The 54,309-nt window shown below is 62.7% G+C and carries 56 protein-coding genes and 1 pseudogene (2 of these 57 cut by a window edge); 22 read left to right on the top strand and 35 right to left on the bottom strand.

Features of this window, described 5'->3' with window-relative positions:
* The 12 genes from astB to acs all read right to left on the bottom strand — a co-directional run.
* Nucleotides 1–841, bottom strand: the 5' portion of a protein-coding gene (gene astB / locus AC07PQ_RS20110) for an N-succinylarginine dihydrolase (RefSeq protein WP_007921558.1). Its footprint begins 506 nt before the window's first position; only the first 841 of its 1,347 coding nucleotides appear in the window; its start codon is at nucleotides 839–841; the stop codon falls past the left edge of the window.
* Between the two features lie 207 nt (nucleotides 842–1,048).
* Nucleotides 1,049–2,518, bottom strand: a complete 1,470-nt coding sequence (astD, locus tag AC07PQ_RS20105; protein WP_493186169.1) for a succinylglutamate-semialdehyde dehydrogenase — start codon at nucleotides 2,516–2,518, stop codon at nucleotides 1,049–1,051.
* Nucleotides 2,515–3,540: an arginine N-succinyltransferase gene (gene astA, locus AC07PQ_RS20100; RefSeq protein WP_007921553.1), complete on the bottom strand. Its 1,026-nt coding sequence runs from the start codon at nucleotides 3,538–3,540 to the stop codon at nucleotides 2,515–2,517. The genes astD and astA overlap by 4 nt, the downstream gene beginning before the upstream one ends.
* 82 nt (nucleotides 3,541–3,622) lie before the next feature.
* A complete protein-coding gene (gene aruF / locus AC07PQ_RS20095; protein ID WP_007921551.1) occupies nucleotides 3,623–4,642 on the bottom strand; it encodes an arginine/ornithine succinyltransferase subunit alpha in 1,020 nt (339 codons plus the stop codon).
* A gap of 133 nt (nucleotides 4,643–4,775) precedes the next feature.
* Entirely contained in the window at nucleotides 4,776–5,996 is a 1,221-nt protein-coding gene (locus AC07PQ_RS20090; protein ID WP_007921549.1) for an aspartate aminotransferase family protein, read from the bottom strand.
* A 326-nt stretch (nucleotides 5,997–6,322) separates the two neighbouring features.
* Nucleotides 6,323–7,303: a transcriptional regulator ArgR gene (gene argR, locus AC07PQ_RS20085; RefSeq protein ID WP_007921547.1), complete on the bottom strand. Its 981-nt coding sequence runs from the start codon at nucleotides 7,301–7,303 to the stop codon at nucleotides 6,323–6,325.
* A 114-nt stretch (nucleotides 7,304–7,417) separates the two neighbouring features.
* The gene (locus AC07PQ_RS20080) at nucleotides 7,418–8,182 is read right to left on the bottom strand and encodes an ABC transporter ATP-binding protein (RefSeq protein ID WP_007921545.1); all 765 of its coding nucleotides are present in this window, start codon (nucleotides 8,180–8,182) and stop codon (nucleotides 7,418–7,420) included.
* A 23-nt stretch (nucleotides 8,183–8,205) separates the two neighbouring features.
* Nucleotides 8,206–9,318 (bottom strand): succinylglutamate desuccinylase/aspartoacylase family protein, encoded by a 1,113-nt coding sequence (locus AC07PQ_RS20075; protein ID WP_493186044.1) that lies wholly within the window; start codon nucleotides 9,316–9,318, stop codon nucleotides 8,206–8,208.
* A gap of 1 nt (nucleotide 9,319) precedes the next feature.
* Nucleotides 9,320–10,018, bottom strand: coding sequence for an ABC transporter permease (locus AC07PQ_RS20070; protein ID WP_007921542.1), 699 nt, complete (start codon nucleotides 10,016–10,018; stop codon nucleotides 9,320–9,322).
* Complete coding sequence (locus AC07PQ_RS20065; RefSeq protein WP_007921541.1) at nucleotides 10,015–10,704, bottom strand: ABC transporter permease; 690 nt, start codon at nucleotides 10,702–10,704, stop codon at nucleotides 10,015–10,017. Before AC07PQ_RS20065 ends, AC07PQ_RS20070 begins: the two co-directional genes overlap by 4 nt.
* A 91-nt stretch (nucleotides 10,705–10,795) precedes the next feature.
* On the bottom strand, nucleotides 10,796–11,572 hold the full coding sequence (locus AC07PQ_RS20060) for an ABC transporter substrate-binding protein (RefSeq protein WP_007921537.1): 777 nt from the start codon (nucleotides 11,570–11,572) through the stop codon (nucleotides 10,796–10,798).
* A gap of 682 nt (nucleotides 11,573–12,254) precedes the next feature.
* Complete coding sequence (gene acs / locus AC07PQ_RS20055; RefSeq protein ID WP_007925196.1) at nucleotides 12,255–14,210, bottom strand: acetate--CoA ligase; 1,956 nt, start codon at nucleotides 14,208–14,210, stop codon at nucleotides 12,255–12,257.
* A gap of 412 nt (nucleotides 14,211–14,622) precedes the next feature.
* Here acs and AC07PQ_RS20050 point away from each other — a divergent pair, with 412 nt between their 5' ends.
* On the top strand, nucleotides 14,623–14,886 hold the full coding sequence (locus AC07PQ_RS20050) for a DUF2790 domain-containing protein (protein ID WP_007925194.1): 264 nt from the start codon (nucleotides 14,623–14,625) through the stop codon (nucleotides 14,884–14,886).
* Between the two features lie 873 nt (nucleotides 14,887–15,759).
* Nucleotides 15,760–17,007: a ribonucleotide-diphosphate reductase subunit beta gene (locus tag AC07PQ_RS20045; RefSeq protein ID WP_007925192.1), complete on the top strand. Its 1,248-nt coding sequence runs from the start codon at nucleotides 15,760–15,762 to the stop codon at nucleotides 17,005–17,007.
* A 133-nt stretch (nucleotides 17,008–17,140) separates the two neighbouring features.
* On the opposite strand, the gene AC07PQ_RS20040 is transcribed toward AC07PQ_RS20045, so the two are convergent.
* Both AC07PQ_RS20040 and AC07PQ_RS20035 read right to left on the bottom strand, forming a co-directional pair.
* Nucleotides 17,141–17,854 carry an acid phosphatase gene (locus AC07PQ_RS20040; protein ID WP_493186045.1) on the bottom strand — a complete coding sequence of 238 codons (714 nt, stop codon included), beginning with the start codon at nucleotides 17,852–17,854 and terminating at the stop codon, nucleotides 17,141–17,143.
* Nucleotides 17,855–18,219: 365 nt separating this feature from the next.
* Nucleotides 18,220–18,831, bottom strand: coding sequence for a phage holin family protein (locus AC07PQ_RS20035; RefSeq protein WP_007925190.1), 612 nt, complete (start codon nucleotides 18,829–18,831; stop codon nucleotides 18,220–18,222).
* Nucleotides 18,832–18,974: 143 nt separating this feature from the next.
* On the opposite strand from AC07PQ_RS20035, the gene AC07PQ_RS20030 reads away from it, so the two are divergent.
* On the top strand, nucleotides 18,975–19,958 hold the full coding sequence (locus AC07PQ_RS20030; protein WP_493186046.1) for a hypothetical protein: 984 nt from the start codon (nucleotides 18,975–18,977) through the stop codon (nucleotides 19,956–19,958).
* Between the two features lie 3 nt (nucleotides 19,959–19,961).
* Here the strand turns inward: AC07PQ_RS20030 and AC07PQ_RS20025 are convergent, their stop codons facing one another.
* Entirely contained in the window at nucleotides 19,962–20,774 is an 813-nt protein-coding gene (locus AC07PQ_RS20025; RefSeq protein WP_492570841.1) for a sulfite exporter TauE/SafE family protein, read from the bottom strand.
* A gap of 113 nt (nucleotides 20,775–20,887) precedes the next feature.
* Between AC07PQ_RS20025 and AC07PQ_RS20020 the strand changes: the two genes are divergently transcribed.
* Nucleotides 20,888–21,691, top strand: a complete 804-nt coding sequence (locus tag AC07PQ_RS20020) for an AraC family transcriptional regulator (protein WP_493186047.1) — start codon at nucleotides 20,888–20,890, stop codon at nucleotides 21,689–21,691.
* Between the two features lie 96 nt (nucleotides 21,692–21,787).
* Nucleotides 21,788–22,105, top strand: a complete 318-nt coding sequence (locus AC07PQ_RS20015; RefSeq protein ID WP_007925185.1) for a helix-turn-helix transcriptional regulator — start codon at nucleotides 21,788–21,790, stop codon at nucleotides 22,103–22,105.
* Here AC07PQ_RS20015 and AC07PQ_RS20010 read toward each other — a convergent pair.
* Nucleotides 22,087–22,644 (bottom strand): AAA family ATPase, encoded by a 558-nt coding sequence (locus tag AC07PQ_RS20010; protein ID WP_493186048.1) that lies wholly within the window; start codon nucleotides 22,642–22,644, stop codon nucleotides 22,087–22,089. The genes AC07PQ_RS20015 and AC07PQ_RS20010 overlap by 19 nt on opposite strands.
* A gap of 103 nt (nucleotides 22,645–22,747) precedes the next feature.
* A complete protein-coding gene (locus AC07PQ_RS20005) occupies nucleotides 22,748–23,806 on the bottom strand; it encodes an MBL fold metallo-hydrolase (RefSeq protein WP_493186049.1) in 1,059 nt (352 codons plus the stop codon).
* Between the two features lie 202 nt (nucleotides 23,807–24,008).
* Between AC07PQ_RS20005 and AC07PQ_RS20000 the strand changes: the two genes are divergently transcribed.
* The 5 genes and pseudogenes from AC07PQ_RS20000 (at nucleotide 24,009) to AC07PQ_RS19980 (ending at nucleotide 28,165) form a co-directional block, all read left to right on the top strand.
* On the top strand, nucleotides 24,009–24,617 hold the full coding sequence (locus tag AC07PQ_RS20000; protein ID WP_493186050.1) for a TetR/AcrR family transcriptional regulator: 609 nt from the start codon (nucleotides 24,009–24,011) through the stop codon (nucleotides 24,615–24,617).
* 212 nt (nucleotides 24,618–24,829) lie between these two features.
* Nucleotides 24,830–25,906 carry a diguanylate cyclase gene (locus tag AC07PQ_RS19995; protein ID WP_493186051.1) on the top strand — a complete coding sequence of 359 codons (1,077 nt, stop codon included), beginning with the start codon at nucleotides 24,830–24,832 and terminating at the stop codon, nucleotides 25,904–25,906.
* 231 nt (nucleotides 25,907–26,137) lie between these two features.
* Nucleotides 26,138–26,983: pseudogene (locus AC07PQ_RS19990) on the top strand (PAS domain-containing protein); the annotation flags it as partial.
* A 3-nt stretch (nucleotides 26,984–26,986) separates the two neighbouring features.
* The gene (locus tag AC07PQ_RS19985) at nucleotides 26,987–27,538 is read left to right on the top strand and encodes a methyl-accepting chemotaxis protein (protein WP_495072392.1); all 552 of its coding nucleotides are present in this window, start codon (nucleotides 26,987–26,989) and stop codon (nucleotides 27,536–27,538) included.
* A gap of 87 nt (nucleotides 27,539–27,625) precedes the next feature.
* Nucleotides 27,626–28,165, top strand: a complete 540-nt coding sequence (locus AC07PQ_RS19980; RefSeq protein ID WP_007925179.1) for a DUF1003 domain-containing protein — start codon at nucleotides 27,626–27,628, stop codon at nucleotides 28,163–28,165.
* 1 nt (nucleotide 28,166) lies between these two features.
* On the opposite strand, the gene AC07PQ_RS19975 is transcribed toward AC07PQ_RS19980, so the two are convergent.
* On the bottom strand, nucleotides 28,167–29,054 hold the full coding sequence (locus tag AC07PQ_RS19975; RefSeq protein WP_007925178.1) for a LysR family transcriptional regulator: 888 nt from the start codon (nucleotides 29,052–29,054) through the stop codon (nucleotides 28,167–28,169).
* Nucleotides 29,055–29,101: 47 nt separating this feature from the next.
* Here AC07PQ_RS19975 and AC07PQ_RS19970 point away from each other — a divergent pair, with 47 nt between their 5' ends.
* A complete protein-coding gene (locus AC07PQ_RS19970) occupies nucleotides 29,102–29,848 on the top strand; it encodes a CTP synthase C-terminal region-related (seleno)protein (RefSeq protein WP_493186170.1) in 747 nt (248 codons plus the stop codon).
* Nucleotides 29,845–30,168 carry an antibiotic biosynthesis monooxygenase family protein gene (locus AC07PQ_RS19965; RefSeq protein ID WP_007925176.1) on the top strand — a complete coding sequence of 108 codons (324 nt, stop codon included), beginning with the start codon at nucleotides 29,845–29,847 and terminating at the stop codon, nucleotides 30,166–30,168. The genes AC07PQ_RS19970 and AC07PQ_RS19965 overlap by 4 nt, the downstream gene beginning before the upstream one ends.
* A gap of 95 nt (nucleotides 30,169–30,263) precedes the next feature.
* Here the strand turns inward: AC07PQ_RS19965 and AC07PQ_RS19960 are convergent, their stop codons facing one another.
* Nucleotides 30,264–30,596, bottom strand: a complete 333-nt coding sequence (locus tag AC07PQ_RS19960) for a DUF2025 family protein (RefSeq protein WP_007925175.1) — start codon at nucleotides 30,594–30,596, stop codon at nucleotides 30,264–30,266.
* A 250-nt stretch (nucleotides 30,597–30,846) separates the two neighbouring features.
* Between AC07PQ_RS19960 and AC07PQ_RS19955 the strand changes: the two genes are divergently transcribed.
* Entirely contained in the window at nucleotides 30,847–31,971 is a 1,125-nt protein-coding gene (locus tag AC07PQ_RS19955) for a glycerophosphodiester phosphodiesterase (protein WP_493186053.1), read from the top strand.
* Nucleotides 31,972–31,981: 10 nt separating this feature from the next.
* Nucleotides 31,982–32,662, top strand: a complete 681-nt coding sequence (locus AC07PQ_RS19950) for a helix-turn-helix domain-containing protein (protein ID WP_007925173.1) — start codon at nucleotides 31,982–31,984, stop codon at nucleotides 32,660–32,662.
* Nucleotide 32,663: 1 nt separating this feature from the next.
* On the opposite strand, the gene AC07PQ_RS19945 is transcribed toward AC07PQ_RS19950, so the two are convergent.
* Nucleotides 32,664–33,551: a sterol desaturase family protein gene (locus AC07PQ_RS19945; protein ID WP_493186054.1), complete on the bottom strand. Its 888-nt coding sequence runs from the start codon at nucleotides 33,549–33,551 to the stop codon at nucleotides 32,664–32,666.
* Between the two features lie 152 nt (nucleotides 33,552–33,703).
* Between AC07PQ_RS19945 and AC07PQ_RS19940 the strand changes: the two genes are divergently transcribed.
* Nucleotides 33,704–34,021, top strand: coding sequence for a PepSY domain-containing protein (locus AC07PQ_RS19940; protein WP_007925169.1), 318 nt, complete (start codon nucleotides 33,704–33,706; stop codon nucleotides 34,019–34,021).
* 63 nt (nucleotides 34,022–34,084) lie between these two features.
* Here the strand turns inward: AC07PQ_RS19940 and AC07PQ_RS19935 are convergent, their stop codons facing one another.
* Nucleotides 34,085–35,710, bottom strand: a complete 1,626-nt coding sequence (locus AC07PQ_RS19935; protein WP_493186055.1) for a methyl-accepting chemotaxis protein — start codon at nucleotides 35,708–35,710, stop codon at nucleotides 34,085–34,087.
* A 274-nt stretch (nucleotides 35,711–35,984) separates the two neighbouring features.
* On the opposite strand from AC07PQ_RS19935, the gene AC07PQ_RS19930 reads away from it, so the two are divergent.
* Together AC07PQ_RS19930 and AC07PQ_RS19925 are read left to right on the top strand one after the other, a co-directional pair.
* Entirely contained in the window at nucleotides 35,985–37,007 is a 1,023-nt protein-coding gene (locus tag AC07PQ_RS19930; protein ID WP_007925164.1) for a transporter, read from the top strand.
* 149 nt (nucleotides 37,008–37,156) lie between these two features.
* A complete protein-coding gene (locus AC07PQ_RS19925) occupies nucleotides 37,157–38,773 on the top strand; it encodes an inorganic phosphate transporter (RefSeq protein ID WP_007925162.1) in 1,617 nt (538 codons plus the stop codon).
* A gap of 239 nt (nucleotides 38,774–39,012) precedes the next feature.
* Here the strand turns inward: AC07PQ_RS19925 and AC07PQ_RS19920 are convergent, their stop codons facing one another.
* Genes AC07PQ_RS19920 through AC07PQ_RS19905 form a run of 4 tightly spaced genes read right to left on the bottom strand, consistent with a single transcriptional unit; the run spans nucleotide 39,013 to nucleotide 42,518 of the window.
* Nucleotides 39,013–39,618 (bottom strand): PqiC family protein, encoded by a 606-nt coding sequence (locus AC07PQ_RS19920; RefSeq protein ID WP_493186056.1) that lies wholly within the window; start codon nucleotides 39,616–39,618, stop codon nucleotides 39,013–39,015.
* Nucleotides 39,615–41,303 carry a PqiB family protein gene (locus AC07PQ_RS19915; RefSeq protein WP_007925158.1) on the bottom strand — a complete coding sequence of 563 codons (1,689 nt, stop codon included), beginning with the start codon at nucleotides 41,301–41,303 and terminating at the stop codon, nucleotides 39,615–39,617. The genes AC07PQ_RS19920 and AC07PQ_RS19915 overlap by 4 nt, the downstream gene beginning before the upstream one ends.
* Complete coding sequence (locus AC07PQ_RS19910; RefSeq protein WP_053262326.1) at nucleotides 41,296–41,910, bottom strand: paraquat-inducible protein A; 615 nt, start codon at nucleotides 41,908–41,910, stop codon at nucleotides 41,296–41,298. The genes AC07PQ_RS19915 and AC07PQ_RS19910 overlap by 8 nt, the downstream gene beginning before the upstream one ends.
* Nucleotides 41,910–42,518 (bottom strand): paraquat-inducible protein A, encoded by a 609-nt coding sequence (locus tag AC07PQ_RS19905; protein ID WP_007925154.1) that lies wholly within the window; start codon nucleotides 42,516–42,518, stop codon nucleotides 41,910–41,912. The genes AC07PQ_RS19910 and AC07PQ_RS19905 overlap by 1 nt, the downstream gene beginning before the upstream one ends.
* A 144-nt stretch (nucleotides 42,519–42,662) precedes the next feature.
* On the opposite strand from AC07PQ_RS19905, the gene AC07PQ_RS19900 reads away from it, so the two are divergent.
* Complete coding sequence (locus tag AC07PQ_RS19900; RefSeq protein ID WP_007925153.1) at nucleotides 42,663–43,310, top strand: TetR/AcrR family transcriptional regulator; 648 nt, start codon at nucleotides 42,663–42,665, stop codon at nucleotides 43,308–43,310.
* Between the two features lie 12 nt (nucleotides 43,311–43,322).
* On the opposite strand, the gene AC07PQ_RS19895 is transcribed toward AC07PQ_RS19900, so the two are convergent.
* Complete coding sequence (locus AC07PQ_RS19895; protein ID WP_007925152.1) at nucleotides 43,323–43,766, bottom strand: multidrug/biocide efflux PACE transporter; 444 nt, start codon at nucleotides 43,764–43,766, stop codon at nucleotides 43,323–43,325.
* 90 nt (nucleotides 43,767–43,856) lie between these two features.
* Between AC07PQ_RS19895 and AC07PQ_RS19890 the strand changes: the two genes are divergently transcribed.
* Entirely contained in the window at nucleotides 43,857–44,711 is an 855-nt protein-coding gene (locus AC07PQ_RS19890) for a LysR family transcriptional regulator (RefSeq protein WP_007925151.1), read from the top strand.
* Nucleotides 44,712–44,962: 251 nt separating this feature from the next.
* Here AC07PQ_RS19890 and AC07PQ_RS19885 read toward each other — a convergent pair whose 3' ends face one another.
* From AC07PQ_RS19885 to AC07PQ_RS19870, 4 genes are all read right to left on the bottom strand, one after another.
* Entirely contained in the window at nucleotides 44,963–46,213 is a 1,251-nt protein-coding gene (locus AC07PQ_RS19885) for an RNA polymerase sigma factor (RefSeq protein ID WP_493186057.1), read from the bottom strand.
* Nucleotides 46,213–46,704: an SRPBCC family protein gene (locus AC07PQ_RS19880; protein WP_053262329.1), complete on the bottom strand. Its 492-nt coding sequence runs from the start codon at nucleotides 46,702–46,704 to the stop codon at nucleotides 46,213–46,215. The genes AC07PQ_RS19885 and AC07PQ_RS19880 overlap by 1 nt, the downstream gene beginning before the upstream one ends.
* Before the next feature lie 55 nt (nucleotides 46,705–46,759).
* The gene (locus AC07PQ_RS19875; RefSeq protein ID WP_493186058.1) at nucleotides 46,760–47,104 is read right to left on the bottom strand and encodes a YciI family protein; all 345 of its coding nucleotides are present in this window, start codon (nucleotides 47,102–47,104) and stop codon (nucleotides 46,760–46,762) included.
* Between the two features lie 67 nt (nucleotides 47,105–47,171).
* Nucleotides 47,172–47,606: a YybH family protein gene (locus AC07PQ_RS19870; RefSeq protein ID WP_007925144.1), complete on the bottom strand. Its 435-nt coding sequence runs from the start codon at nucleotides 47,604–47,606 to the stop codon at nucleotides 47,172–47,174.
* Between the two features lie 196 nt (nucleotides 47,607–47,802).
* Here AC07PQ_RS19870 and AC07PQ_RS19865 point away from each other — a divergent pair, with 196 nt between their 5' ends.
* Together AC07PQ_RS19865 and AC07PQ_RS19860 are read left to right on the top strand one after the other, a co-directional pair.
* Nucleotides 47,803–48,288, top strand: a complete 486-nt coding sequence (locus AC07PQ_RS19865; protein ID WP_037034506.1) for a GNAT family N-acetyltransferase — start codon at nucleotides 47,803–47,805, stop codon at nucleotides 48,286–48,288.
* A gap of 20 nt (nucleotides 48,289–48,308) precedes the next feature.
* Nucleotides 48,309–48,914, top strand: coding sequence for a pyridoxamine 5'-phosphate oxidase family protein (locus AC07PQ_RS19860; RefSeq protein WP_007925141.1), 606 nt, complete (start codon nucleotides 48,309–48,311; stop codon nucleotides 48,912–48,914).
* A gap of 124 nt (nucleotides 48,915–49,038) precedes the next feature.
* On the opposite strand, the gene AC07PQ_RS19855 is transcribed toward AC07PQ_RS19860, so the two are convergent.
* From AC07PQ_RS19855 to AC07PQ_RS19845, 3 genes are all read right to left on the bottom strand, one after another.
* On the bottom strand, nucleotides 49,039–49,536 hold the full coding sequence (locus AC07PQ_RS19855; RefSeq protein ID WP_009045201.1) for a GNAT family N-acetyltransferase: 498 nt from the start codon (nucleotides 49,534–49,536) through the stop codon (nucleotides 49,039–49,041).
* 320 nt (nucleotides 49,537–49,856) lie between these two features.
* A complete protein-coding gene (locus AC07PQ_RS19850; RefSeq protein ID WP_007925135.1) occupies nucleotides 49,857–50,345 on the bottom strand; it encodes a GyrI-like domain-containing protein in 489 nt (162 codons plus the stop codon).
* 68 nt (nucleotides 50,346–50,413) lie between these two features.
* Entirely contained in the window at nucleotides 50,414–51,076 is a 663-nt protein-coding gene (locus AC07PQ_RS19845) for a LysE family translocator (RefSeq protein WP_007925134.1), read from the bottom strand.
* A 254-nt stretch (nucleotides 51,077–51,330) separates the two neighbouring features.
* On the opposite strand from AC07PQ_RS19845, the gene alaC reads away from it, so the two are divergent.
* The gene (gene alaC, locus AC07PQ_RS19840) at nucleotides 51,331–52,542 is read left to right on the top strand and encodes an alanine transaminase (protein ID WP_007925133.1); all 1,212 of its coding nucleotides are present in this window, start codon (nucleotides 51,331–51,333) and stop codon (nucleotides 52,540–52,542) included.
* 191 nt (nucleotides 52,543–52,733) lie between these two features.
* Here alaC and AC07PQ_RS19835 read toward each other — a convergent pair whose 3' ends face one another.
* Both AC07PQ_RS19835 and AC07PQ_RS19830 read right to left on the bottom strand, forming a co-directional pair.
* Nucleotides 52,734–54,086 (bottom strand): GntP family permease, encoded by a 1,353-nt coding sequence (locus AC07PQ_RS19835; protein ID WP_007925132.1) that lies wholly within the window; start codon nucleotides 54,084–54,086, stop codon nucleotides 52,734–52,736.
* An 83-nt stretch (nucleotides 54,087–54,169) separates the two neighbouring features.
* A protein-coding gene (locus AC07PQ_RS19830) for a gluconokinase (RefSeq protein WP_007925131.1) crosses the window boundary here: on the bottom strand, nucleotides 54,170–54,309 show its end. Its footprint extends 394 nt past the window's final position; only the last 140 of its 534 coding nucleotides appear in the window; its start codon lies beyond the right edge, outside the window; the stop codon is at nucleotides 54,170–54,172.

Genomic DNA, 54,309 nt, shown 5'->3' with positions numbered 1-54,309 from the left:
CCTGCAGCTCGGCGAGCATCTTGTCGGTCTCGAGGAACGCGTCCTCGTGATAGAACAGCACTTCGCCGTTACCCACCGCGATCACATCGTTGTGGAACACACCCTGGTCGATCACCGACGGGTTCTGCTGGGCATACACCACACCGTCGTCGCTCAGGCCGTGCAGGCGGGCGACGGCCTGCGAGGCTTCCAGGGTCTGGCGCGCCGGGTACTTCTGCGGTGCCGGGTAGCGGGTATCGAAGGCGCTGCGACCGAAGACGAAGAACTCGACACCGGCTTGGCCGTAGTCACGGCAGAAACGGGTGTGGTTGGCCGCACCCTCATCGCCGAACTGCGCCACCGCCGGCAACGCCGCGTGATGGGCGAAGTGTTTCTGGTCGGCGAACATCGCCCCCAGCACGCGACTGGTGGTCGGGTGCTCGATGCTGCGGTGATATTTGCAGTTCAGGTTGGCGGCGGTGAAATGCACGCGACCGTCAGCGGTGTCGGCGCTCGGGCTGACCGTGGCGGCGTTGGCCACCCACATGCTCGACGCCGAGCAACTGGCGACCAGCAGCGGCATCGCATCCTTGGCGGCGCGCTCGATGACCTGCGCATCGCTGCCGGCAAAACCCAGCCGACGCAGGGCGGCCACGTCCGGGCGTTCCTGGGGTGCCAGCACGCCTTGCTGGAAACCCATTTCCATCAGCGCTTTCATTTTCGCCAGGCCCTGCAGCGCGGCCTCCTTGGGATTGGAAGACTGCTGGCTGTTGCTCTGGGACGCGACGTTGCCGTAGGACAGGCCGCCGTAGTTATGGGTAGGCCCCACTAGACCGTCGAAATTGACTTCATAGGATTTCATCAGCGAGGCTCCACGAGAATCTGTTGTTATAGGCATCGGTATCAGTACATGTCTTGAGGCCGTCGGCGCCCGCTTCGCGGGACGATCGCAGCCTGCGGCAGCGGCTACAGGGTTACCACAACCACCGACGCCCCACCGCTCTCTGTAGCCGCTTCGCAGGCTGCGATAAGGTCCACAAGACCTTCCGGCAATCTACGGTGCAACCCATCACCCCAGGCGTACACCCGGCGTCAGCGCGCTCGGCAAGGTCAGGCTCGAGGCTTCCAGCGACGCCACCGGGTACGCGCAGTAATCCGCCGCGTAATAGGCACTGGCGCGATGGTTGCCCGAGGCACCCACACCGCCGAACGGCGCGCTGCTCGCGGCACCGGTCAGCTGCTTGTTCCAGTTGACGATACCGGCCCGGCTTTCCAGCCAGAACTGCTGGTAACGCGCCTCGGAATCCGACAGCAGACCCGCTGCCAGACCGTATTGGGTGTCGTTGGCCTCGGCGATCGCCGCTGCGAAATCGGCGTAGCGAATCACTTGCAGCAAGGGGCCGAACAGTTCTTCGTCCGGGCGCTCGGCCACCGCGGTCACGTCGAGAATGCCCGGGGTCAACAGCGCGGCCTGGGCCTGCGGCTGGGTCATTTCCAGCAGCGCCACGGCGCCATTGGCCAACAGGTTTTCCTGGGCCTGCATCAGTGCGCGGGCAGCGCCAAGGGAAATCACCGAGCCCATGAACGGTGCCGGCTGCTGGTCGAACGCACCGACCTCGATGGTCGAGCTGACCGCCACCAGGCGCTCCAGCAACTGATCGCCCCAGGCGCCTTGCGGCACCAGCAGGCGGCGCGCGCAGGTGCAACGCTGGCCGGCGGAAATGAAGGCCGACTGGATAATGGTGTAGACCGCCGCGTCCAGGTCCGCGACCTGGTCCACCACCAGCGGATTGTTACCGCCCATCTCCAGCGCGAGGATCTTGTCCGGGCGGCCGGCAAACTGCTGATGCAGGTGATTACCGGTACGACTGGAACCGGTGAAGAACAGACCGTCGATCCCCGGGTTGCCAGCCAGGGCGATGCCGGTTTCCCGCGCACCTTGCAGCAGGTTCAGAACGCCCGCCGGCAGGCCGGCTTCGATCCAGCACTTGACGGTCAGCTCGGCGACTTTCGGGGTCAGCTCGCTGGGCTTGAACAGCACGCTGTTACCCGCCAGCAGCGCAGGAACGATATGCCCGTTAGGCAGATGGCCTGGGAAGTTGTAAGGGCCGAACACCGCCACCACGCCATGGGGCTTGTGGCGCAATACCGCGGTGGCGTCGCCCAGCGGGCCGCTCTTCTCACCGGTGCGTTCCCGGTAGCTCTGCACCGAAATCGCGATCTTGTTGACCATGCTGGTCACTTCGGTGGCGGCTTCCCACAGCGGCTTGCCGGTTTCCTCGCCGATGCAGCGCGCCAGTTCGTCGGCATGGCTTTTCAGGCTGGCGGCAAAGGCTTCCAGCACCGCGATCCGCTCGTCCAGCGACCGCTTGGCCCAGGCCGGGAATGCCTGGCGCGCGGCCTGCACCGCACTTTCAACCTGGGCGACGGTGGCGCCGTTGCCCGACCACAGCACCTGCTGGGTCACCGGATTCAAGGATTCAAAGGCTGCGCCCTGGCCTGGCAGCCATTGGCCTGCGATGTACAGCGTGTTCATTATTTCGACTCCCGGGAAGCAGACAGCGCAACGGCACGGACCTGATCGCCCGCATTGAGTTGCAGGCGTTTGGCGGTCAGTGCATCAACCACCAGGGTGCCCGACGCGAAGCGCGCGGGTGCGGCGGTGATCCGGCAATCCTCGCGCTTGCGGTTATGAATCAGGAAAGGCGTGGCGTCGTCGCCCGGCGTGCCGATGGCCAACACCAGCGCCTGGCTGTCGCGCACCGCGCGGATCTTGGCGGTTTCGCACTCCACCGCCGGGCCGGCGTCGAAGATGTCGACGTAACCCTGGTAGCTGAAGCCCTCGCTCTTGAGCATGGCCAGCGCCGGCTCGGTATCGGTGTGCACCTTGCCGATCACGTTGCGCGCGCCCTCGGAGAGGAAGCAGGTGTACAGCGGGAACTTCGGCATCAGTTCGGCGATGAACGCCTTGTTACCCACGCCGGTCAGGTAGTCGGCCTGGCTGAACTCCATCTTGAAGAAGTGCCGGCCCAGGCTTTCCCAGAATGGCGAGCGCCCGGCTTCATCGGACATGCCGCGCATCTCGGCGATGATCTTGTTGCCGAACAGCTGCGGGAATTCGGCGATGAACAGCATGCGTGCCTTGGCCAGCATGCGGCCGTTGAGGCCGGTGCGGTAATCGGCATGCAGGAACAGCGAGCACAGCTCGGAATTGCCGGTCAGGTCGTTGGCCAGGAACAGCGTCGGAATCTCGCGGTAGATATTCAGTTCCTGGGAGGCGCTGACGGTCAGGCCGACCCGGAAGTTGTACCAGGGCTCGCGCAGGCCAACGGCGCCGGCGATCGCGGAAATCCCCACCACGCGGCCGTTGTCGTCCTCGAGCACGAACAGGTAATCCGCATCGCCCCGCTCGGCTTCGCCACGGAAGGTCTTTTCCGCCCAGCCCACGCGGTGTTTCAGGCGTTCTTCGTTGGCCGGCAAGGTGGTAAGGCCGGTGCCGGTGCTGCGGGCCAGGTCGATCAGAGCGGGTAAGTCGCTGCTGCGTACGGGACGAACGATCATGCTATCTCCTCAGACGGGTGCCGCTGACGGCCCCCGCGAAACTCGCTGCTTTCCAGGATTCTTCCGGCATTTGCCGCAGCCGTTAAACCGCCACCAGACGCACGCTGGCACCTTCGCCGACGCCCAGGGCTTCGGCCGCTTGCAGATCCAGGGTCACCGGCTTGCCCGGCGCGTAATCCAGCTCCAGCATCACCGCGCGGTAATCCTGCAACTGCGCATTGGCGACCAGGTACTGGCGGCCGCCGCCCTTGGCGACCTCGCCGATCTTCACCGGCACCACGCGGCTCTGGGCGATCGAGCGGATCCCCGAGACCCGGGCGTGCAGGGTCGGGCCACCGTCGAAGATGTCGATGTAATGGTCGGTCTCGAAGCCTTCGCGCATCAGGATGTCGAAGGTGATCTGCGCCCGCGGGTGCACCTGGCCCATGGCTTCCTGCGCGGCATCCGGCAGCAGCGGCACATAGATCGGGTAATGCGGCATCAGCTCGGCGAGGAAGGTGCGGCTTTTCAGCCCGCACAGACGCTCGGCGGCGGCGTAGTTGAGGTCGAAGAAGTTGCGACCGATGGCATCCCAGAACGGCGAGTCGCCATTCTCATCGCTATAGCCAACGATCTCGGTCACCACCGAATCGGCGAAACGCTCAGGGTGGCTGGCGACGAACAGCAGGCGGCCGCGGGAATTGAGTTCCGACCACGGCGAACCCACCAGTTCCGGGACCACATAGAAACTGGTCAGCAGGCTGTTGCCAGTCAGGTCGTGGCACTGGGAGAGCACGTGGATCTTGTTGTGGATCTTCAGCTCGCGGGAGGCGTGCACGAAGGTCTCGTTACGGAAGCTGTAGAACGGCTCGGAATAACCGGCCGAGGCGACGATGGCCGAGCAACCGACCAGCTTGCCGGTTTCGGTATCCTCAAGGACGAAGAAATAGCTCTCCTCGCCATTGAAGCTCACCTCCGCGGCGAACGAAGCCTCGCTTGCGGCGATCTTGTCGCTCAGGCGTTCCACGTCATCCGGCAAGGAAGTGACACCAATCGGGCTGTCCGCAGCCAGACGCTGTACCTCGCCCAGATCAGCCATTTGCGCGGGGCGCATCACCAGCATGGTGTCACTCCTTACTCGAAACAGGCCGGCCAGGAGGCCGACTCAGGGAAAAAAATGCCGGGACAGCCCGGCACCGAAAATGAGGCTCGACGCTTGCCCTGCAGACAAGCGCCGAGAAGTACCGCGGCCCGAATCAGGCCTGGGTCAGCTTGGCGACCGCGCGCTCGAAGCGCTGCAGGCCTTCTTCGATGTCCGCTTCCTCGACCACCAGGCTCGGGGCGAAACGCACCACGTCCGGGCCGGCCTGGAGGATCATCAGGTTTTCTTTTTCAGCGGCGTTGAACACGTCCTTGGCCTTGCCTTTCCAGGCATCGCTGAGCACGCAACCGAGCAGCAGGCCCAGGCCACGCACTTCGGTGAACAGGCCGTACTTCTCGCCGATCTGCAGCAGACGGGTCTTGAAGCGATCGTGCTTGGCCTTCACGCCGTTCAGCACTTCGGGCGTGTTGATCACGTCGATCACCGCACCAGCCACCGCGCATGCCAGCGGGTTGCCGCCGTAGGTGGTGCCGTGGGTACCGACCACCAGGTGCTTGGCCAGCGCCTCGGTGGTCAGCATCGCAGCAATCGGGAAACCGCCGCCCAGGCTCTTGGCGCTGGTCAGGATGTCCGGGGTCACGCCGTAGTGCATATAGGCGAACAGCTCGCCGCTGCGGCCCATGCCGGTCTGCACTTCGTCAAACACCAGCAGCGCGTTGTGCGCGTCGCACAGCTCGCGGGCGCCTTGCAGGTAAGCCTGCTCGGCCGGCAACACACCGCCTTCGCCCTGGATCGGCTCCAGTACCACCGCGCAGGTCTTGTCCGAAATCGCCGCTTTCAATGCCGCCAGATCGTTGTAAGGAACGTGGGTGATACCGGTGATTTTAGGACCGAAGCCATCGGAGTATTTCGACTGGCCGCCGACGTTCACGGTGAACAGGGTGCGACCGTGGAAGCTGTTGAGGGCCGCGATGATTTCGTATTTTTCCGCGCCGAAACGGTCGAAAGCGACACGACGGGCCAGCTTGAAGGCGGCCTCGTTGGCCTCGGCCCCGGAGTTGCAGAAGAACGCGCGCTCGGCAAAGGTGGCGTCGACCAGCTTGTGGGCCAGGCGCAGGGCCGGCTCGTTGGTAAAGACGTTGGATACATGCCACAGCTTGTTGGCCTGCTCGGTCAGAGCAGCGACCAGCGCCGGATGGGCGTGGCCCAGTACGTTGACCGCGATCCCGCCGGCAAAGTCGATCAGCTCTCGGCCCGACTGATCCCAGACTCGGGAACCCGCGCCACGCACAGGAATGAAAGCCGCAGGTGCATAGTTGGGAACCATGACCTGATCGAAATCGGCGCGTTGCACCGGAGCTTGCTCAACGGACATCGGAGTCTCCTGAAGAGGAACGCCTGCCTGAAACTGGCGAGCGATGGGGGGATTGTAAGGACAGTTTTCTGCCCGACCTTGTCGCCAAGCGACAACTTCTTATAGCGCCAACCCCGGTTTTACGCGGGTTTACGGCAATGCGACAAATAGCGTCGCAAAGGCGCAGTTTAAACTGCTAGAGGCTTTAACGGCAGGATTGTCCAACGATTTGCGCCACACAATACGGCGCCAGCGCGAGCAAGCTTCGCTCCTACAGAAGAATGCATTCCGTGTAGGAGCGAAGCTTGCTCGCGATAGCAATTTGACAGGTAAAACGAAGAGGTGGATCAACCGCGCTCGGAAGGCACCGAAGACAGTTCGAACGGGCTGCTGCTGCGCCGCTGGTTGCGGTCCTCCCGCGGCGTGGCGCCGAAGAAGTTGCGGTAGGCGCTGGAGAAATGCGGCCCCGAGGAGAAACCGCAGGACAGGCCGATCTGGATGATCGATTTGCTGGTCTGCATCAGCATCTGCCGCGCCTTGTTCAGGCGCAATTCCAGGTAGTACTGGCTCGGCACACGATTGAGGTATTGCTTGAAAATCCGCTCCAACTGCCGACGCGAGACGCACACATGCTGGGCGATTTCGTCGGTGGTCAGCGGCTCCTCGATATTGGCCTCCATCAGCAGCACCGCCTGGGTCAGCTTCGGGTGACTGGAACCCAGGCGGTTCTGCAACGGAATGCGTTGGCGCTCGCCGCCTTCGCGGATCCGCTCGACCACCAGTTCTTCCGAGACCGCGCCGGCCAGTTCCGCGCCGTGGTCACGGGCCAGCACCGCCAGCAACAGATCCAGCACCGACATCCCGCCGCAGGCCGTCAGGCGATCGCGATCCCAATCGAACAGATGGCTGGTGGCGATGACCTTGGGGAAGCGCTCGGCGAAATCATCCTGCCAACGCCAGTGCACCGCCGCCCGATAACCGTCGAGGAACCCCAGCTGCGCCAGGGGATACACACCGGCGGACAAGCCGCCGATCACACAGCCGGCACGCACCAGTTGCTTGAGCGCGCTGCTCAGGGCCGGCGCCAGGGTGGCAGGCGGCTCATCGGCCAGCAGGAACAGTTTCTGGCAGCCTTCGAGCTTGCCCGACCAGGGCTCACCGGGCAGTTGCCAGGCGCCGTCGGCCGGAGCCTCGGCCTGCAGGAAGGCCAGTTCGTAGACCACTTCCGGATGCACGCGCTGAGCGACACGCAAGGCCTCCTCGGCCAGCGCCAGCGTCAAGGCTTTAGTGCTGGGCCAAATCAGGAAACCAATTCGATGGGCAGTCATGGCGGGCAATCCGAAACAAAAACAGTGTTAGAGGCCAAAGGCGGCTGCAACCAAATTAGACCATCTGGCGCGCGGTGCGCAGCATGACCTAATTTGGTGCATTACGGGAGCGATTTACTTCAGGCTGCCCGAGAGGAATTGTTGCAAACGTTCCGATTGCGGATTGACCAGCACTTCGCGCGGGTTGCCGCTCTCTTCCACCAGGCCCTTGTGCAGGAATATCAGCTGGTTCGAGACTTCACGGGCAAAGCCCATTTCGTGGGTCACCACCACCATGGTCCGGCCTTCCTGGGCCAGGGCCTGCATCACTTTCAGCACATCGCCCACCAGCTCGGGGTCGAGCGCCGAAGTCGGCTCGTCGAACAGCATGACCTCAGGCTCCATCGCCAGCGCCCGGGCGATCGCCACGCGCTGCTGCTCACCGCCGGACATGTGGCCCGGGTAGGCATCCTTGCGATGCGCCACACCGACCTTGGCCAGGTAGTGCTCGGCCTTTTCACGGGCTTCGGCCTTGGGTACGCCGAGCACATGCACCGGCGCTTCCATGATGTTTTCGATAGCGGTCATGTGCGACCACAGGTTGAAATGCTGGAACACCATCGACAGGCGCGAACGCATGCGCTGCAACTGTTTTGGATCAGCCGCCTTCAGGGCGCCGTCCTTGTTCGCCACCAGCTTCAACTCTTCGTTGTTCAGCAGGATCTTGCCGGCGTGCGGCTGCTCCAGCAGGTTAATGCAACGCAGGAAGGTGGATTTGCCGGAGCCACTGGAGCCGATGATGCTGATCACATCGCCAGCCGCCGCTTTCAGGGACACGCCCTTGAGCACTTCGTGACTGCCATAGCGTTTATGCAGGTCTTGGACTTCAAGTTTGTACATGCTGTCGGTTCTCACAAAAGCAGTCAGTCGTTGAGCAAGCGCCCGTGCCGCAGCGCTTCGCGCCCCGCCACCTTGGCCAGCCAGAAACCGGGTTGGGCGTAACGCAGCCGCTCAACGGCGAACAACACGCCGCTGGTGCCAGCACACAGGGTGCTGACCCGATCGGATAAGGGATCAATCACTTCAAAAATCGGCTCGCCCTTCTCCACCCAGCTACCGGCCGGACGCAGAAAACTCACCACGCCGGGATGCGGCGCAAACAACAATTCGGTGCCTTCGAAAGGCATGGCCTCACACGCTTCATGCTGCGGCGCCGGCCATTCGCCCGCGATCAGCCCCTGCTCGGCGAGGAACGCCAGGATGCCTTCGGCGTGCGCCTCGGCTTGCGGACGACCAGTGTCGGCCTGACCGCCCAGCTCGAGGGTGGTCGCCAGGCAGGCCAGCGGAATCTGCGCCTGCGGGAACTGGCGCGACAGGCGCAGCCAGGGCAGCGAACAGGCCTCATCGAACGAACTGCCGCCAGAGTCTTCCGCCAGCAGGCCGACCCGCACGTTCAGATGGGCTGCCAGCGAACGCCACTGCGGCCAATGCTGCGGCAAGGCGTACATATGCAGCGCCGCTTCCGTATCACAGTGCAGGTCCAGCACCACATCCGCGGTGCAGGCATGACTCAGGAGAATACGCTGCATGCCTTGCAGCTGGCTCGATGGCGCCGGCAGTTCGGCCAGCACATCACTCATGGCCTGGCGAATCATCTGGATATTGGCGTGCGGGTCATCCCCCAGGCACCCTTCCAGGCGAGCCGCGACTGGCACACTCAGCTCGACGAAATCGCGATTGAAGTTCTTGCCACTACCGGCCTCGAACCGCCCCTGGTGATTGCCCTGCAACAGCTGCCCCAGGCCCATCGGGTTGGCCACCGGCACCAGTTCGATCACGCCGTTCAGCACGCCCTGGGCTTCCAGTTCGGCCAGGCGCTTTTTCAGCTCCCAGGCGGTGCGCATCCCGGGCAGTTCGTCCGCATGCAGACTGGCCTGGATATAGGCCTTGCGCTCGCCGTGGCCGAAACGGAACACCGAGATCTGCCGCTCGCTGCCCAAGTGGCTCCATGGCAATGCGTGGTCAATGCGTTCCATATCAGTGCTTCCGCGGCGCCAGGTAACGCAGCCAGCGGCCTTCGGCCAGCTTGAACAGGCGCACCAGGATAAAGGTCAGGCACAGGTAGAACACGCCGGCAGTAATGTAGGCCTCGAACGGCAGGTAGTACTGCGCGTTGACCGTACGGGCCGCACCGGTGATGTCGATCAGGGTCACGATGGAGGCCAGGCTGGTGGTCTGCAGCATCATGATCACTTCATTGCTGTACTGCGGCAGCGCCCGGCGCAAGGCCGACGGCAGCAGGATGCGGGCATACATTTTGTAGCGCGACATGCCCATGGCCTTGGCCGCTTCAATCTCGCCGTTCGGCGTGGCCTTGAGGCTGCCGGCGATGATTTCGGCGGTGTAGGCGCTGGTGTTGATGGCAAATGCCAGGCACGCACAGAAGGTCGCACTGGACAGCCAAGGCCAGAGGAAGCTCTGACGCACCACATCGAACTGCGCCAGTCCGTAATAGATCAGGAACAACTGCACCAGCATCGGCGTGCCGCGGATCACATAGGTGTAGAGCCAGGCGCTGAGGTTGACGATCGGCTGCTTGGACACCCGCATCAGCCCCAGGGGCAGCGCCGCCAGCAGGCCGAAGAACAGCGACAGGGCCAAGAGTTTCAGGGTGGTCAGCAGGCCGCTGAAATACAGCGGCAAGGCCTCATAGATGACGTTGTAGTCGAAGATCATAGATCAGCCGCCCTTACGCCTACCGAGTAGCGCTTCTCAAGGTGACGCAATGCCAGCAACGAGACACTGGTGATCACCAGGTACATCGCCGCCACCGCGAGGAAGAAGGTGAAAGGCTCACGGGTGGCGTCAGCCGCCTGCTTGGCCTTGAACATCATGTCTTGCAGGCCCACCACCGAAATCAGCGCGGTGGCCTTGGTCAGTACCAGCCAGTTGTTGGTAAAGCCCGGAATCGCCAGACGGATCATCTGCGGCACCAGCACCCGGAAGAACACCTGGAAGCTGTTCATGCCATAGGCCATGCCCGCTTCCGCCTGCCCCTTGGGAATCGCCATGAAGGCACCGCGGAAGGTTTCCGACAGGTAGGCACCGAAGATGAAGCCCAGGGTGCCGATACCGGCAGCCAGCGGGTTCAGGTCGATGTAGTCGTCGTAACCCAGCATGGGCGCGACACGGTTGAGCAGGTCCTGGCCGCCGTAGAAGATCAGCAGGATCAGCACCAGGTCGGGAATCCCGCGGATCACCGTGGAATACAGGTCGCCCAGCCACGCCAGCCAGCGCACCGGCGAGAGACGCAGCGCGACCCCGATCAGACCCAGAACGATGGCCAGGGCCATGGACGACAAGGCAAGCTGAAGCGTCAGCCAAGCGCCATCGAGGATGACAGCCCCGTAGCCTTTCAACATGATTCAGGTCCTCGAAAATTGGGATGAAAAAATGGCGCAAACTTCAGAGATTCTGCTGCTTGCGCCATCTCGGACTTGCTGATTCGACGATTTACTGGCCGTAAATGTCGAAGTCGAAGTACTTGTCCTGGATTTGCTTGTACTTGCCGTTCTCGCGAATGGCAGCGATCGCACCGGTGATCTTGTCTTTCAGCGCATCGCCTTTGCGTACGGCGATACCCACGCCGTCGCCGAAGTATTTGCTGTCGGTGAACGCCGGACCGACGAACGCGAAGCCTTTGCCGGCGTCGGTTTTCAGGAAGCCGTCATTCAACAGGGTAGCGTCTGCCACGGTGCCGTCGAGGCGACCGGCCGCCACGTCCAGGTAGATCTCGTTCTGCGAGCCATATGGCTTGATCTCGGCACCCAGCGGAGCCAGCACTTCACGGGCGAAACGCTCGTGGATCGAACCACGCTGCACGCCGATGTTCTTGCCCTTGAGTTCGGTCAGGCCGTCGCTGACCTGGGTACCGGCCTTCATGACCAGGCGCGCAGGGGTGTTGTAGTACTTGCCGGTGAAGTCCACGGACTTCTTGCGGTCGTCGGTGATCGACATGGATGACAGGATCGCATCGATCTTGCGTACCTTGAGCGCGGGGATCAGGCCGTCGAACTCCTGCTCGACCCACACGCACTTGACCTTCATTTCTTCGCACAGGGCGTTGCCGATGTCGTAGTCGAAACCGACGATGCTGCCGTCCGGAGCCTTGGAGGCGAATGGAGGGTAAGCCGCTTCGATACCAATTTTCAGAGGCTTTTCATCGGCGAACGTCGGCAGGGAAAGTACGGAGGACAGTGCCAGGGCGCCAAGAAGCACGAGTTTCTTCATCTTAGGACTCCATCGGTAAAGGGCGAAAACGGCAGAGTGAGCGACAGCCCAATATGCGAATGGGTGGAACCTGATAGCGGTGCTGCGTCCTTGAGGACCTGGCCACGAACCTCATGCGGGTTCCCGGACAGGCAACGACGAGCGAGTGATCGGCATTCTAACGACAGGCCCGAAGCCGATATTTCCTCAATGCGACAACAAATTACAGAAGCACTGAGAAACCAGGTCGAGCACATTGACAGCTCTTCAGATTTATGCAAGAGCAAAAGACGGTAAACCAATCTGTGCTGCAAATTGCGGGCCTATTATTCGCAAAGCCTTCTATTCCGGCAAGCGCAGCGTTATGACTTATTTTTTACCGCCCCCGCAAAGGCCCTGAAACAGGGCTTGGCGTTTCTCATTGCCCCGAATCCGGGCAGCGGGTTACACATTCCCCTCCTCCGGTAACATTCAGATACGCCTGATGGACATACCGATATTTATTCGATCGAAAAGCCGCTGCCTGTAGCCGCTGCCGCAGGCTGCGATAAGGCCCGAAGGGCCTTTCAGGGCCTTCAAGAGCGCGTCTCCTGCGGAGCCGATCGCAGCCTGCGGCAGCGGCTACAGGGGGCGGCACTAACACCCATAAAAAAGCCCCGCCCGGCACAAGGCCGGACGGGGCTTTCACTGAGACCGATTCGCCTTAGGCGACGTTCATGGTCTTGTGGGTATCGACCAGATGCTGCACCACGCCCGGGTCCGCCAGGGTGGAGATATCCCCCAGGCTGTCGTACTCCGCCGTGGCGATCTTGCGCAGGATACGGCGCATGATCTTCCCGGAACGGGTCTTCGGCAGGCCAGGCGCCCACTGGATGACATCCGGCGAGGCGATCGGACCGATTTCCTTGCGCACCCAGTTCTTCAGCTCCAGGCGCAATGCTTCGCTCGGTTCTTCGCCACCGTTGAGGGTGACGTAGACATAGATGCCCTGCCCCTTGATGTCATGGGGCACACCGACCACCGCCGCTTCAGCGACTTTCGGGTGAGCGACCATCGCGCTTTCGATCTCCGCGGTCCCCATGCGGTGGCCGGAGACGTTGAGCACATCGTCCACCCGCCCGGTGATCCACCAGTAGCCGTCTTCATCGCGACGGGCACCGTCACCGGTGAAGTACATGCCACGGAAGGTCTTGAAGTAGGTATCGACGAAACGATCGTGGTCGCCATACAGGGTGCGCGCCTGGCCTGGCCACGAATCGAGGATCACCAGGTTGCCTTCGGCGGCGCCCTCGATAATGTTGCCCAGGTTGTCCACCAGCGCCGGCACCACGCCAAAGAACGGACGCGCCGCCGAACCCGGCTTGAGGGCATGGGCGCCCGGCAGCGGGCTCATCAGGGTGGCGCCGGTCTCGGTCTGCCACCAGGTATCGACGATCGGGCAACGGGATTGACCGACATTCTTGTAGTACCAGTCCCAGGCTTCCGGGTTGATCGGCTCACCCACCGAACCCAGCAGGCGCAGGCTGCTGCCATCGGCGCCTGCGCAGGCGGCGTTACCCGAGGCCATCATGGCGCGGATCGCGGTCGGCGCGGTGTAGAGGATATTGACCTTGTGCTTGTCGACGATCTTCGCCACGCGGGTCACGTCCGGATAGTTAGGCACGCCCTCGAACAGCACGGTGGTCGCGCCATTGGCCAGCGGACCATAGACGATATAGGTGTGGCCAGTGACCCAGCCGACGTCGGCGGTGCACCAGTAGATTTCCCCCGGACGGTAATCGAATACGCGCTCGTGGGTCAGGGCCGCGTACAGCAGGTAGCCGCCAGTGGTGTGCTGCACGCCTTTGGGCTTACCGGTGGAGCCGGAGGTATAAAGGATGAACAGCGCTTCCTCGGCACCCATTTCTTTAGGCGCACAGACGGTACCGGCCACTTTCATCAAGTCTTCGTACCAGATGTCGCGATGCTGGTTCCACTTGATCTGGCCATTGGTGCGCTTGCACACGATGACCTTCTGGATGCTGCTGGTTTCCGGGTTGGTCAGCGCATCGTCGACATTGGCCTTGAGCGGAATCTTCTTGCCCGCGCGAATGCCTTCGTCGGCGGTGATCACCACTTTGGATTTGCAGTCGATGATCCGCCCGGCCAGCGCTTCCGGCGAAAAGCCGCCGAATACCACCGAGTGAATCGCGCCGATCCGGGTACAGGCCAGCATGGCGACCACGGCTTCGGGAATCATCGGCATATAGATAGTCACCACGTCGCCGCGGTGCACGTCCTGGCCACGCAGGGCGTTGGCGAACTTGCAGACCTGCTCGTGCAGTTCGCGGTAGGTGATGTTGCGGCTTTCGGAAGGATCGTCGCCTTCCCAGATGATCGCGATCTGATCGCCGCGCTCGGCCAGATGGCGATCCAGGCAGTTGTAGGAAACGTTGAGGGTGCCGTCGGCAAACCATTTGATATCGACATGGTGATCGTCGAAGGAGGTCTGCTTCACCGTGGTGAAAGGCTTGATCCAGTCGAGGCGCTTGGCTTGTTCGCGCCAGAAGCCGTCCGGGTTGACGACCGACTGCTGGTACATGGCCTTGTAGGTCGCCTCGTCAGTCAGCGTGTTGGCCGCAACCTCGGGACGAACGGGATACAGAGAAGCCGCACTCATCTTTCTTACCTCGGTGACATAGTTGTTGTTGTATGACCCCGTTGTAGCCGGGGCGGGCCTATAGAACCATTCGACGATGGTAGTAACAACCCCCAGCCGATCCCCCTGAAAAGTGCTTTACCCCCTCTATTACGGGACTTGCGGTAGTTTCTGCGGTAAGTAGAAGACCGCTGCCAGGCCGCTGGGGGTCGTTTTTAACGGGATTGTTACAAAAACCGTCAATAGTGTTTATCAAAAGCACGCCTGTATAGCGCCTACTCAGGCGCCTAAAATCAACCTCGCCAACAAGGCAATGTGATTAACCAAGTTACAGCCCCCACGAAGGCAGTTAATCCAGACTTCTACTCAAGTTCCACACGCAGCCCCACAAAGGCTGCGTGACCCTACACGACCTTAGAAAGGTGAAATCAAAATGAAAGCTTTATTAATTCTGGCCCTCAGCAGTCTTTGCGTTACAGCAATGGCCGACGAGATCCCGACTGATGTCGCAAGCCAGCAACCGGCAGTAGAGGAATACTCTTACTCGTCCGACCTGGACATCGCCAAAGTTATATCCATGAGCGAAGTTCCAAATGTATGCGAAGTTGTACCTGCACGTATGGAATATGAAGACTCGAAAGGTCTGCGGCACATTCTGCAATACCGCGTCATGGGTAACGGCTGCTCTAACGGCTGATACCAAAGTTGCTCTTCAAGTTCCAACAATTGCCGGCCGCAAGAGATCTTTCTTGCGGCAAAGATGGCCAGATGCATAACTGAATCCAGACTGGTTGCAAGCCATCGCCCAATGCAGTGCGACCACGGCTTTCGCACTCCCCTTTTTCATCTGTCGAGCCACATTGCGGGGAGCGTTTCCATATCGCCCCAAGGGGCTTGATGATGGTCCGAAAATGCCTTCTCGAGCATCAAGAACGACCTCGGGTGGCAACCCGGGACAGTAGTGTTTCAAAGGTCAAAAATTGACCATCCAACACAAGATGTAGTGGCAAAAGCGTTTTTTTGCTTATTTTTTGAGCAAATTATCCGACTGACAATTTGCACCATGAATTGAACACAATCCTGTCTACCAAAGCCCACGACCTTCCCTGTAAGCCTTGTACTACGGGGCTTGCAGAGCATTGCGCGAAAAAGCCGAGGTCTCGGATCGCTTCCAGGCGGCAAAAAACCGCAAAACCGGGTGAAAAAAAATCTTTGCTGGCCAAAGCCTTGTAAACCCTCGCTCCGCCGCGATCACGCCCCTCGCCAACCGAATCGTGAGCCACTTCGTCGCACCACAGCGGCAAAAAAATCCCTATAATGCGGCCTTAAAACGGGCCTGCAATATTCCCTTACAGGGATAAACAGCCAATCCGAAGCCAGCGCAGGAGTCGACTCGGTCCTCTGCGCCCATAACCGCCTCGGAACTCCCGTACATATTTTTGTTTATTGCCTGCGTTAGCTGCCGCAACAAACGATTCCTTAAGATCCAACGCGGCCAGTTCGGCCGTGTGAAAAGCCAACCATCAGTTTTCACACGGGCATCTGGCCCTCACGCAGGAGACGACACGTCATGCTGAGCTGGGACGAATTCGACAAAGAAGAAGGCGAAGTCGCCGTTAAAGGCGCCAACGCCGGCCACGCTGCCGAAGCTGCCATGGACAAACTCGACAGCGCCGGTGGTGCCGCCGCTCTCGAAGCCCGCGCCGTAACCGCCAGTGATTCCGCTGCCGTTGCCCGTGCCAAGGCCTCTCTGGACCAACTCGACATCGCCGAAGGCCTGGCCGAGTTGGAAGGTGCTTCCGCCCGTGTCGCCGTCGATGAAAAGCGCATGATCAACTGCCGCGCCGACCTCAACCAGCTGGTGCCATTCAAATACGACTGGGCCTGGCAGAAGTACCTGGACGGTTGTGCAAACCACTGGATGCCGCAAGAAGTCAACATGACCGCCGACATCGCCCTCTGGAAAAACCCGGAAGGCCTGACCGACGACGAGCGCCGCATCGTGATGCGCAACCTGGGCTTCTTCTCCACCGCCGACTCCCTGGTTGCCAACAACCTGGTACTGGCCGTGTACCGCCTGATCACCAACCCGGAATGCCGCCAGTACATCCTGCGCCAGGCGTTCGAAGAGGCGATCCACACCCACGCCTACCAGTACTGCATCGAATCGTTGGCCATGGATGAAGGCGAGATCTTCAACATGTACCACGAGATTCCATCGGTCGCCAAGAAAGCGGCCTGGGGCCTGAAGTACACCCGTTCGATCTCCGATCCGAAGTTCGAAACCGGCACCGTCGACACCGACAAGGAGCTGCTGCGCAACCTGATCGCCTACTACTGCGTTCTGGAAGGCATCTTCTTCTACTGCGGCTTCACCCAGATCCTGTCCATGGGTCGCCGCAACAAAATGACCGGCGTCGCCGAGCAGTTCCAGTACATCCTGCGCGACGAATCCATGCACCTGAACTTCGGTATCGACGTGATCAACCAGATCAAGATCGAAAACCCGCACCTGTGGGATGCCGAGATGAAGGAAGAAGCCACCCAGATGATCCTCCAGGGCACCCAACTGGAAATCGAATACGCTCGCGACACCATGCCGCGCGGCGTACTGGGCATGAACGCGGCGATGATGGAGGACTACCTCAAGTTCATCGCCAACCGTCGCCTGTCGCAGATCGGCCTGAAAGAAGAATACCCGGGCACCACCAACCCGTTCCCATGGATGAGCGAAATCATGGACTTGAAGAAAGAGAAGAACTTCTTCGAGACTCGCGTGATCGAGTATCAGACTGGCGGCGCGCTGAGCTGGGATTGATTCCGAGCTCCTGCCCTGTGCCGATCTCGATCTGAATCGGCACAACGAAAGATCAAAAAAGCCCTGACTTGCTCAGGGCTTTTTTATTGGGACCCGGTATCCCCGACTCCAGGCAAATCATCCAACCCGGAACTCAATCGGCGGAGGCCAGGGCACCACGAATCTCCTTTTTCACCGCCTCGAAATCCGCCGCCGCGCGGGGATCGTCCAGCAGCCGGGCCGCCAACACCGCGGCACTGATCTTTCCGCCCTCCAGGTCGCTGGGGAAATGCACACCGGCGATGACCCGGCTGTCGGCATTGATCTGTGCGCGGCTGAACAACTCGCTGCGTTTCTCTGGCAGCGCCATGCTCAGCAAAGTGGCATTGAGATAACCATTCATCGAGTGACCGCTGGGGTAGGAATCGCCCTCCGGTGGCGGCAATACCGGCTTCACCAGTGCCGAGGCTTCGTAAGGGCGCGGCCGACCATAGCTGTGCTTGGCCGGCATCAGGAATTGCACCAGGTCTTCCTGGGCCCGCCGGAAGAAGGCCCGGGTCAGGGGCAGGCGCTCAATGCTGAAACCGGCGCCGAGGGATTCCCTGGCGAAGTGGAACACACTGTCTTCCCATTCATCATCCTGCTGGACCCGGCTCACCTGAGCGCTACTGCGTGCTGCCTGGGCCGCCAGCACGGCTGTCAAATCGCTTTGTTGCAACGATGAATCAACAGTTGGAGGTGGTGGCAGGTAGTCAGCCAGCCGGAACTGATTGGCCGGCAGATAAGGCAAGGCTGCCTGTTCCGCCAGGACGGCCCCGGTGCCGGACAGGGCCAGACAAAACAACAATGAACGCGCAAGAACAGGCATATGGAGGTCCTCGTTATTGTGAGGGGAAAAGCCGTCTGGCTGGTTCCCACCGGGCCTTCATTCATGAGGCCGGCGCCTTCTTATCGGCCATTTGTTCGAGGCTTACTTGTCCCTCCTTGCCAAAGGTGTGACGTTCTCTGCCAGGACTACTCAAGACAGCTAAGCTTTTGTTTTTACAAGCTTTAACGCGTAGGACTCGTCTCTATATGGTGAGAGTTTTGTTAATTAGAACTGTAGGAAATTTCATGCCCCTCATGCAGCCGCCATGACCTGGCAAGACTCAGGAAGGCTGTCAGTTTGATTGGTCCCGACGGGGGATTTTTCGTGAGCACGCCCGCCCTACCAAGGGCGTGGTTGGAACGGGGTCATGGCTTGTTCTGTTCCAACGGACGCCAGTCGAAATGCTGCCGTTCGCCGACGCCATTGAAGTCGACGCGATAGGTGTGTTGCTTGCCGCCGATATCGCAGACGCCGATCAGATCGTGGTTATGCTGTTCGCGCGGCGGTGGCGTCTGGATACGCACGGTACCGTGGCAGTTTTCGTAATTGCAGGGCGCGGTATTGCGATACAGCAGGTAATCGCCACTTTCATCACGCTCGACCCAACGCCCATCGATGAATCGGGCCTGGTCAGGCGCAATGCTGGCGGTGGCCATCTTGCGCTTGCCGTTGCACAGCATCACCCCGCCCATGGCGGCGGCCATGATGAGGTAGGCCAGGATCCGCGACTCCACATTGAAGTAGGAAAGGATGCCCAACGCGTCGGCCAGGATCGACATGACCGAAAGCGCCAGCGCCGGCAGCGATAGAAAAAACGCCACCGCGCCTTTGATGACGCTGCCCCGGCTAACCCGCTCGACACTCCTGGGATCGATGACGAACTGAATGCTGGTGCGTTCAGGCGCCTGATTCTGGGCAATGTTGATGTGGTTGGCATCACCAATGGAGCCGATATTGATGCGATTACCGTCAGACATGAACCTGAGCCTTTTCCGGTGATGAGTGGAACGTGCTACCTACAAGGTTATGCCGAGATCAGCGCCCATGCTTGAAAAGATCAGTGCACTCCCCTGCGCCACCCGCTATTAATAGCCTTCTTCACTCAAGGACCCGAGCCCCCATGAAATTCGACACCGCCTACTGCATCAGCCTCGACGACAAGCTGTCGATCTATGACGTGCGCGATCTGAATTTCGACGAGACCATGGCCTTCGACTCAGCCAAGGAACAATTCCAGTGCCCCAACGATGCCTGTCGCGCCACCTTTGCCGCTGACAATCATTTGGGGACCTTCAATGCCAAGAACGTCAATTACATCCGCACCCCGCATTTTAAGAACCTGCCTGGCACCCGGCATATCGAAGGCTGCCCGTATGGCACCAGCAGGACGCTGGCAGCCGGGGTGGAGGGTACGCCGGACGAGGATGATCGGGAGGAGCATTTCCCATCGGAATTGCTGCTGGCCCGCCGCGAATATGTGCGCAAGCCCGCCAGCCCGGCAGCGGATGGCGATACGCCAGGAACTGCCGCGCCAGCCCCCTCCTCCAGTCTGCGCACGCCGGCCCCGGCTCAGGCCGGCACCCCAGACAAGACCAGTGTCTTCGCTCATCCGGTGGAGTGTTTTGTGTCGAATATCGACGACAAGGAGCTGCTCAAGCGCATGCCGCTGAAGATCGGCGAACACACGGCGTCCTATGCCTCGTTCTTCAAGAAGATCGAATACCTGCTGGACAACAAGGGGTTGATCTACTGGGGCAAGATCAAGGAGATCAAGGACTACACCCAGAGCTTTCGCATCGACTTCGAACAGAAGGTCTGGTTCAAACAGGCGGACGAGGCAAAAAAGAAGCCCTACTCGGTCAATGTCTACCTGAGCAAAAAACTGATCGAGAGCTACCGCAAGCGCAAAGCCTTCCTCGAAGAGATCAAGCATGCGATCGACAGCGAACAAGAGCTGTATTGCTTCTTTTATGGCGTGACCCCGGAGCTGAAACAGGTGCCAAGCAAAAAACACCCCGAACAGACGTTCGGGGTATTCAGCGCCAACATCGAGAACCTCGACCACTTCATCATTCGTGAAGCGCCGGGGTTGGCGCTGGGCTAACCCTTAGCGAACCAGCATGCCGAGCATTACCAGCACCAGCAGGCCGATATACACCCGCGCATGCAGCCGGTCGGGAATGCGCCCGATCCACGGTGAGGCCAGGCACATGCCCAGCAATGAGCCGAGGGTCAGCACGGCAAACGCCAGCAGGTCGATATAGCCGATAAACCAGGGGCCCAGATCGAAGCGACTGAAGCCGGCCATGGCCATATAGGTCAAGGCCCCGGCCAGGGCTACCGGCACGCTCAGCGGGTTGGCCATGGAGGTGGCCTGGGTCATGCTCAAGCCACAACGGCGTAGCAGGGGCACGGTCATCACACTACCGCCGACACCCAGGAAGGTAGCAATGGCCCCGATGCCCAGGCCTCCGGTGTTTTCCAGTCGCCCCAAGCAGCGCGGCGCACGGGTGTCGCTCTGTTCAAGAAAGCCACGACGCATCAGGCAATCGGCAATGGTCAGCGCCAGGTAGGCGATAAAGGCGTAGCGCATCGCCTCACCACTCACCGCCATTGCCAGGACCGCCCCCGCTATAGCTCCCAGCCCGATGTAGCCACCCAGCGGCCACAGATAATGTCGAATCAGGTTGCCCGCGCGGCGGTGTTTGCCGGTGGCCATCAGCGCGTTGACGATCATCACGCAGGTCGAGGTGGCGACCGCTATATGCATGGCCGACTGAGCGACGGCATCGTCAGCGCCATGGCTGCTCAGCAACATGCGATACAGCAGCGGCACCACCACAAAGCCGCCGCCAAAACCGAACAGCACCGCGCTGATCCCGCTCATGCAGCCGAACACCGCCAGCCATAGATAAAACATCGAAGGGTTCTCCGTTAGCAGAAGACCTCGACGATAGAGCGCCAGGGCTTGGCCGGCTTTAGCAAGTTAGCCAATACTATTTGCATTCACGCCAACCCGCGGACGCCGACGCCATGCGTAACACTTCGATCGACCTGCTGGATCACACCCCACGCGCCGTGGTCGCGATCGGCACCGATTACCCCCAGGGCCACCTGTTGTCCAGCCACAGCCATCGTCGCGCGCAACTGTTGTATGGCGCCACCGGGGCGATGCAGGTCAGCACCACGAATGGCCGCTGGGTGGTGCCGCCACAGCGTGCGGTATGGATTCCGCCCCGGGTGGCCCATGAGGTGCTGATGCTCGGGGTCAGTACCCGCAGCCTGTACATCGAACCGGCGGCCATGCCGGCCCTGGGCGATGAGTGCCAGGTGATCAGCGTGTCGCCACTGATGCGCCAGTTGCTGATGGAGGCGGTGGATCTGCCGCTGGCGTACGACGAGAACGGACGCGACGGTGTGCTGGTCAGCCTGTTGTTGCATGAACTGAGCCGTACCACCCGCCTGCCCCTGCACATTCCCCTGCCCGAAATGCCACGCCTGCTCACCCTGTGCCAGGCCTTCCTGCAACAACCCGATGCCCACCAGTCTCCCGAGCAATGGGCGCAACAGCTGCACATCAGCCTGCGCACCTTCAACCGCCTGTTCCGCGAGCAGACCGGCATGAGTTTCGTCCAGTGGCGCCAGCGCGCCTGCGTGGTCAGGGCCTTGCCCCGACTGGCCGCAGGCGAGTCGGTGACGCGAATCGCCCTCGATTTCGGCTATGACAGCCCCGCCGCCTTTTCCACCATGTTCCGCCGGGTAGCGGGGCAACCGCCCAGCGCCTACCTGGAAACCGGGGACATAGCGCCGGGACAAGACTTGTCACGAAGACGTTGAGGCGATCGGCAAAATGAGTTTGATCCGGGAGCAAAACAACTGTACAAATAAACAGTACTTTATTGACTCATTTTCACCCGCTTCCGGAGAAATCCCATGGCCTCACTCGCGATGAAAGTCACCCTGGAACGAATCGCCCTCTTCCAGTTCACCCCAGAACACTGCATTCAGGCCCGCGCCATGCTGGGGTGGAGCCAGGAACAGCTGTCACAGGAATCCGGCGTCTCGATTGCCGCCATTCACCGCTTCGAGGCGGGCGGCGAATTGCTCGACGTGACCCGACTGGCCCTGGCCTTTCGCCTGGAAGCAGAAGGCCTGGTGTTCTTCCCCGGTTTCGCTCCGGGGCGTGGCATGAACATCAAGGGTGCGACGCCCAACCCGATGGAACGGCCCGACTACGCCATGATCGAGTGATCCAGGGCGCTCAATACCTCTTCCTGTAATGCCTGCACCGAGCGGTGAGTGGCATCGAGGCGGATTACCGGGCAGCTCAGCCCGGTGATCCAGCTCTCATGCCGGCGCAGGCTGCGCGTACCTTGTCCACCCGTGTCGTAGCCAGCCGCCCAGGCAAGGAAGGTTTGAGTCGCGAGATGGCGTTCGCCGCCCTCATGGATCTGCTCGCCGTAACGCTGAAACTCGCGCACCCGCAAACGCTGCAGGCGGACCTCGGGGTCCAGGCGGAGGAAAATGGCATGGGTGAAAGCCTCAATCATCGGGTCGCCCCAACCGCACAAGGAGCCGGACAACACCCAGTTGTCCAACCCGGCCACCTGCTGCTGCAACAGCTGGATGCGCTCGTCCCGGGGGCGGCGCAGGCTGAAAGGCTGTGCACTGGAGCGCCAGAAGAAGTTATCGGAATCGAAGTGGGCAATATCCAAACGCTGGGCCAGCGCCTGGCCCAAGGTCGTGGTGCCGGAACCAGATGCGCCAAACAGATGAAGCCGATAAGCCATCACCAGGTCCGTCGAGGGTATTGGGGGAATTCTCTAGATACTCCCCAGGGCCGGACACGGCAACCTGGCGATAGCCGGGCTCGGGGAGTAGCCGATGAAGGGTCTACAGATCGCTTGCCGTTACCTGCTCGGCCACGGGGTCGACCTCCATCCACCAGGCGTGCCCCCGCTGCGGGTGCGACAGGTTGAAGGCCTCGCCCATCTGCGGCGTGGCAATGGCGATGCTGCGTTCCCAGGCCAGCGAAAGGATGCGGTCAAACGGTTCGTACCAGGCATGCATCGACAGGTCGAACGTGCCGTTGTGGATGGGTAACAACCAGCGGCCCTTCAAGTCGATGTGCGCCTGCAGGGTCTGCTCAGGCTGCATGTGCACCCCCGGCCACTCGACGTTGTAGGCGCCGGTTTCCATCAGGGTCAGGTCGAAAGGGCCGTAACGCTCGCCAATCCGCTTGAAGCCGTCGAAGTAACCGGTGTCACCGCTGAAGAAGATCCGGCTGTCGCCATCGATCATCGCCCAGGAGGCCCACAGCGTGCTGTTGCCATCGAACAGGCCACGGCCGGAGAAATGCTGGGACGGCGTGGCGATAAAACGAATGCCATCGACTTCCGTGCCTTCCCACCAGTCCAGCTGACGCACTTTGTCGGCCGGCACACCCCACTTCACCAGGGTATCGCCCACGCCCAGGGGGGTGAGGAAATGGCGGGTCTTGTCCGCCAGCTTGAGCACGGTCTGGTGGTCCAGGTGATCGTAGTGATCATGGGACAGGATCACCGCTTCGATCGGTGGCAATTGCTCCAGGCTGATAGGCGGCTGGTGGAAACGTTTGGGACCGACCCATTGCACCGGCGATGCGCGTTCGGCGAATACCGGATCCGTGATCCAGAACTTGTCATGCAGCTTCAACAGCACCGTCGAATGCCCCAGGCGGTAGACGCTCTGGTTCGGCGCCGCCAGCAGCTGTTCGTGGGTCAATGGCTGCACCGGAATGGCCCCGGTGGGGCGAGTGTTGCGCGGTTTGTGGAACAGCATGCGCCAGAAAATACCCAGCGTCTTGCCCAGCCCGGCACGCCGGACCGGCGTGTGATTACGGAACGCACCTTGTTCCTGCAGGGACGTTTCGGGACGTGAGGCGCTGTCTGCACGGGAAGAGAGAGTGGCCATGAATCAGTGACTCCAAGGAACCCGAAAAGGCTCCGGTGATTCTCTGCGGAACGACAAAGGCCAATGCACGCAAGCGTCAGCCGACCATCGTTTTTCTGTCATGAACTACACTGTACAGTGTAGTTTTTCTAGATTGCAACAAACCCGGGACTAAGTAAACTGCCCCCGGATAACTGCCAACGACCGCCATCGAACCCAACTTATGACAGCTCCGAAGCGCCTGACCGACCTCAAACGCGAAGCCATCATCCAGGCGGCGATCACCGAATTCCATGCCAGCGGGTTCGATATCACCAGCATGGACAAGATCGCGGCGACGGCCGGAGTTTCCAAGCGCACGGTGTACAACCATTTCCCCAGCAAGGAAGAGTTGTTCACCGAGATCCTGCACAAGTTATGGGCCAGCATCAGGGCGCGACCGGACATTCTTTACCGTCCGGGATTAAGCCTGCGTGAACAGTTGCGCGAGTTGTTGATGGCCAAGCTGCAACTGCTGGCCGACGACAATTTCCTCAACCTGGCACAGGTTGCCATTGCCGCCACCCTCCACTCCCCCGAGCGCGCCCAGTACATGGTGGCGCGCATGGGCGAGCGCGAGGAAGGCCTGATGGTGTGGATTCGTTCGGCCCAGGCGGACGGCCAGCTCAAGCCGCTCGACCCGGATTTCGCCGCCCAACAGATCCACGGCATGCTCAAGACCTTTGCCTTCTGGCCGCAGATCACCATGAACCTGCCGCCTCTCGACGTGGAGGAACGGCACCGTGTCGTCGAATCCGCGATAGACATGTTCCTGGCCACCTATCAGGCCTGATCCCCCCTCGACAGCGAATCCGCCGTGCTGCAACGGTGCTGATCGACCGCTCTGCAATGGGCGTTTGCGTACGCCCGTGCCATTAAATGGCCTGCAAGGACACTGATTATTCTTCCTGGAATAAATGACAATGTTCGCCGCCTCGCCCGCGGAAGGATGGCGGCCAGTAAAAACATCACAAGGTATTTCAATACCGGCTGACACGGAATTTTATGGATAACCAACAAGGCAAAGGGCTGTCGTTTGCCAAACGTATTTACCTGCCCAGGGTGGTCGGGATGGGAATCGGCTGCCTCAGCGTATTCGCCGGCCTGTACCCGGTGCAGCAACCGTCCTGGGTCTGGGCGCTCCTGCTGTTCAACGGTTTTCTCTGGCCGCACCTGGCGTACCTGATCTCGACCCGGGCCGAGTTTCCCTACCAGGCTGAACGCCGCAACCTGTGGTGCGACTCGCTGTTCGGGGGCTTCTGGGCGGCAGCGATGCAGTTCAATCCGCTACCCACGGTGACCATCCTGGCGATGATGGCCATGAACAACCTTGCGGCCGGAGGGCTGCGCTTGTTCATCCGCGGCTTTTTCGCCCAGCTCGGCGGTGTGCTGCTCGCTTGGTTGCTGCTCGGCCCGGCCTTCACCGGGCACACCACTCAGTGGCAGATCTATGCTTGCCTGCCCATGCTGACCCTCTACCCGATGGCCCTGGGCATGGTCTGCTATCAGTTGGCGATCAAACTGTTCGAACACAAGCATGCCCTGCGCGCATTGAGTCGCACCGACAGCCTCACCGGCTTGCTCAACCACGGCGCCTGGAAAGATCTGCTGCACCTCAAATTCACCAAGTGCCAGCAGCAACGCTGCCAGGGCACCATTGCCTTGATCGACATCGATCATTTCAAACGCATCAACGACTGCCACGGCCATATCCTGGGCGATACCGTGCTGCATCAGTTGAGTTGCGACCTCAGGCACAACCTGCGCCAAGGCGACCTGACCGGTCGCTATGGCGGAGATGAGTTCTGCGTCATCTTCCCCGCGACCTCACTCCAGCAGGCCCACGAAGTCATGGAGCGGCTGCGTGAGGTCTTCAGCCACTATCGCCATCCGGACATACCGCAACTCAGGGTCAGCCTGAGCATTGGCCTGGCCGCCTGGCACCCGGGGCTGAGCGATGCAGCGATGTGGCTCATCGAAGCGGACAAAGCCTTGTATGCCGCGAAAAACTCCGGGCGTAACAAAGTCGCAAGCGCCAGCCAGGAAAGCCACGCCTTCCTCGCCGCAATGAATGACTCCTGAGAAGTTGTACAAAAAACATTCGGTATAACTTTACTCAGCATCATTCAGGTCATTTCGGAATAATTGTTCTTAACACTATTCCAAAAACCAGATAAAACCCTTCGGTCACAAAAAATAAACCCTCTACACTCAAAGTCACAGTGTCTTTCCAAGTGTTCAGATATCCAAAAGTACGCACGTATCACTTAAGCGTTTATCTGCCAGTCATGGAATGCTGGCATTGAGCGGAAAATGCCGAGGTCCCTTGGCTTTCGGCATTCAGGCGCGCAACAGGGACTGCCTTCAGGTTTTTCCCACGGAGTACCGGCCATCATGCTATTTAGCCGCCAGAATAAAAGGATCGACGCCTTGCAGCGCACCATCGCCCAACAAGCCAGCCTGCTCGATGCCATCGAACGCTCGATGGCGGTGATCGAGTTCGACCTGGAGGGCATAGCCTTGCGGGCTAACGACAATTTCCTCAAAACCATGGGCTATCGCGCAGAACAGGTCGTCGGCCACCACCACCGCCAGTTCTGTCGCCCCGAGTTTGCCCTCAGCAACGAATACCGCGAACTCTGGGCGCGCCTGAAAAACGGCCAGTTCGAAGCGGGCACCTTCGAACGCATCGATGCCAAAGGGCAATCGGTGTGGCTTGAGGCCAGCTACAACCCGATCAAGGATTCCGACGGCAACGTCATCAAGGTGGTGAAATACGCCCTCGACGTCACTCTGAAAGTCCAGCAGGAGAGCGAGTCCAAGGGCAAGCTGCATGCTATTGACCGCGCTATGGCGATGATCGAATTCAATCTCGACGGCAGCATCATCACCGCCAACCAGAACTTCCTCAATCGCCTCGGCTATACCCTCGCCGAACTCAAGGGCAAACATCACCGGATTTTCTGCAAGCCCGAACTGGTGAACAGCAGCGCCTATCAAGATTTCTGGCGGCGTCTCAATCAGGGCGAGTTCTTCAGTGGTCAGTTCGAGCGCATCGACAAATATGGGCAATCGCTGTGGCTCGAAGCCAACTACAACCCGGTGTACGACGCCGCCGGGCGCTTGTGCAAAGTGGTCAAGTACGCCTCCGACGTCACCGCGATGGTGGAAAAACATGCCCAGGACGCCCAAAGCGCAACCCAGGCCTATCACATCTCGGTCGAAACCCGGCATGTCGCCGAACAGGGCACCGAGGTGATCCAGCAAGCGGCCAGCGAAATGCGCCAGATTGCCGCCAACATCGAAGCGTCGTCGACCCTGATCGCCAAGCTCGGCGAGCGCTCCGAACAGATCACCGCGATCGTCAACACCATCCGGGCGATCGCCGACCAGACCAACCTGCTGGCGCTCAATGCCGCTATCGAAGCCGCGCGCGCCGGCGAACAGGGGCGCGGCTTTGCCGTAGTCGCCGACGAGGTCCGGCAACTGGCCGCCCGTACCAGCGGTTCGACTGCGGAAATCTCCGAGATGATCGACATGATCCAGACCGAAACCCAGCAAGCCATCAAGAGCATGGACGGCACCCGGGATCGGGCGGCCAAGGGCGTCGACCTGGCGGATCAGGCCGGCACGGTGATCCTGCAGATTCGTGACGGTACCAGCGAAGCGGTACAGGCCGTGAGCATGTTCGCCAACGAACGTGCAGCGTTCTGAACCGGCGTTTCTGAATCGATGCCAGGGAAGGCGTCGACGCCGACAGGGCTCTATAGTGACCGGCAGTCCCATCGCCCCGAGCCCGCCATGAACCCGACTCCATCCGAAACAGCCTCAGCCGCCCCTGTCGACCACCTGCGTTTCCACCGCCCCCACGCCCATCTGGCCCCGACCTTCGGCACCGACCGCTTTGCCCTGAAGGCCGAAGCCTTCGCCCGCTTTTTCGGCACCCCGACCTTTCTCGGCGCGCAAACCCTGATCGTACTGATCTGGATCGGGCTCAACCTGAGCGGGGTGACGCACTTCGACGTCTACCCCTTCATCCTTCTCAACCTGGCTTTCAGTCTGCAAGCGGCCTATGCCGCGCCACTGATCCTGCTGGCCCAGACTCGCCAGGCCGCGCGCGACAAAGCCCAGACCGACGCCGATGCCCAGCACCGCGAAGCCATCGCTATCGCCAACAGCGAACGTCAGGCGCAAGCCGCGCAACACAGCGCGCAACTGCTCGAACTGCTGGAGCAGAACACCCGCCTGACCGAGATGACCAAACAGCTGAGCGAACGCATCGAGGGCCTGACCTCGGAAATGCACCGGCACGTCCTGCACAAGGACCCGCCCCAGGCATGACTCACTGCGGCGCGCGCAGACGCTGGCTCAATTCGTCGAACAGCGTCACCACCGCGCGCAGCGCCCGGCAGTCGGCCCGGGTCAGCAACCAGAGCGCGGTGTCGCACCCCGGCAGCGGGTCGCTCAGGGATTGCAGGGCGGTGGTGTCGTCGAGCAGGAAATCCGGCAACACCGCCACCCCCAGCCCGGCCTTCACCAGTTCGCTGACCGCCAGCATGCTGTTGCAGCGATAGCCTGGCACCACACCGGGCAACGCCTGCCGGCGCCAGGCCACCGTGGCGTGGTCCGGGAGAAAATCGTCCGGGGCGATCCAGGTCAGCCCGGCCAGATCCGTCGAGGCGGCCGACTGCCTGTAGGCCGGGCTGGCACAGACCCGGTAAGACACCGCCCGCAACTGCCGGCCCACCAGGTGCTCGGGCGGCGTGCGTGTCAGGCGCAGGGCCAGGTCGGCGTCGCGCCGGCTGAGGTTGGCGAAATCATTGGAGGTGCTGAGCTCCAGGGCCAGTGCCGGATAGCGCGGCATGAAGTGCGCCAGCGCCGGCAACAACAGGCCCTGCAGCACCGAGTCGGTACAGGTCAAGCGCACCGTGCCGCTGACCACCGCGCCGCCCTGCTCCACCCCGACCCGTGCCGCGTCCAGTGCCTGTTCCGCGCGTTCGGCCTGCTCGGCCAGGGTGCGGGCCAGGCCGGTGGGCAGGTAGCCGGCGCGGCTCTTGTCGAACAGCTGCTGGCCCAGCGCAGCCTCGAGGCGGCGCACCGCACGGAACACCGTGGACACATCGACTTTCAACAACGCCGCCGCGCGGGCCAGGGAGCCGCCGCGCACCAGGGCGAGGATCAGCGACAGGTCGGGGTAGTCGAGCCGATAGTGCGTGGCTGCATTGATCACTTGGATAAACGCCAATATTGAGTGCGTGAGCGCCAATCTATAGTGGCATCCAGCAACCGACAAGCGTTGGCCCTACCAGGAGAAATCCATGCCGCACATCGCTGCACATCGCCCTGGTGGGCGACTACGACCCTCAGGTCACCGCGCACCAGGCCATTCCCCTGGCCCTGGAAATGGCCGCCGAGGAAACCAGCCTCAAGGTGCACTATCGCTGGCTGGCCACCGACAGCCTGACCAGCGACGCGCCACTGCAAGCGGTCGACGGCATCTGGTGTGTGCCCGCCAGCCCCTACCGCTGCATGGACGGCGCCCTGCGCGCCATCCGCTTTGCCCGCGAACAGCAGCGGCCCTTCCTCGGCACCTGCGGCGGTTTTCAGCACGCAGTGCTGGAGTACGCGCGCAACGTGCTGGGCTGGGCCGATGCCGAACACGGCGAAACCCATCCCGAGGCCGAGCGCGCCTTGCTCACGCCGCTGACCTGCGCCCTGGTGGAAGCCACCGACAGCATTCATCTGAGCGAAGGCAGCCGCATCGCCGAAGCCTATGGCGAGCGCCTGATCAGCGAAGGTTATCGCTGTCGCTACGGGGTCAATCCGCAGTTCGCGGCGCAACTGCTCAAGCACAACCTGCGCCCCAGCGGCTACGACTCGGCCGGCGACCTGCGGGCGGTGGAACTGTGCGACCAGCGGTTTTTTGTCGCCACCCTGTTCCAGCCGGAACGGGCAGCGCTCAAAGGCGTCGTGCCGCCCCTGGTCAGCGCCCTGCTCGCCGCTTGCCTGGAGCGTCACGCATGATCGCCCGCACACCCGAGGCGCCCTATTACGCGGTGATTTTCAGCGCCCAACGCCGCGAACCGGACCCGGCCTACGAGCAGACCGCCGAACGCATGGTCGAACTGGCGCGGCAGCAACCGGGGTTTCTCGGCCTGGAGTTCGCGCGTAACGAGGAGGGCTTCGGCATCACGGTCTCCTATTGGCGGGACCAGGCCTCAATCCTCGCCTGGAAGCAGCATGCCGAACACCGCATCGCCCGCGAACGCGGGCGCAGCGACTGGTACGCGGCCTGCCACACCCGGGTGTGCAAGGTCGAACGCGCCTACCTGTTCGAACGCTGAGACCTGATCGCGAGCAAGCTCGCTCCTACAGAAACCGCCCCCTGTGGGAGCGAGCTTGCTCGCGATAGCGCCAGCCCGGCCACCGCGCATCCCGGTTATTGCGCCGCCGGCAGCAGATTGCGCACCGCCGAAATCTCCGGCAGGTCGGTGCGGCGCATGTACACGCGCAAGGGTTCACTGATGTTGATGCGGTCGTCGATGTTCTGTTCCAGCAGCAGCTGGATCAGCTCGCGCTTGAGCACCATGACCTGGCCCTCGGCGCTGGCCCAGACGAATTCGCTGGCGGGGGTGATGGCGTCGTCGGCGACGTCCATGCCGAAGGAGTCTTCGCTGAAGCGCACGATGTGCTGGCCGCTCTTGCGGTTGAAACCGACAAACCCCTTGAGCTGGTCGGCAGCCTGGCAGATGAGTTCGGATGTGATGCGCATGGTAAACCTCACTGAGTGTCCCGAAGGACAGGTGATCGATGGTTTACACGCCAGGCAAGAGTGGAAATGTTTTCGGGCTTCCCTCTGACGGGGAAACTTCAGGGCGCAAGCGTACTGCAAAGCACCCCACAAAAGCGTCGGAAAATTTGCCGCAGGTGCAGATTTATGTCGGTTTCGCGATAGCACAACGGCCATTCAATTGTTAAAAGGTAGTCCTTTGAAAATCGCCCTCCACGAAAGGACCTCGACCATGCCTGCCACCTTCACCAAAAGCGCCCTGATGCTGAGCCTGATGCTTGGCCTGGGCCAGGCACAGGCCGCCAGCCCAAGCCCCACCGCACTGGCTGTCAGCCAAGGCATTCCACACCCCGCGGTGATCGCTCACCGGGGCGCGTCCTTCGATGCACCGGAGTCCACCGCCGCCGCCTACAAACTGGCCCGCGACCTGGGCGCCGACTACCTGGAAATGGACCTGCAACGCAGCAAGGACGGCGTGCTGTTCGCCCTGCACGACAACAACCTGCAACGCACCACCGACGTCGCCAGCAAGTTTCCCGAGCGCAAGGACAGCCCGGCCAACGCCTTCACCATGGCCGAGCTGAAAACCCTCGACGCCGGCAGCTGGTTCAACCAGGCCTATCCCGACCGTGCCCGTGCGAGCTACGTCGGCCTGAAGATCCTGACCCTCGACGAAATCATCGACATCGCCCAGAGCAACCCGCATCACAAGCCCGGCCTGTACATCGAGACCAAGGAGCCCAAGCAGTTCCCCGGCATCGAGCACGACCTCAAGGAAAAACTCCAGGACCGCGGCTGGCTCAGCCCGGCCGGCTCCAAGCTGGCGAAAAGCGACCTGGCGGTAGGCCAGGGCAAAGGCAAGGTGGTGTTGCAGACCTTCGAGAAGAGCAGCCTGGAACTGCTGCAGAAAGAAATGCCGAAAGTGCCGAAGATCCTCCTGCTGTGGATCGGTGAAGGCGGCATGCAGCCCAAGTCCGACGTGACCTTCGCCAACAGCGGCGAGAAGGACAAGGCGGCCTACTACGCCAAGCAGGAGCCCAAGGACAAGGCCGAGTTCGAGCAGTGGGTCAGCTACGCCAAGGCCCAGGGTGCCATCGGCACCGGCCCGTCGGCGGCACTGGCCAACGGTGGCGACCAGAGCTATTTCGACCTGGTGCAACCCTGGATGAACCAGTTCACCCACGACCAGGGCCTGCTGGTGCACGTTTACACCATCGACGAGCCAGTGGACTTCAAGAAGGTCCTGGACTCCGGTGTCGACGGCATCTTCACCAACCGCGCCGCTGAACTGCTCAAGTACGTCAAGCGCCCGGCCAGCGGCAGCGTCAGCCAGTTGCTCGAGGCCAACGGCTACTGAGCCGGTCGCCGTGCGCACGCCCGAGTGGACAGGCCAGCTGTGGCTCGGGCGTGACTACGGACTGATCCAGGGCGAGCTGGGGCGTACCGCGCCCCACGCCCACTACGCCCATCAACTGATCCTCGCCCCCACCGCACCGGTCACCGTCAGCCTCGACGGCCTGCCCTGCACCGCCCGACAGGTGTTTATCCCGGCCATGCAACGGCATGCCATCCTCGATGCGCCCGGGACCCTGTTCACCCTCTACGCCGAACCGCTGACGATTGACGCCCAGGCCCTGCAAGACAGCCTGCTGGGTGTCGAGCTGACGCTGCCGGCGCTGACCGAGGCGCTGCGGCGTTGCCCGCGCCGAATCTTGCAGGACCGGCGGATCGAAAAGGCCCTGGCCGCCCTCGACCGACAATTGGCAGGCAAGGTCTCGGCCAGTGCCCTGGCAGCCCACGCGCACCTGTCCCTGAGCCAGCTGGAACGGCTGTTCAGCGGCCAGCTTGGGTTGCCGGTGCGGCGCCTGGTGCTGTGGCGGCGCCTGCGCCTGGCGATGGGCCTGGTGCTGGCGGGCCAGGCCATCACCGAGGCCGCCCATGGCGCTGGGTTTGCCGACTCCGCGCACTTCTCCCGCACCCTGAAAACCCTGTTCGGCGTCACCGCGCGCCAGGCCCTGCAACATATCGAGCTGCGCCTGCTGGACTGACTCAACGACGCAACGGCAAGGGCACCGGCGGTTCCTCCTGCACGGCTTGCCTGCTGAAAGGTGCCAGCAATTGTCGCCAATACGCCTGCGGATAATCCGGCTGGCTGCCGATGCCCAGGTCGCCCTGGCGGATCGGGTAGGCCGAGGAATAAAACGCCGTGCCCAGCAACCAGTCCCAGACATTCAGGAACAGGCCGAAATTCACATTGCCGGCGGTGCCGTACTTCATGTGGTGAAAGCGATGCATCGGCGCCCAGGCAAACACCCAGCCCAGGGGACCGGGGCGCATGTCGACATTGGAGTGCTGCAACAGCAGCTGGATGGCAATGGCAAACGCCAGCAGTTGCGCCACCGGCAAGGGGATTCCCAAAAACAGCAGCGGCAATAGTCCGGCGCTGGCTTCCAGCAACTGATGCAGCGGGTGCTTCATCAAGCCGTTGAAGCCATACAAGCGCTGCACGCTGTGATGCACCGCGTGCAGGCGCCACAGCCAGGGCAGCCGATGGCTGAAGTAATGCGCCAGGGTCAGGCCGCAGTCGGCGATGACCATCGCCAGCGCCAACTGCGCCCACAGCGACCAGCCGCGCGGCCACAGGCCATCGAACGCCAGCAGGCTCACCAGCCCCGGCAACAGCAGCAACCCCAGGGCGTTCAGGCTTTCATTGACCAGCGCGTGCAACACGTCGCGCAAGCGATCCTGCCGCGGGCGGTTCCAGTCCACCTCATAGGGCAACCACCACTCCGCCAGAAAGGACACCCCGAGCGCCCCGGCGAACACCAGCAGCAACCAGCCCGGGGCCAGCCCCGGCGTGCCCATCACCCACACGCCAGCGCCGATGAAGCCGGCGAAAAACGCGGGACCGTACAAACCTTTGATCATTGCTTTCATCACTGCCTCTCCTGTTCGAGAGCACAGCTTGAAAGACCCGAGGGCGACGGCGATTGAACAAACGGCGCAAAGCTTGCGCTGAATTAAGGGTGAATTAAGTTGTACCGGCTAACCTGAACCCACTTAAACGAATCACCCCAAGGAAAGACCCTATGAAAACGTTGACTGCCCTGTTCGCCGCTACCGCCCTGACCCTGACCGCCGGCCTGGCCCAGGCCGACGTGCGCCCGGACCTGATCCCGGGCCTGCTCAAGGCCGGCACCATCATGGACCTGGAAAAACTCAACCAGGCAGCACTGGCCGAACACCCTGGCACCACCGCCGCCAACATCACCGACACCGAGCTTGAGCAAACAGCGGCCGGCGCCTACGTCTACCAGGTGGAACTGCGTGACGCCAAAGGCGTCGAGTGGGACGTCGATCTGGATGCCAAGACCGGCAAGGTCCTGAGCAACAAGCAAGACAAGTAATTCTTCAGGACAAAAAAAGCCGCGCGGCCGAAAGGCCACGCGGCTTTTTCATGCCCTGGCGCATCAGGCACTCAGGCGTGCCGTCACCTCGTTCAACTGCCCCGACAGCTCGTGCAGGTTCTGGCTGGCGCGCTCGGTGCGCTGCACGTTATCCAGGTTGGTGCTGGCGATCGTGGTGATTTCGGTCAGGTTGCGCGAGATGTCCTCGGCCACCGAGGTCTGCTCTTCCGCCGCCGTGGCGATCTGCCGGTTCATGTCGCGGATCGCCTCGACCGCCTCGGTGATCCGCTCCAGCATGGCGCCGGCCTGGGTCACCTGCTCGACGCTGGCATCGCTGCGCGCCTGGCCACTCTCGATCGCATGGGCGGCGTCCAGCGCGCCGGTCTGCACGCTCTGGATAATCTGGTTGATCTCGATGATCGACGCCGCGGTGCGCTGCGCCAGGCTACGTACCTCGTCGGCGACCACGGCGAAACCACGCCCGGCTTCGCCGGCCCGGGCCGCCTCGATGGCCGCGTTGAGCGCCAGCAGGTTGGTCTGCTCGGCGATGCCGCGGATCACCTCCAGCACCTTGCCGATACGTCCGCTGTCGGCTTCCAGGCGGCGGATCACCTCGGCGGTGTTGGCGATTTCGCCACGCATCAGGGTGATGGTGTGGATGGTGCCCTGCATCACCTGCTCGCCCTGCTGGGCCGACTGGTCGGCGTCATCGGCGGCGCGCGCCGCATCCGCCGCATGGCGCGCCACTTCCTGGGCGGTGGCGGACATTTCATTCATCGCCGTGGCGACCTGGTCGGTGCGATTGAACTGATCGTTGGTGCCCTGGGACATCAGGGTGGCAATCGCATTCAGCTCGCCGCTGGAGCTGTCCAGGTCGGTGGCGCTGCGCTGCAGGCGGCTGAAGGTTTCGGCGAGGAAATCCCGCAAGGTGTTGGCGGCCACCGCCAGCTTGCCCAGCTCGTCCTGACGGCTGCTGGCCACGCGCTCGGCAATCCGCCCACGGCTGAGTTGCGCCACGTAGTCGATCAACTGGCGGATCGGCTCCACCAGGCTACGGTTGACCAGCCACAGGCTCAGCAGGCCGATCAACAAGCCCGAGGCCAGCATCACCAGCAGGCCGATCCACACCGTGCGTTGGGCGGCGGCGCTGATGTCGCGCGACCGCTCGCTGCCCTGCTTGCGCAACTCGCTCACCAGTTCGCTCATCTGCTCGCTGGTGGCGCGGTCCACACCCTTGACCGCGGCATCGCCGGCGGCCGGATCGGCACCGGCGGCGACAAAGGCATCGCGGCCTTTCTGGTAGGCCGTGCCCAGCACCCGGTGCTCTTCACGCAAGCGCTCGATACGGCCCTTGAGCGCCGCATCGATGCCGGGCTCGGCCGCCAGCTGGCCAAGAATACCCTGCACATCGCGCTGGCGATCCTCGAACTGCTGCCAGTATTTACTCAGGTCGGCTCTCTGCTTGCCACGCAGCAACACGTTTTTCCATTCCTGCACCTGGACCTTGAATTGCAGGTTGGCTTCATCGATCAACTGCGAGGTGCGCAACGGCCCCTCGATCAGTTCGCGATAACTTTGCACGCCGTTGGACAGGAAGTGAAAACACGCCAGCGCGATCAACAGCACCGCCAGCAGGCTGCCGCTCAACAAAGCCAGAACTTGCGCTCTCAGGGATTTTTGCAAGGACATCGAATGAGATCTCTCAACAGGGATAGAGCACGCCCGAGGCGGGCATGGGTAGCGTGCGAACATCCCTGTCAGGCGAACCGGGGCAAGCCGATCGCGCAGTCGTCGTAGGCGTGATCGGCCTGAAAGAGGCATTCTTGAGCGCCTCCGACAACCGGTTATAACCGCCGAATATTGCACTTCGAATCGTCACAAAACAGTCATGAAGCCTTGCGATGATCGGGCTCAAGTGAACCTGTAAAACCGCCTACAGGTGCCTTCCCTCCTGCGAGCCTCCATGAACCACAGCATCGACCATGCTCATCGCGATTCGGATCTGTTCGGCCTGCTCTACGGCTTTGCGTTTCGCCCCGGCGAGCGGGGTCGCGAACTGGATTCGGCCAGGGCCCTGCAAGCCCTGCAACAGCCGGACGATGGCGAGGCGTTTCTCTGGCTGCACCTGAACCTGGCCCATGCCGCCTGCGAACGCTGGATGCAGACGCACCTGGCCCTGCCCGAGGAATTCTTCGAGGCCTTGCACGAAGGCTCGCGCTCGACCCGTATCGAGCATGTGGATTCGGCCCTGCTGGCGGTGGTCAACGACGTGGTGTTCAACTTTGGCAGCATGGTTTCCTCGGACATCTCCACCCTGTGGGTCTGTGTGCGCAGCCGGCTGATCGTCAGCGCGCGCCTGCAACCCTTGCACTCGGTGGACAAGCTGCGCTCCTCTGTCAAGGCCGGCGAACGTTTCCGCTCGCCCCTGGAACTGCTGGTGCACCTGCTGCGCGACCAGGGCGAAGTGCTGACCCAGATCGTGCGCAAGACCAGCCTCAACGTCGACCAGATCGAAGACCAGTTGCTGGCCGCGCGGATCGCCACCAACCGTGCCGAGCTGGGGGCCATGCGCCGGGTACTGGTGCGCCTGCAACGCCTGCTGGCGCTGGAGCCGGGCTCGCTGCTGCGGCTGCTCAACCGGCCGCCGCAATGGCTGCAGAAGGAGGACGTCAAGGAGCTGCGCAAGTCCACCGAGGAGTTCGCCCTGATCATCAACGACCTCACCGCCCTCGGCGAGCGGATCAAGCTGCTGCAGGAAGAGATCGCCGCCAATATCAACGAACAGACCAACCGCACCCTGTTCACCCTGACCGTGGTCACGGTGCTGGCGCTGCCGATCAACATCATCGCCGGCTTCTTCGGCATGAACGTCGGCGGCATTCCCTTCTCCGAGGACCCGGAGGGCTTCTGGATCCTCGTCGCGCTGGTCGCCACCTTCACCGTCATCGCCGGCCGCTGGGCGTTTCGCAAGCGCCAGGATATGTAGGCCGCCGCCCGCTCGCTCCTACAGAAAATGGCGCGGCTTCTTGACCAGTGGTTAAAGGATTCACCCAAACACTGACCTGAGGCAGCCTCTCTGTAATATTTGGCAACGATCATGGGCGACACTCCTCCCTGCCACAGGATTGTCCGGCAATGGCCACCCCTTCCCTGACCGCCACCTCCCCTTCCCCCGCCCTCGAAGCCAGACCGCAACTGGACAAAAAAGCCAGCCCCTTCACCCTGGTGGTGTTCTTCGCGGTACTCGCCATGGGCCTGTTGTTCACCGCCTACAGCCTGATGCACGACGTGCACGAACTGGGCACCACGGTCACCACCTGGACCCCGTTCCTGCTGCTCGGCGTGGCGCTGCTGATCGCCCTGGGCTTCGAGTTCGTCAACGGTTTCCACGACACCGCCAACGCCGTGGCCACGGTGATCTACACCCACTCGTTGCCGCCACATTTCGCGGTGGTCTGGTCGGGCTTCTTCAATTTCCTCGGCGTGCTGCTGTCCAGCGGCGCAGTGGCCTTCGGCATCATCGCCCTGCTGCCGGTGGAGCTGATCCTGCAGGTCGGCTCGTCGGCCGGCTTCGCCATGATCTTCGCCCTGCTGATCGCCGCCATCCTGTGGAACCTCGGCACCTGGTGGCTGGGCCTGCCAGCCTCGTCGTCCCACACCCTGATCGGCTCGATCATCGGCGTCGGCGTGGCCAACGCCCTGATGCACGGCCGCGACGGCACCAGCGGCGTGGACTGGAGCCAGGCCACCAAGGTCGGCTACGCCCTGCTGTTCTCGCCGCTGATCGGCTTCGCCTTCGCCGCCCTGCTGCTCCTGGCCCTGCGCCTGTTCGTCAAGAACCGCGCGCTGTACAAGGCGCCCAAGGGCAACACCCCGCCGCCGTGGTGGATTCGCGGCATGCTGATCGTCACCTGCACCGGCGTGTCCTTCGCCCATGGTTCCAACGACGGCCAGAAAGGCATGGGCCTGATCATGCTGATCCTGGTCGGCACCCTGCCCATGGCCTACGCGCTGAATCGCACCATGCCGGCCGACCAGGCCCTGCAGTTCGCCGCGGTGGCCGAGGTCACCCAGCAAGCCCTGGTGAAAAACGCCCCGCAACCGGCCCCCGCCGACCCGCGCGCGGTGCTTTCCGACTATGTGCGCAACAAGGAAGCCACGCCGCAGCTGGTCCCGGCCCTGGCCGCCCTGACCGGTCATATCGGTGACGAAGTGAAGGGCTACGGCTCATTGGCCAAGGTGCCGGCCGAAGCCATGGGCAACGTGCGCAACGACATGTACCTGAGCAGCGAAACCATCCGCCTGATGGACAAGAACCAGGTCGGCGACTTCGACGCCGACACCCAGGGCAAGCTGCAACTGTTCAAGCAGCAGATCGACAACGCCACGCGCTTCATTCCGCTGTGGGTGAAGATTGCCGTGGCCATCGCCCTCGGCCTGGGCACCATGGTCGGCTGGAAACGCATCGTGGTCACCGTCGGCGAGAAGATCGGCAAGACCCACCTGACCTACGCCCAGGGCGCCTCGGCGGAAACCGTGGCGATGCTGACCATCGGCGCTGCCGATCTGTTCGGCCTGCCGGTGTCCACCACCCACGTATTGTCTTCAGGTGTGGCCGGGACCATGGTCGCCAACGGCGGCGGCCTGCAGATGCAGACCATCCGCAACCTGCTGATGGCCTGGGTACTGACCCTGCCGGCGGCGATCCTGCTGTCCGGCAGCCTGTACTGGCTGTTCACCCAATTGTTCTGAACACCGCGATCACCCGTAGCCGCTGCCGCAGGCTGCGATCCAGTCCGCAGGACTGGCCAACGGGACAACGTGCAATATCAGGAAAATCGCGGGGTCAGGTTTTGGGGCCGCTGCGTCGGAATGCTGCCCAAGCCCATCGCAGCCTTCGGCAGCGGCTACATGGACTATGGCTGTCTGGGGCGGTCCTGCCGAGCCAGGCGCTCAACCCTGAGCGGTTGAACGCCACGGCGCCGAGAGATTCAGGAACAGCGGGTGCCAGGGTTTTGCGCCCAGCGTTTGGCGGTGCCGGCAATGCGCTTGGCCAACTCGTCGATGGCCCGCTGGTGGGCCTGGACCAGGCTCGACAGCTCGACGCTGGCCGGCTGGCTGATGCGGCTGCTGCAGGTCAGGCTGCGACGATCGACACCATCGCCGCGCAGGCGCAGGTTCCACACCACGTCGATCAGCGCATAACGCCCCGGCACCGACTCAAAGCGGCGCACATCGGTCTGCAACGACAGGATCGGCTGCCCCGCGGACTTGGGCAGGCCTTCCAGGTTGCGCGTGCCCAATTGCTGCTCCATCTGGCTGGCCAGGGCGTCGTGGAACTCGTCCACCAGCGGCGCGCTCCAGCGCGCGGTTTCCAGGATCGCCAGGGTGCCGCCGTCCTGGCGCACCACGACTTGCGGCTGGTCGACCTGCGTCGGAATGCGCACCCCGGCCATCTCGAACTGCAGGCCCGACGCCATGCCACCAGCCGCCGCCGGCTCGGGCGCCGGCGGCATCAGGGTGTAGTAATGGGTCGGCGCCGAGCTGCAGGCCGCCAGGCCCAGGGACGCGATCAGCAACACTAGAGTTTTTTTCATGGCTGGACTTCCGATTCAGGCTCACGAGAAGACGAGGTCGAGGATTTGTAGGCGTCCGGCTGATTGTCCTTGAGCCGCCCACGGATCAGTGCTTCGGGATGACGACTGAGGAAGTCGGTGAGTACCCGCACCGAACGGGCGGTGCGCTGCACTTCGTCCATCGCCTGGCCCAGTTGCAGCCGCTGCGGCGAGTCCTCGGAGAAGCTGTCGTTGGCCGTGGTCAGGGTTTTCTTGGTCTGCTCCAGAGTGTCACGCATTTCTGGCAATACCTTGCCGTTGACGTTCTGCAAGGTCTTCTGCATCTCGGTCAGGCTGCCGTTGAGGTTGTTGGCGATGGTATCGATCGGCAATTTGCTGATCTTCTCCACCACTCGCTGCAACTGCTCCTGCAACTTGTCGAGCCCGCCCGGTACGGTGGGGATTTCCAACGGCCGCGCGGTCGCATCGAAAGCCACCGGCTTGGCGTTGGGGATGAAGTCCATGGAGATATACAGCTGGCCGGTCAGCAGGTTGCCGCTGCGCGCCTGGGCCCGCAGGCCATGCTGGACGAAGGCACCGATCAGGTAACCCGCGCGACTTTCGTCGGCGCCGCTGAGCTTCTCCAGTTGCTGATGGACCTTGCCCAGGCGTGCCGGGTAGATCACCACCCCGACCACGGTGGAGAAGGTCTTTTTCTGCTCGTCGTAATCCAGGTCCATCGACACCACCCGGCCGAAGTTCACCCCGAGGAACTCCACCGGCGCATTGAGCGCCAGGCCGCGCAGGGTCTGGTCGAAACGCATGCGCATGTAGTACGGGTCGCCATCGGGCGGCGCCAGCGCGGTGTCCTGGTCGGCGAACAGCTGGTAGCTGGCGTTTTCCTCGGCCGGCTTGGCGTTGGGGCTGTACTTGGGTTCGACGAAGGCGATGCCGCCGGCGAGGATTGACGATATGGATTCAGTGTTGACCTTCAGGCCGTTGGCGCCCAGGGTCACGTCCACGCCGCTGGCGTTCCAGAAACGCGAGTCGGTGGTGACGAACTGGTCGTTGGGGGTATTGACGAAGATCCGCACGTCCACGCCCTTGCCGTTTTCCGACAGCTTGTAGGAAATCACCTGGCCCACCTCGATGCGCCGGTAATAGACCGGCGAACCGACGTCCAGCGAGCCCAGGTCATCGGTACGCAGGGTGAAGCGCTTGCCCTTTTGCCCGTAAGTCACCGGGGGCGGCGTTTCCAGGCCGACGAAGCTCTTCTTGCGTTTTTCTTCCTGGCCGGCGTCGGCGCCGATAAAGGCCCCCGACAGCAGGGTGTCGACCCCGGACACACCGCCCGCGCCAATGCGCGGGCGCACCACCCAGAACATCGAGTCGGCGGCGGTGAAGGATTCCGCCGACTGGTCCAGCTCGACCTTGGCGATCACCTTGCTGCGGTTCTTGCTCAAGGCGATGGAGGTGACCTTGCCGATCACCACGTTCTTGTATTTGACCTGGGTCTTGTTGGCTTCCAGGCCTTCGGCGGTCTGGAAGCTGATGGAGATCTCGGGCCCGGCCGACAGCGACTTGTGCACCAGCATCGACAGGCCGACCAGGGCCGCGACTATGGGCACGATCCACACCAGCGAGATATTGAACCGGCGCGTCCTGACCGCGGGGGTGCCCGGTCTCGCTGGCGCGCTTGAAGCGTTGGAACCTGGATGATCAGACATCTTCAACCTCTACATCCCAGATAAGCCGGGGATCGAAACTCATGGCCGCGAACATCGTCAGGACCACGACCAAACCAAAAAACAGGATGCCCATGCGCGGTTCGATCGAGCTCAGGGCGTGGAATTGCACCAGCGCCGCCACCAGGGCGACCACCAGCACGTCGAGCATCGACCAGTAGCCGATCACCTCGATAAAGCGGTACAGCTTGGCGCGCTCGCGCATCGCCCAATGGCTGCGGCGCTGGCAGGTGATCAGCAGCATCCCCAGAACCAGGAACTTGCTGCACGGCACCACCACGCTGGCGATGAAGATCAGCAGGGCAATGTCCCAGGAGCCGTGCTGCCAGAACTCCAGCACGCCGCTGAGAATGGTGTTTTCGCTGCCGCTGCCGAAGATCTGGGTATACATCACCGGCAGCACGTTGGCCGGGATGTAGAGAATCAGGCTGGCCACGAGAAAGGCCCAGGTACGGCTCAGGCTGTTGGGTTTGCGCGCATGCACCACGGCCTCGCAGCGCGGGCAGTAGTGAACGTCCTGGGGGCAGGTCTGGCCGCAGGTGTGGCACAGCATCAGGCCCAGGTCGCGGGCATAGGGAGGCTGATTCATCAGTAACGGCCCTCCAAGTCGTCCCAGAGGCGGCGGATGCCCTTGCCGGAAATCAGGATGATCAGCACCGTCAGCATCGCCAGCGACCACAGCCCCAGGCCCGGGTGCACGTCGAGCATGCCGGCCAGCTTGACGATGGCCACCAGGATGCCCAGCAGGCACACCTCCAGCATGCTCCACGGCCGCAGATGTTCCAGGGCCCGCATGCAGGCCTTGAAGCCCGGCGCCGCGCGCCCGATGTTGGCAAAGCCCAGCACCCAGCACAGCAGGGCAATCTGCAGGCCGGGGGCAAGGATGATGGCCAGGCCGGTGACGGCGGCGATCAGGCTGATGCGGCCCTGGGCCAGGGCTTCAACCGACTGCCAGAGGGTGGCTTCGTTGCTCAGGCCTTCGAGGCTGATGCCGATCACCGGAAAGGCGTTGGCGAACACGAACAGCAGCGCCGCAGTGATCGACAGGGCAAGCAGCTGCTGCACGTTCAGGTGCCGGGCGCGCTCCAGCACCGCCCCGCAGCGCGAGCACTGGGAGGTCTGGCCTTTTGCAAGCGGTACGGATTCGTACAGCGAATCGCAATGCTCGCAGATGATCCAGTTGGGAGAGAGTGTCATGGTCTTCGAGTCAGGTGGGACAGCGGAGGGCGCTAATCCATGGCGCGTATTCTCTGCAAAAGTAGAGGATGGTGTCTAGTTTTACCTGAGGACTGCAAACACCCTGGTGCGCCATAATGTATGCCCCTTTCTGCCTCTCAGACCATGAACGATTCAAAAATGCTCCCGGCCAAAAACTCGCGCTCGCCGAAACAGACTCGTGGCCATGAACGGGTCACGGCGATTCTCGACGCCTGCGCCCACCTGCTGGTCAGCCAGGGAGTGGCCAGCCTGACCATGCATGGCCTCGCGCGCGAAGCCGGCACCTCCATCGGTTCGCTGTACCACTTCTTCAGCGACAAGCAGAGCGTGCTCGATGCCCTGGGCCAGCGCCATATCGACGCCATCGACCGGATCACCGCCAACCTCCTGGCCATCGACCCGGCCACCTGGGTCGAATCGAGCAGCCAGGAGGTGATCGACCGGATGATCATGCCGATCATGGAATACCTCGAGACCCATCCCGACCTGCTGCAGATGATCAGCCCCACCTTCGCCCCCGGCCAGCTCCAGGCCCCGGACGTGCATGCGCGCATCCAGGAAACCTACGACCGTATGCTCGCCCTGCGCCTGCCCACCGCCAGCGCCGCGGAGCGCGACGCTTACGTGACGGCCATGCGCGGATTGCCCATCGGCCTGTTCCAGGTTGCTCTGGAGAATAGTCAGCTCAAGAGCATCCTGCTGTTGCAGGAAGTCCCCCGGGCGATGAAAGCCTACCTGGAGGCCATCGAGCGGCCCCACGCCGCCCGCTGACCCTTGCGGTTTTCAACTGGCGCGATCGAGCGGGCGACGCAGCATCAAGCGTTCCCGCACCAGGTCGTAACCCCAGTGATAGACATAGGTGTACGGCAGGAAGAACAGCAGCACGCCGATGTCGAGAATCAACGCCTGCATCAGGCTGACCTGCAGCCACCAGGCGATCAGCGGCACGCTTACCGCCACCAGGCCACCTTCGAACAGCAGCGCATGGGCGACCCGGGTCCAGCCGCTGGGTGCCAGGGCCAGGCGCTTGAGCAGGCGGTCGAACAGACCATTGAAGACCACGTTCCAGGCCAGGGCGATCAGGCCGATGGCGATAGTCGCCACGCCCATGTCGACAAAGGGTTTGTCCATGATCCAGGCCAGCAGCGGCGTACACAGCGCGAACGCCAGCAGCTCGAAGCCCACGGCCTGGAAAACCCGTTCGGTCAAGGATTTGGTGTTGCTCATGATCCGGCTCCCGCCAGTGAATGTGGTTGCCATGATCACCTTATGTTCCGATACTTCATAATCATTAACCATCGATCAAGGCGATAGTTCATGGCCTCATACGAAGTACTGCTGGCCTTTGTCCAGGCGGCCACCCAAGGCTCGTTTTCCGCGGCCGCGCGCAAGCTCGGCAAGAGCCAGTCGACCATCAGCGCAGCGGTGGCAAGCCTGGAGATCGACCTCGACCTGCAGCTGTTCGACCGCAGCAGCCGCAAGCCCGCCCTCACCCCGCAAGGCCACGTCATGCTGCAGCGGGCCGAAGACATCCTGGCCGCCACCAGCCGCCTGGAAATGGCCGCCAGCCAGCTGGCCCAGGGCGTGGAAGCCAAGCTCACGGTGGCCCTGTCCGACACCTATCAGTCGGATCGTTTCGAGACCTCGCTGAGCGCCTTCGAACAACGCTACCCGGACCTGGAGCTGGAATGCCTGATCGCCGAATGCGACGACCTGATCGAGCTGGTCCAGCGCGGTCGGGCGCAGATCGCCTTTGCCGAGATGCAGCCCGAATACCCGGCGGACCTCGACCATTCGACGGTGGACGAGCGCACCGAAATCGCCCTGTTCGTGTCGCGCAACCACCCCTTGGCGGCGCTGAAAAATATCGATCAGGCACGCCTGCAACAGCACCGCGAGCTGCGCCTGGCGACCATCGTCAACCCCTACGACAGCCGGGCCCGGGGCCGGGTGTGGTCGGCGCCGAGCTACCTGATGCTGCTGGAAATGGCCCAGGGCGGCTTTGGCTGGGCGCCCCTGCCGCGCTGGCTGGTGGAACGTTTCGGCGCCGACAGCCTGGTGGAACTCGATGCCCGTGGCTGGCCGCGCAACGTGGCGGTCGATGCCCTGTGGTCGCGCCTGCATCCGCCAGGCCCGGCGGGCAGCTGGTTGCTGGGGCGGATGCTGGAATAAGCGTTTTGTGCAGAGGCTCGCCCCGCTGGCGGCCGCTCCGCGCCCGATCGCAGCCTGCGGCAGCGGCTACAGGGTTCGGCTGATCTGAAGAAAAGCGCATCGTTGCGACGTTTCCGAGGTCGCTCCCGGCCCCTGCTCGCGCCACAATCCCTGTAGCCGCTGCCGCAGGCTGCGATAAGGCCGCAGGCCTTCAACGATCGTCAATAGACCACGACCGCTAGGCCGACCGCAGTCTTCGGATCGACAGGCGTTCAGAGGGTTTTCAGGGCTTCGAGCCTGTTCTCGATAAAACGCCGCTCCGGTTCCTGGCGGGTCAGTTCCAGGGCGCGCAGATAAGCCTGGCGCGCCGGCTCCACCCGGGCCAATTGCCGACAGAACTCGGCCCGCGCCGAATGGGCCAAGTGGTAATCCTGCAACTCGCCCCGAGCGAGGATCGCCTCGACCCGCTCCAGGCCGGCCAGCGGTCCGTCCCGTTGGGCGATGGCAACCGCGCGGTTCAGCTCGATCACCGGCGAGGGCATGACGCGCAACAGCACGTCATACAGGCCGACGATCTGCTGCCAGTCGGTTTCCCCGGCGGTCGCCGCCTCGGCATGCACCGCGGCGATCGCCGCCTGCAGGCAGTACGGGCCGAAACGGCGGGTGCCCAGGGCGTGCTCCACCAGGGCGCAACCCTCGGCGATCAGTTCGCGGTCCCACAGCGAGCGGTCCTGTTCGTCCAGCAACACCAGCTCACCGGTGGCCGAGGTCCGCGCCAGGCGCCGCGACTCATGCAGCAGCATCAAGGCCAGCAGGCCCATCACTTCGGGTTCCGGCAGCAGTTCCAGCAACAGACGGCCGAGGCGGATCGCCTCATGGGTCAGGTCTTCGCGGGTCAGCTCGGCGCCCATCGACGCCGAATAGCCTTCGTTGAACACCAGGTAAATCACCCGTAACACGCTGTCCAGGCGCTCGGGCAGCTCGCCCAGGGACGGCACCTGATAAGGGATGTGCGCATCGCGGATCTTGGCCTTGGCGCGCACGATGCGCTGGGCGATGGTGGCCGGCGTCGAGAGAAAGGCCCGGGCGATTTCCTCGGTGGTCAGGTCGCAGATTTCCCGCAACGTCAGCGGCACCTGGGCGTCCGCCGCCAGCGCCGGGTGGCAGCAGGTGAAGATCAGGCGCAGGCGGTCGTCTTCCAGGTCCTCCTCGCTCCAGTCTGCCTGCTCCAGCTCTTCGAGCTGGCTGACCAGCGCCGCCTGGGACGCGGCGAAACGCGCCCGCCGACGCAAACCGTCGATGGCCTTGAAACGCCCGGCCGACACCAGCCAGGCCCGCGGGTTGTCCGGTACGCCGTCGCGCTGCCAGCGCTCGACCGCGACGAAGAACGCCTCGTGCAAGGCCTCTTCGGCAAGGTCGAAATCCCCCAGCAGGCGAATCAGGGTCGCCAGGATCCGCCGCGACTCGTTGCGGTAGACCGTTTCCACCAGCGCCTTGACGCTGTCTTGCGCCACCGCCGGCATCAGTCCGGCATGCCTCGGGTCACCAGGCTTTCCAGGCGATCCAGGCTCTGCCCCCAGCCCTCGTGAAAGCCCATGGCTTCATGGGCCTGGCGATCCTCTTCGCTCCAGTGCATGGCGCGAGCGGTATAGAGAGTCTTGCCGTCCAGGTCGTCGAAGGTCACTTCGGCGCTCATGAAGGCCTTGCCCGAAGGAATCCAGCCCGGCAGGAAGGCATCGGTGAACACCAGCCGCCGCGGCGCGACGATCTCCAGGAACACGCCCATGGTCGGGTATTCGTTGCCGTCCGGGGCGCGCATCAGGGTGCGAAACTGGCCGCCGACCCACAGGTCCATTTCGCACTCCGGGGTGGTCATGCCGTGGGGTCCCCACCATTGCACCAGCAACTGCGGTTCGGTCCAGGCACGGAACAGCTTGCCGGGCGGCGCATCGATCAGGCGGCTGATGGACAACTCATATTGGGCGGGCGCACGGCCCACGCTGTGCTCGGTCATGGCGAAACTCCTGCTTATGCTTGTTTTTTCAGGGCTCGTTTTTCCAGGGTGGCGATCAGGGATTCAACTCGCGCACCGGGCGTACCTCGACGCTGCCGACCCGGGCCGCCGGAATGTTGCCGGCGACCTGGATGGCTTCGTTGAGGTCCTTGGCATCGATCAGATAGAACCCGGCCAACTGTTCCTTGGTTTCGGCGAACGGGCCGTCGGTGATCGACAGCCGGTCGCCGCGCATGCGCACCGTGGTCGCGGTCTGCACCGACTCCAGGGCCTCGGCGGCGAGCATCCGGCCGCTGCCTTGCACCGACTCGGCATACGCCATGCACTCGGCGTCCTTCGGGCTCTCCGGCAGGCTGTGCAACAGCTGTTCGTCGCTGTAGACCAGGCATAGGTATTTCATGGGGCTCTCCTCGATCGGGCTGATCAACTATGGCTGCAGTTTCAGGCTTTGGCGAAAAACCCGACGATCAGGGTTGCAGGTCGAACAAGGCGGTGCCGCTCTGCATGTCGAACGGCGCCGACCAGTGTTCGTGGACCACTTTCCACTGGCCGCCCAGGCGCTGGTAACCGGCGGTCACGCGCATCCAGCAGGCCTTGGTCTCGCCCTTGTCGTCGGTGCCGCCGCAGTGGGCCAGCCAGTGGGCGAAGGCGCTGTCGCTGGCGCCGACTATGTGCAGTTGTTCGAAGTCGAAGATGCCAGGGCCAGGGCAGAACTCCATGCAGGCCTTCCAGTGCTCGCGGTAGGCTTGCTTGCCCTTGAATTGCAACGCGGCCACGGCGTCGAACGCGGTGATGTCGTCGGCGTAATAGCTGACGATGCGCTCGATGTCCTTGGCCATCACGGCCTGGCGCCAGGCGTCGATCAGGCTGCGGATTTCGCTTTCGGTGGTTTGGGCATTCATGGCGATTCTCCTTGCGATTGAGTGATACAGGCTCAAGGTGGCCGCCACAGGCGACCGTTAAATCGTGAAGACACCCTTAGTCGTCTGGCCGCCCGGTAAATCGACAGGGCCCGGAAAAAAAACCGGAACCCTGGGCGAAATCGCTAGAATCGCCACTCATACAGCCCACCCTCAGTGCCCGGATATGGACAGCCCAGTGACCACCCGACTCGTGCCTTACGAACAGCTCGACGCCAGGCAATTGCAGCAGCTCGACGCGCTCGAGGTGCACCCGCGGCAGAAGAGTTATTCCGGCGATATCTACACCGCGCTGCATACCCTGCTCAAGGCGCCGGAGCCCGGTATCAAGGGCTTCGCCCTGCTGGCCGAAGAGGTCCCGGTGGCGTTCCTGCTGCTCAAGCGCCCACCGTTCCTGCCCCATTGGGCCGACCCCGACACCGCCACCCTGCATGCCTTGCAGGTCGATCAGCGGGTCCAGGGCCAGGGCTACGGCCGGGCCTGCCTGCAAGCCCTGCCCGCCGCCGCGCGCCAGGCGTGGCCAGAGATCAAGGGGCTGATGCTGTCGGTGGACGCGGACAACGCCGCGGCCTTCAGCCTCTATCTGAAGCAAGGCTGGGTCGACAGCGGCGAGGCCTACAGGGGCCGCATCGGCTATGAACGCCGTCTGGTCCTGATGTTCTGACATTACCCAGGAGAAGCATGATGCTGACCACCCTCGAGCAACTGGAAGCAATCTACGGCCAGCCCATTGAGCGGGCCGTGCGCAAGGAAATCCCCTTCCTCAACCCGGACTACCAGGCCATGGTGCGCGCCTCGCCGCTGGTGATCCTGAGCACCAGCGGCCCGGACGGCATGGACGGCTCGCCCCGCGGCGATACCCCGGGTTTCGTGCGGATCATCGACGAGCGCACCCTGGCCCTGCCCGACCGCCCGGGCAACAACCGCATCGACAGCCTGCGCAATATCGTCAGCGACCCGCGGGTGGCCCTGCTGTTCATCATTCCGGGCATAGGCGAGACCCTGCGGGTCAATGGCCGGGCGCGGATCTCGGCCGAGCCGGCGCTGCTGGACAGCTTCGCGGTGAATGGCAAGCCGGCGCGCACAGTGATCCTGGTGGACGTCGAGGCGGCCTACTTCCACTGCTCCAAGGCCATCGTGCGTTCCGACCTGTGGAACCCCGAGCACTACCTGGAACGCTCGGCCCTGCCCTCGGCCGGCGCCATCCTCAAGCGCCTCTGCGACGGCCAGTTCGACGCCGACCGCTACGACCGGGAAATGCCGGAGCGGGTGCGCAACAGCCTGTATTGAAGGCCCTGCAGGAGCGAAGCTTGCTCGCGATGAAGGCTGACGCAGTACATCAGCCAGACCGCGGCGCGCCTATCGCGGGCAAGCCTCGCTCCTACGCCGCGGCGTTACGACCTGCGTTACGACCTCACAGTTCTAGCACCATCTCGTGCCAGGCCATGCCGCCATGGTCCGACGCCGAAGCCTTGAGATAGACGAAGCCGAAGCGCTCGTACAAGGGCACATGCCGCTCCTTGCACATCAGGTTGATGCTGGCCTTGCCCAGGCCGCGCATGCGCTCGATAAAGGCCTCCAGCAGACGCCGGGAAACCCCCTGGCCCTGATAGTCCGGATGCACCACCACCGACATGATCACCACATGGGGCCCGGCCGGGTCGTGGCCGATCAGTTCCTTGAAGGCCTCGTCGGCCATCTCCACCTCGAAGGCCGCCCCGGAGTTGATGAAGCCGGCCACCACGCCCTCCACTTCGGCGACGATGAAGCCCTCGGGCCAGGTGGCGATGCGGGTGGCGATCTTTTCCCGGGTGGCGGCTTCGTCGCCTTCGTAGGCCAGGGTTTCGATGGCGAAGCAGCGGTCCAGGTCAGCGGCGGCGACCTGACGGATCAACAGGCTGGATAAGGTCATGGGGAACGGATCGGCTATGGGAAATGCCGCCGATCATAAAGTAATAAGGCTTGCATATCGAATGACGGCAAGCCCGTAAAACCTGCGTAGAGTCGCTGTCATCCGCGCGCCGAGCGGGTTATTTATCAGGGCTCAATCAATCCCACCCTGGTCGAGTACGGAAGTCGCCATGAGCAATGTTCAGATCGGTTTGCTGGTGCTGTTCGGTATCAGTGCGTTCGGTTTTGTCACCCTGTCCATCGACCTGTGGCGCGCCCGCCGGCCGAACAAAGGCAAATGACCGGGCCCACCGCGGGCCCGGCCGGTGCTCGCGGTGCGGGTCACTGTTCCTTGAGCGGCAGCCAGATTTCCAGCACGCCCTGGCCGGTATCGGGGTTGAAGTCGGCGCTGTAGCGTTCGAATTCCGGCGCATCGGCGGCTTCGCGCCCGGACTGTGGCAGCCAGGTTTTCCAGATGTACTGGAAGGTCTGCGGCAGGCCCGCAAGCGGCCCCTGGTGCTCGAACACCGCATAGTGCTGCGGCGGCACCTCGACCCAGCGGTACAGCTCGGGCAAATCGTCGAGTTTGCTGATTTCGACCCCGGCGATGTATTCGAACCCGCCCTTGCCGTCGGGGTTGCAGCAGAGGCCGTAGGTCTCCTCCCCGACCTGGCCGGGAACCTTGCCGATATGGGGAATGAAGCGTTTCCAGAGTTCAGGAATGCCCTGCGTCGTCTCGGGAGTGAAACGCCCGCCCAGACCGGCGATCAGCAGAAAGCGCCCCTTCTCGAAACGCGGCACCGGCCCGCTGACCTGTTTTTGCTCATCCATGATGCGACTCCTGCCTGAAAAATGGGTTCGGCAGGGAGTATAGAGGCCAAACAACCCGGATCGCTGGGTCAGAGCGCGGGAAGCTCCGCGACCGCCGCGCCGACGATGAACTCCTGGTAACCGGACAGGATCACGTAGACCGCGAAATAGCAGAAGATCGCCGCAGATGCCAGGTAGGAGTAGCGCAACAATTTGTCGCCCAGCAGCTTGCCGCCCTGGGTCGCGGCAAAGCACAGGCCCACGACCCAGGCCAGACCGGCGCAGAAGAAACCGCTGAGGAACAGCCCGGAACTGAGCAGGTCACCACCGCCGGAACGGGCAATCAGGGTACCGCCCACCGCGGCGAACCAGAGGATCGCGCTGGGGGACGACATGGCCAGGAAAATGCCGCGGAAAAACTCCTTGCGCGGCGAACCGTTGTCCACCTCCCCGGCCTCGGCCAGCACCGCGCTGTGGTGGATCGCCGAATAGATCATCTTCGCCGCGAAGTACACCAGCAGCGCCGATCCGCCGATCCACAGCACCCAGCGCACCGCTTCGTACTGCAGCAGCACGGTCATGCCGGCCAGCGCCAGCACGGCGTAGACCAGGTCACCGACACAGGTGCCCAGGCCCAGGCAGAAACCCTGGAAATAACCACGCTGCATGGCCAGGGTAATCATCGCGATATTGGCCACGCCTATGTCCAGGCACAGCGAAAGGCTCAGCAGAAAGCCGCTGGTAAACTCCATCATTCATCCTGTTCGATGCGGTTGTTCGAGTGGGGGGTATTTAACGCGGGAGGGCCCGGCAAACACAATGCACGGGCTGCGAATCCAGCCTGCATGATGCAAATCCCTGTCCAGGCAACGCCGCTGCCGGCAAAAAATAGTTGTCGCGCCCCTCTGGACAGCCTGGCGCCACAGCCCTTATCGTCTGCCCCCAGGCCACCGCAGTGGCCGACGTCGCTCGGACGGTTCCGGGCGCTCACGTACTCGAGGCAACAATGGCCGAACAAGGTTCGCCGCGCCGCTTTGCGCGCATAGATCGACTCCCCCCCTACGTATTCAATATCACTGCCGAGCTGAAGATGGCTGCGCGTCGGCGCGGCGAAGACATCATCGACTTGAGCATGGGTAACCCCGACGGTGCGACTCCGCCGCACATCGTCGAGAAACTGGTCACCGTCGCCCAGCGCGAAGACACCCACGGCTACTCCACCTCCAAGGGTATTCCGCGTCTGCGCCGGGCCATTTCGCGCTGGTACAAGGATCGCTACGAGGTCGATATCGACCCGGAAAGCGAAGCCATCGTCACCATCGGCTCCAAGGAAGGCCTGGCGCACCTGATGCTCGCCACCCTGGACCAGGGCGACACCGTGCTGGTGCCCAACCCCAGCTACCCGATTCACATCTACGGTGCAGTGATCGCCGGCGCCCAGGTGCGTTCGGTGCCGCTGGTGCCGGGCGTGGACTTCTTCGACGAGCTGGAGCGGGCCATCCGCGGCTCGATCCCGAAACCGAAGATGATGATCCTCGGCTTCCCATCCAACCCTACCGCGCAGTGCGTCGAGCTGGACTTCTTCGAACGGGTGATCGCCCTGGCCAAGCAGTACGACGTGCTGGTGATCCACGACCTGGCCTACGCCGACATCGTCTACGACGGCTGGAAAGCCCCGTCGATCATGCAGGTGCCGGGCGCCAAGGACATCGCGGTGGAGTTCTTCACCCTGTCCAAGAGCTACAACATGGCCGGCTGGCGCATCGGCTTCATGGTCGGCAACCCGGAGCTGGTCAGCGCCCTGGCGCGGATCAAGAGCTACCACGACTACGGCACTTTCACCCCGCTGCAGGTGGCGGCCATCGCTGCGCTGGAAGGCGACCAGCAGTGCGTGAAAGACATCGCCGAGCAGTACCGCCAGCGCCGCAATGTGCTGGTCAAGGGCCTGCATGAGCTGGGCTGGATGGTCGAGAACCCCAAGGCCTCGATGTACGTCTGGGCGAAGATTCCCGAGGCCTACGCGCACCTGGGCTCGCTGGAGTTCGCCAAGAAGCTGCTGGCCGAGGCCAAGGTCTGCGTTTCGCCAGGGGTGGGTTTCGGTGAGTACGGCGACGACCATGTGCGCTTCGCCCTGATCGAAAACCAGGACCGTATCCGCCAGGCCGTGCGCGGCATCCGCGGCATGTTCCGCGCCGATGGCCTGGTGCAGAAAGGCTGATCCGCGTCGCCCTATAAGCAGGCACAAAAAAACCGCAGCGATGCGGTTTTTTTGTGTCCGGCTAATAACCAGCCGACATGATCCTGTAGCCGCTGCCGCAGGCTGCGATAAGGACCGAAGGGCCTTCAGCGCAAGATCGCTACGGCCGTACCGGCCGATCGCAGCCTTCGGCAGCGGCTACAGGGCTCGGGTCAGACCACCAGCGACAGCAGCAGGATGAAGATCAGGCCCACCACCGAGAGGATGGTTTCCATCGCGGTCCAGGTCTTGAAGGTTTCCGCCACGGTCATGTTGAAGTACTGCTTCACCAGCCAGAAACCGGCGTCGTTGACGTGGGACAGGATCAGCGAGCCGGCGCCGGTGGCCAGTACCAGCAGCTCGCGATTGACCCCAGGGATCATGCCGACCACCGGTACCACGATACCCGCGCCGGTGATGGTCGCCACGGTCGCCGAACCGGTGGCGATCCGGATCACCGCCGCCACCAGCCACGCCAACAGGATCGGCGAGATCTGCGCGTTGACCGCCATGTGGCCGATCACGTCACCCACGCCGCTGGTCACCAGCATCTGCTTGAAGCCACCGCCGGCACCGATGATCAGGATGATCGCCGCGGTCGGCGCCAGGCTGGCGTCAAGCAGCTTGAGGATCTGCTTGGAGCCGATGCCCTGGCGCGAACCGAAGGTGTAGAGCGACAGCAGCAAGGCCAGCAGCAGCGCGCTGATCGGGTGACCGATCATGTCCATCCAGATGCGGAAGAAATGCCCGTCCGGGAAGGCCACGTCGGCGAAGGTCTTGAGCAGCATCAGGAACACCGGCAGCAGCACAGTCAGCAGGGTCACGCTGAAGCTCGGCAGGTTGGCCGAGGTGTTTTCGCGCGCCAGCTGGTCCACCAGTTCCTGGTTCGGATGACCCGGGATGTGCTTGGCGATGAAGGTGCCGTAGATCGGACCGGCGATGATCGCGGTCGGCAGGGCTACGATCAGGCCGTAGAGAATGGTCTTGCCGATGTCGGCGCCGAACACGCCGATGGCCAGCAGCGGGCCCGGATGCGGCGGCACCAGGCCATGCACCGCGGACAGGCCGGCCAGCAGCGGGATACCGATCTTGATGATCGACACGCCGGTGCGCCGGGCGACGATGAACACCAGCGGGATCAGCAGCACGAAGCCGATCTCGAAGAACAGCGGGATGCCCACCAGGAAGGCGGCGAACATCATCGCCCACTGCACCCGCTCCTTGCCGAACGAGCGGATCAGGGTCTGGGCGATCTGATCCGCGCCGCCGGATTCGGCCATCATTTTGCCGAGCATGGTGCCCAGCGCGAGGATGATCCCGACGAAACCGAGCACCCCACCGAAGCCGTCCTGGAACGCCTTGATGATCTTGTCCACCGGCATGCCCGACGTCAGGCCGAGGAAACCCGCGGCGATGGTCAGGGCGATGAAGGGATGCAGCTTGAATCGAGTGATCAGCACGATCAGCCCGATAATGGTGACCACTGCGTCTACCAGCAGATAGGTCTCTTGGGACATGCCAAACATGGGGTTGCCTCCGGTTTGTTGTTTTTATTCAAGCGTTAAAAACGTGAGCCGAGTGGGATAGCGCTATCTAGGTGAGCCGAAGCTTATCGGGATGAGTCCAGCCCGTGCTCCAGCCACCAGCCATGGGCCTGTTCGGCCAGCCGGTCAACGCTGTGGATGGTGGCGTCCAATGCCAGGGTCAGGGGTTCGCCCACGGGAGATTCGAGGGTCGCGAACTGACTGT

Source organism: Pseudomonas sp. GW821-FHT09E12, assembly GCF_059416085.1.
Note: the sequence above shows the minus strand (reverse complement) of the source record. Positions and strands in the feature narration are given on the sequence as shown.

What these genes read in the sequence shown, in the direction of transcription:
- AC07PQ_RS20010 (WP_493186048.1), bottom strand. Translation starts at nt 22,644, where the DNA reads ATGGCTTATCGGCTTCATCTGTTTGGCGCATCTGGTTCCGGCACCACG.
- AC07PQ_RS19905 (WP_007925154.1), bottom strand. Translation starts at nt 42,518, where the DNA reads ATGACACTCTCTCCCAACTGGATCATCTGCGAGCATTGCGATTCGCTG.
- AC07PQ_RS20025 (WP_492570841.1), bottom strand. Translation starts at nt 20,774, where the DNA reads ATGTTTTATCTATGGCTGGCGGTGTTCGGCTGCATGAGCGGGATCAGC.
- AC07PQ_RS20065 (WP_007921541.1), bottom strand. Translation starts at nt 10,704, where the DNA reads ATGTTGAAAGGCTACGGGGCTGTCATCCTCGATGGCGCTTGGCTGACG.
- AC07PQ_RS19915 (WP_007925158.1), bottom strand. Translation starts at nt 41,303, where the DNA reads ATGTCTGATCATCCAGGTTCCAACGCTTCAAGCGCGCCAGCGAGACCG.
- AC07PQ_RS19900 (WP_007925153.1), top strand. Translation starts at nt 42,663, where the DNA reads ATGAACGATTCAAAAATGCTCCCGGCCAAAAACTCGCGCTCGCCGAAA.
- astA (WP_007921553.1), bottom strand. Translation starts at nt 3,540, where the DNA reads ATGATCGTTCGTCCCGTACGCAGCAGCGACTTACCCGCTCTGATCGAC.
- AC07PQ_RS20030 (WP_493186046.1), top strand. Translation starts at nt 18,975, where the DNA reads ATGAAATTCGACACCGCCTACTGCATCAGCCTCGACGACAAGCTGTCG.
- AC07PQ_RS20015 (WP_007925185.1), top strand. Translation starts at nt 21,788, where the DNA reads ATGGCCTCACTCGCGATGAAAGTCACCCTGGAACGAATCGCCCTCTTC.
- AC07PQ_RS19845 (WP_007925134.1), bottom strand. Translation starts at nt 51,076, where the DNA reads ATGGAGTTTACCAGCGGCTTTCTGCTGAGCCTTTCGCTGTGCCTGGAC.
- AC07PQ_RS19885 (WP_493186057.1), bottom strand. Translation starts at nt 46,213, where the DNA reads ATGCCGGCGGTGGCGCAAGACAGCGTCAAGGCGCTGGTGGAAACGGTC.
- AC07PQ_RS19955 (WP_493186053.1), top strand. Translation starts at nt 30,847, where the DNA reads ATGCCTGCCACCTTCACCAAAAGCGCCCTGATGCTGAGCCTGATGCTT.
- AC07PQ_RS19920 (WP_493186056.1), bottom strand. Translation starts at nt 39,618, where the DNA reads ATGAAAAAAACTCTAGTGTTGCTGATCGCGTCCCTGGGCCTGGCGGCC.
- AC07PQ_RS20060 (WP_007921537.1), bottom strand. Translation starts at nt 11,572, where the DNA reads ATGAAGAAACTCGTGCTTCTTGGCGCCCTGGCACTGTCCTCCGTACTT.
- AC07PQ_RS20090 (WP_007921549.1), bottom strand. Translation starts at nt 5,996, where the DNA reads ATGTCCGTTGAGCAAGCTCCGGTGCAACGCGCCGATTTCGATCAGGTC.
- AC07PQ_RS19935 (WP_493186055.1), bottom strand. Translation starts at nt 35,710, where the DNA reads ATGTCCTTGCAAAAATCCCTGAGAGCGCAAGTTCTGGCTTTGTTGAGC.
- AC07PQ_RS19850 (WP_007925135.1), bottom strand. Translation starts at nt 50,345, where the DNA reads ATGGATGAGCAAAAACAGGTCAGCGGGCCGGTGCCGCGTTTCGAGAAG.
- AC07PQ_RS19995 (WP_493186051.1), top strand. Translation starts at nt 24,830, where the DNA reads ATGGATAACCAACAAGGCAAAGGGCTGTCGTTTGCCAAACGTATTTAC.
- alaC (WP_007925133.1), top strand. Translation starts at nt 51,331, where the DNA reads ATGGCCGAACAAGGTTCGCCGCGCCGCTTTGCGCGCATAGATCGACTC.
- AC07PQ_RS19930 (WP_007925164.1), top strand. Translation starts at nt 35,985, where the DNA reads ATGAACCACAGCATCGACCATGCTCATCGCGATTCGGATCTGTTCGGC.
- AC07PQ_RS19880 (WP_053262329.1), bottom strand. Translation starts at nt 46,704, where the DNA reads ATGACCGAGCACAGCGTGGGCCGTGCGCCCGCCCAATATGAGTTGTCC.
- AC07PQ_RS19965 (WP_007925176.1), top strand. Translation starts at nt 29,845, where the DNA reads ATGATCGCCCGCACACCCGAGGCGCCCTATTACGCGGTGATTTTCAGC.
- AC07PQ_RS20040 (WP_493186045.1), bottom strand. Translation starts at nt 17,854, where the DNA reads ATGCCTGTTCTTGCGCGTTCATTGTTGTTTTGTCTGGCCCTGTCCGGC.
- AC07PQ_RS19925 (WP_007925162.1), top strand. Translation starts at nt 37,157, where the DNA reads ATGGCCACCCCTTCCCTGACCGCCACCTCCCCTTCCCCCGCCCTCGAA.
- AC07PQ_RS20070 (WP_007921542.1), bottom strand. Translation starts at nt 10,018, where the DNA reads ATGATCTTCGACTACAACGTCATCTATGAGGCCTTGCCGCTGTATTTC.
- AC07PQ_RS20050 (WP_007925194.1), top strand. Translation starts at nt 14,623, where the DNA reads ATGAAAGCTTTATTAATTCTGGCCCTCAGCAGTCTTTGCGTTACAGCA.
- AC07PQ_RS19860 (WP_007925141.1), top strand. Translation starts at nt 48,309, where the DNA reads ATGCTGACCACCCTCGAGCAACTGGAAGCAATCTACGGCCAGCCCATT.
- AC07PQ_RS19870 (WP_007925144.1), bottom strand. Translation starts at nt 47,606, where the DNA reads ATGAATGCCCAAACCACCGAAAGCGAAATCCGCAGCCTGATCGACGCC.
- AC07PQ_RS19985 (WP_495072392.1), top strand. Translation starts at nt 26,987, where the DNA reads ATGGTGGAAAAACATGCCCAGGACGCCCAAAGCGCAACCCAGGCCTAT.
- AC07PQ_RS19855 (WP_009045201.1), bottom strand. Translation starts at nt 49,536, where the DNA reads ATGACCTTATCCAGCCTGTTGATCCGTCAGGTCGCCGCCGCTGACCTG.
- AC07PQ_RS19980 (WP_007925179.1), top strand. Translation starts at nt 27,626, where the DNA reads ATGAACCCGACTCCATCCGAAACAGCCTCAGCCGCCCCTGTCGACCAC.
- acs (WP_007925196.1), bottom strand. Translation starts at nt 14,210, where the DNA reads ATGAGTGCGGCTTCTCTGTATCCCGTTCGTCCCGAGGTTGCGGCCAAC.
- AC07PQ_RS19890 (WP_007925151.1), top strand. Translation starts at nt 43,857, where the DNA reads ATGGCCTCATACGAAGTACTGCTGGCCTTTGTCCAGGCGGCCACCCAA.
- AC07PQ_RS19895 (WP_007925152.1), bottom strand. Translation starts at nt 43,766, where the DNA reads ATGAGCAACACCAAATCCTTGACCGAACGGGTTTTCCAGGCCGTGGGC.
- AC07PQ_RS19875 (WP_493186058.1), bottom strand. Translation starts at nt 47,104, where the DNA reads ATGAAATACCTATGCCTGGTCTACAGCGACGAACAGCTGTTGCACAGC.
- AC07PQ_RS19945 (WP_493186054.1), bottom strand. Translation starts at nt 33,551, where the DNA reads ATGAAAGCAATGATCAAAGGTTTGTACGGTCCCGCGTTTTTCGCCGGC.
- AC07PQ_RS19960 (WP_007925175.1), bottom strand. Translation starts at nt 30,596, where the DNA reads ATGCGCATCACATCCGAACTCATCTGCCAGGCTGCCGACCAGCTCAAG.
- AC07PQ_RS20005 (WP_493186049.1), bottom strand. Translation starts at nt 23,806, where the DNA reads ATGGCCACTCTCTCTTCCCGTGCAGACAGCGCCTCACGTCCCGAAACG.
- AC07PQ_RS19835 (WP_007925132.1), bottom strand. Translation starts at nt 54,086, where the DNA reads ATGTTTGGCATGTCCCAAGAGACCTATCTGCTGGTAGACGCAGTGGTC.
- AC07PQ_RS20075 (WP_493186044.1), bottom strand. Translation starts at nt 9,318, where the DNA reads ATGGAACGCATTGACCACGCATTGCCATGGAGCCACTTGGGCAGCGAG.
- AC07PQ_RS20000 (WP_493186050.1), top strand. Translation starts at nt 24,009, where the DNA reads ATGACAGCTCCGAAGCGCCTGACCGACCTCAAACGCGAAGCCATCATC.
- AC07PQ_RS20035 (WP_007925190.1), bottom strand. Translation starts at nt 18,831, where the DNA reads ATGTCTGACGGTAATCGCATCAATATCGGCTCCATTGGTGATGCCAAC.
- AC07PQ_RS19940 (WP_007925169.1), top strand. Translation starts at nt 33,704, where the DNA reads ATGAAAACGTTGACTGCCCTGTTCGCCGCTACCGCCCTGACCCTGACC.
- argR (WP_007921547.1), bottom strand. Translation starts at nt 7,303, where the DNA reads ATGACTGCCCATCGAATTGGTTTCCTGATTTGGCCCAGCACTAAAGCC.
- AC07PQ_RS20020 (WP_493186047.1), top strand. Translation starts at nt 20,888, where the DNA reads ATGCGTAACACTTCGATCGACCTGCTGGATCACACCCCACGCGCCGTG.
- aruF (WP_007921551.1), bottom strand. Translation starts at nt 4,642, where the DNA reads ATGCTGGTGATGCGCCCCGCGCAAATGGCTGATCTGGGCGAGGTACAG.
- AC07PQ_RS19910 (WP_053262326.1), bottom strand. Translation starts at nt 41,910, where the DNA reads ATGAATCAGCCTCCCTATGCCCGCGACCTGGGCCTGATGCTGTGCCAC.
- AC07PQ_RS20045 (WP_007925192.1), top strand. Translation starts at nt 15,760, where the DNA reads ATGCTGAGCTGGGACGAATTCGACAAAGAAGAAGGCGAAGTCGCCGTT.
- AC07PQ_RS20080 (WP_007921545.1), bottom strand. Translation starts at nt 8,182, where the DNA reads ATGTACAAACTTGAAGTCCAAGACCTGCATAAACGCTATGGCAGTCAC.